The sequence below is a fragment of the Saccharothrix luteola genome, from assembly GCF_020859565.1.
In the GTDB taxonomy this organism is placed as follows: domain Bacteria; phylum Actinomycetota; class Actinomycetes; order Mycobacteriales; family Pseudonocardiaceae; genus Actinosynnema; species Actinosynnema luteola.
The window spans coordinates 31,520-88,446 of the sequence record NZ_JAJHUO010000030.1 but is presented as its reverse complement, the minus strand read 5'-3'; the positions used below and the strand labels follow the sequence as shown (position 1 = coordinate 88,446).

At 72.1% G+C, this 56,927-nt stretch carries 59 protein-coding genes (1 of these 59 cut by a window edge); 38 read left to right on the top strand and 21 right to left on the bottom strand.

Annotated elements, in window-relative coordinates:
- The 7 genes from LNK82_RS35760 to LNK82_RS35730 form a co-directional block, all read left to right on the top strand.
- A protein-coding gene (locus LNK82_RS35760) for a hypothetical protein (protein WP_230571355.1) crosses the window boundary here: on the top strand, positions 1-83 show its end. 145 nt of this gene lie to the left of the window's left edge; 83 of the gene's 228 nt are visible here — the last part of the coding sequence; its start codon lies beyond the left edge, outside the window; the stop codon is at positions 81-83.
- Entirely contained in the window at positions 80-967 is an 888-nt protein-coding gene (locus tag LNK82_RS35755) for a phosphotransferase family protein (protein ID WP_230571354.1), read from the top strand. Before LNK82_RS35760 ends, LNK82_RS35755 begins: the two co-directional genes overlap by 4 nt.
- Before the next feature lie 96 nt (positions 968-1,063).
- Positions 1,064-1,273: a DUF8847 domain-containing protein gene (locus LNK82_RS35750; protein WP_230571353.1), complete on the top strand. Its 210-nt coding sequence runs from the start codon at positions 1,064-1,066 to the stop codon at positions 1,271-1,273.
- 106 nt (positions 1,274-1,379) lie between these two features.
- Positions 1,380-4,139: a glycosyl hydrolase gene (locus tag LNK82_RS35745; RefSeq protein WP_230571352.1), complete on the top strand. Its 2,760-nt coding sequence runs from the start codon at positions 1,380-1,382 to the stop codon at positions 4,137-4,139.
- A gap of 38 nt (positions 4,140-4,177) precedes the next feature.
- Complete coding sequence (locus LNK82_RS35740) at positions 4,178-5,113, top strand: DUF1996 domain-containing protein (protein ID WP_230571351.1); 936 nt, start codon at positions 4,178-4,180, stop codon at positions 5,111-5,113.
- A 66-nt stretch (positions 5,114-5,179) separates the two neighbouring features.
- Complete coding sequence (locus LNK82_RS35735; protein WP_230571350.1) at positions 5,180-5,782, top strand: DUF2238 domain-containing protein; 603 nt, start codon at positions 5,180-5,182, stop codon at positions 5,780-5,782.
- A 46-nt stretch (positions 5,783-5,828) separates the two neighbouring features.
- Positions 5,829-6,506 carry a DUF6319 family protein gene (locus tag LNK82_RS35730; RefSeq protein WP_230571349.1) on the top strand — a complete coding sequence of 226 codons (678 nt, stop codon included), beginning with the start codon at positions 5,829-5,831 and terminating at the stop codon, positions 6,504-6,506.
- Positions 6,507-7,825: 1,319 nt separating this feature from the next.
- Here LNK82_RS35730 and LNK82_RS35725 read toward each other — a convergent pair.
- Complete coding sequence (locus tag LNK82_RS35725; protein ID WP_230571348.1) at positions 7,826-9,343, bottom strand: alpha/beta fold hydrolase; 1,518 nt, start codon at positions 9,341-9,343, stop codon at positions 7,826-7,828.
- A 174-nt stretch (positions 9,344-9,517) separates the two neighbouring features.
- Between LNK82_RS35725 and LNK82_RS35720 the strand changes: the two genes are divergently transcribed.
- Positions 9,518-10,420, top strand: a complete 903-nt coding sequence (locus tag LNK82_RS35720) for an EamA family transporter (RefSeq protein WP_230571415.1) — start codon at positions 9,518-9,520, stop codon at positions 10,418-10,420.
- 3 nt (positions 10,421-10,423) lie between these two features.
- Positions 10,424-10,861, top strand: coding sequence for an iron chaperone (locus LNK82_RS35715; protein ID WP_308257412.1), 438 nt, complete (start codon positions 10,424-10,426; stop codon positions 10,859-10,861).
- A 42-nt stretch (positions 10,862-10,903) separates the two neighbouring features.
- On the opposite strand, the gene LNK82_RS35710 is transcribed toward LNK82_RS35715, so the two are convergent.
- The 9 genes from LNK82_RS35710 to LNK82_RS35670 form a co-directional block, all read right to left on the bottom strand.
- A complete protein-coding gene (locus LNK82_RS35710) occupies positions 10,904-11,323 on the bottom strand; it encodes a hypothetical protein (protein ID WP_230571347.1) in 420 nt (139 codons plus the stop codon).
- Between the two features lie 78 nt (positions 11,324-11,401).
- Entirely contained in the window at positions 11,402-12,475 is a 1,074-nt protein-coding gene (locus LNK82_RS35705) for an ATP-dependent DNA ligase (RefSeq protein ID WP_230571346.1), read from the bottom strand.
- Positions 12,460-13,041 carry an alkaline shock response membrane anchor protein AmaP gene (locus tag LNK82_RS35700; protein ID WP_230571345.1) on the bottom strand — a complete coding sequence of 194 codons (582 nt, stop codon included), beginning with the start codon at positions 13,039-13,041 and terminating at the stop codon, positions 12,460-12,462. The genes LNK82_RS35705 and LNK82_RS35700 overlap by 16 nt, the downstream gene beginning before the upstream one ends.
- Entirely contained in the window at positions 13,038-13,541 is a 504-nt protein-coding gene (locus LNK82_RS35695) for a DUF6286 domain-containing protein (RefSeq protein ID WP_230571344.1), read from the bottom strand. Before LNK82_RS35695 ends, LNK82_RS35700 begins: the two co-directional genes overlap by 4 nt.
- Positions 13,542-13,844 (bottom strand): Asp23/Gls24 family envelope stress response protein, encoded by a 303-nt coding sequence (locus LNK82_RS35690; protein ID WP_230571343.1) that lies wholly within the window; start codon positions 13,842-13,844, stop codon positions 13,542-13,544.
- A complete protein-coding gene (locus LNK82_RS35685; RefSeq protein WP_230571342.1) occupies positions 13,841-14,017 on the bottom strand; it encodes a hypothetical protein in 177 nt (58 codons plus the stop codon). The genes LNK82_RS35690 and LNK82_RS35685 overlap by 4 nt, the downstream gene beginning before the upstream one ends.
- On the bottom strand, positions 14,014-14,268 hold the full coding sequence (locus tag LNK82_RS35680) for a hypothetical protein (protein WP_230571341.1): 255 nt from the start codon (positions 14,266-14,268) through the stop codon (positions 14,014-14,016). Before LNK82_RS35680 ends, LNK82_RS35685 begins: the two co-directional genes overlap by 4 nt.
- Positions 14,269-14,273: 5 nt before the next feature.
- The gene (locus tag LNK82_RS35675) at positions 14,274-14,726 is read right to left on the bottom strand and encodes an Asp23/Gls24 family envelope stress response protein (protein WP_230571340.1); all 453 of its coding nucleotides are present in this window, start codon (positions 14,724-14,726) and stop codon (positions 14,274-14,276) included.
- 52 nt (positions 14,727-14,778) lie between these two features.
- The gene (locus LNK82_RS35670; protein WP_230571413.1) at positions 14,779-15,552 is read right to left on the bottom strand and encodes a pyrimidine reductase family protein; all 774 of its coding nucleotides are present in this window, start codon (positions 15,550-15,552) and stop codon (positions 14,779-14,781) included.
- Between the two features lie 39 nt (positions 15,553-15,591).
- On the opposite strand from LNK82_RS35670, the gene zapE reads away from it, so the two are divergent.
- The 5 genes from zapE to LNK82_RS35645 all read left to right on the top strand — a co-directional run bounded on the left by zapE (position 15,592) and on the right by LNK82_RS35645 (position 19,833).
- Positions 15,592-16,602, top strand: a complete 1,011-nt coding sequence (gene zapE / locus LNK82_RS35665) for a cell division protein ZapE (RefSeq protein WP_230571339.1) — start codon at positions 15,592-15,594, stop codon at positions 16,600-16,602.
- Between the two features lie 67 nt (positions 16,603-16,669).
- Positions 16,670-16,912: a DUF3040 domain-containing protein gene (locus tag LNK82_RS35660; protein ID WP_106618954.1), complete on the top strand. Its 243-nt coding sequence runs from the start codon at positions 16,670-16,672 to the stop codon at positions 16,910-16,912.
- Positions 16,913-17,126: 214 nt separating this feature from the next.
- Positions 17,127-18,746 carry an ABC-F family ATP-binding cassette domain-containing protein gene (locus tag LNK82_RS35655; protein WP_230571338.1) on the top strand — a complete coding sequence of 540 codons (1,620 nt, stop codon included), beginning with the start codon at positions 17,127-17,129 and terminating at the stop codon, positions 18,744-18,746.
- Between the two features lie 20 nt (positions 18,747-18,766).
- Positions 18,767-19,639, top strand: coding sequence for a COX15/CtaA family protein (locus tag LNK82_RS35650; RefSeq protein ID WP_230571337.1), 873 nt, complete (start codon positions 18,767-18,769; stop codon positions 19,637-19,639).
- Positions 19,640-19,686: 47 nt separating this feature from the next.
- Entirely contained in the window at positions 19,687-19,833 is a 147-nt protein-coding gene (locus LNK82_RS35645) for a hypothetical protein (RefSeq protein WP_230571336.1), read from the top strand.
- A 19-nt stretch (positions 19,834-19,852) separates the two neighbouring features.
- Here the strand turns inward: LNK82_RS35645 and LNK82_RS35640 are convergent, their stop codons facing one another.
- The gene (locus LNK82_RS35640) at positions 19,853-20,587 is read right to left on the bottom strand and encodes a histidine phosphatase family protein (RefSeq protein ID WP_230571335.1); all 735 of its coding nucleotides are present in this window, start codon (positions 20,585-20,587) and stop codon (positions 19,853-19,855) included.
- A 73-nt stretch (positions 20,588-20,660) separates the two neighbouring features.
- Between LNK82_RS35640 and LNK82_RS35635 the strand changes: the two genes are divergently transcribed.
- Entirely contained in the window at positions 20,661-21,293 is a 633-nt protein-coding gene (locus tag LNK82_RS35635) for a hypothetical protein (protein WP_230571334.1), read from the top strand.
- On the opposite strand, the gene LNK82_RS35630 is transcribed toward LNK82_RS35635, so the two are convergent.
- Both LNK82_RS35630 and rocD read right to left on the bottom strand, forming a co-directional pair.
- Positions 21,259-22,632: a DUF2252 domain-containing protein gene (locus LNK82_RS35630; protein WP_230571333.1), complete on the bottom strand. Its 1,374-nt coding sequence runs from the start codon at positions 22,630-22,632 to the stop codon at positions 21,259-21,261. The two genes, LNK82_RS35635 and LNK82_RS35630, sit on opposite strands and share 35 nt — an antisense overlap.
- Before the next feature lie 101 nt (positions 22,633-22,733).
- Positions 22,734-23,963 carry an ornithine--oxo-acid transaminase gene (gene rocD, locus LNK82_RS35625; protein ID WP_308257411.1) on the bottom strand — a complete coding sequence of 410 codons (1,230 nt, stop codon included), beginning with the start codon at positions 23,961-23,963 and terminating at the stop codon, positions 22,734-22,736.
- 142 nt (positions 23,964-24,105) lie between these two features.
- On the opposite strand from rocD, the gene LNK82_RS35620 reads away from it, so the two are divergent.
- From LNK82_RS35620 to LNK82_RS35595, 6 genes are all read left to right on the top strand, one after another.
- A complete protein-coding gene (locus tag LNK82_RS35620; RefSeq protein ID WP_230571332.1) occupies positions 24,106-24,975 on the top strand; it encodes a PPK2 family polyphosphate kinase in 870 nt (289 codons plus the stop codon).
- Between the two features lie 143 nt (positions 24,976-25,118).
- Positions 25,119-26,192 (top strand): lactonase family protein, encoded by a 1,074-nt coding sequence (locus LNK82_RS35615; RefSeq protein ID WP_230571331.1) that lies wholly within the window; start codon positions 25,119-25,121, stop codon positions 26,190-26,192.
- A gap of 56 nt (positions 26,193-26,248) precedes the next feature.
- Positions 26,249-27,022 (top strand): SGNH/GDSL hydrolase family protein, encoded by a 774-nt coding sequence (locus LNK82_RS35610; RefSeq protein WP_230571330.1) that lies wholly within the window; start codon positions 26,249-26,251, stop codon positions 27,020-27,022.
- A gap of 94 nt (positions 27,023-27,116) precedes the next feature.
- Positions 27,117-27,911: a HipA family kinase gene (locus LNK82_RS35605; RefSeq protein WP_230571329.1), complete on the top strand. Its 795-nt coding sequence runs from the start codon at positions 27,117-27,119 to the stop codon at positions 27,909-27,911.
- Positions 27,895-28,284: a DUF3037 domain-containing protein gene (locus LNK82_RS35600; RefSeq protein WP_230571328.1), complete on the top strand. Its 390-nt coding sequence runs from the start codon at positions 27,895-27,897 to the stop codon at positions 28,282-28,284. The genes LNK82_RS35605 and LNK82_RS35600 overlap by 17 nt, the downstream gene beginning before the upstream one ends.
- Before the next feature lie 153 nt (positions 28,285-28,437).
- Positions 28,438-29,541, top strand: coding sequence for an LCP family protein (locus tag LNK82_RS35595; protein ID WP_230571327.1), 1,104 nt, complete (start codon positions 28,438-28,440; stop codon positions 29,539-29,541).
- Between the two features lie 233 nt (positions 29,542-29,774).
- On the opposite strand, the gene LNK82_RS35590 is transcribed toward LNK82_RS35595, so the two are convergent.
- Entirely contained in the window at positions 29,775-30,980 is a 1,206-nt protein-coding gene (locus LNK82_RS35590) for an MFS transporter (protein ID WP_230571326.1), read from the bottom strand.
- A 37-nt stretch (positions 30,981-31,017) separates the two neighbouring features.
- Between LNK82_RS35590 and LNK82_RS35585 the strand changes: the two genes are divergently transcribed.
- Positions 31,018-31,746: a TetR/AcrR family transcriptional regulator gene (locus tag LNK82_RS35585; protein WP_230571325.1), complete on the top strand. Its 729-nt coding sequence runs from the start codon at positions 31,018-31,020 to the stop codon at positions 31,744-31,746.
- Positions 31,747-31,755: 9 nt separating this feature from the next.
- Here the strand turns inward: LNK82_RS35585 and LNK82_RS35580 are convergent, their stop codons facing one another.
- The gene (locus LNK82_RS35580; RefSeq protein ID WP_230571324.1) at positions 31,756-31,893 is read right to left on the bottom strand and encodes a hypothetical protein; all 138 of its coding nucleotides are present in this window, start codon (positions 31,891-31,893) and stop codon (positions 31,756-31,758) included.
- Between the two features lie 194 nt (positions 31,894-32,087).
- Between LNK82_RS35580 and LNK82_RS35575 the strand changes: the two genes are divergently transcribed.
- The 3 genes from LNK82_RS35575 to LNK82_RS35565 are packed head-to-tail and all read left to right on the top strand — an operon-like array spanning position 32,088 to position 36,084.
- Positions 32,088-32,855 carry a 3-hydroxybutyrate dehydrogenase gene (locus LNK82_RS35575; protein ID WP_230571323.1) on the top strand — a complete coding sequence of 256 codons (768 nt, stop codon included), beginning with the start codon at positions 32,088-32,090 and terminating at the stop codon, positions 32,853-32,855.
- Positions 32,856-32,894: 39 nt separating this feature from the next.
- Positions 32,895-34,232, top strand: a complete 1,338-nt coding sequence (locus LNK82_RS35570; RefSeq protein ID WP_230571322.1) for an MFS transporter — start codon at positions 32,895-32,897, stop codon at positions 34,230-34,232.
- Between the two features lie 4 nt (positions 34,233-34,236).
- Positions 34,237-36,084 (top strand): helix-turn-helix domain-containing protein, encoded by a 1,848-nt coding sequence (locus LNK82_RS35565; RefSeq protein ID WP_230571321.1) that lies wholly within the window; start codon positions 34,237-34,239, stop codon positions 36,082-36,084.
- Positions 36,085-36,183: 99 nt separating this feature from the next.
- Here the strand turns inward: LNK82_RS35565 and LNK82_RS35560 are convergent, their stop codons facing one another.
- Complete coding sequence (locus LNK82_RS35560) at positions 36,184-37,491, bottom strand: tannase/feruloyl esterase family alpha/beta hydrolase (protein ID WP_372470731.1); 1,308 nt, start codon at positions 37,489-37,491, stop codon at positions 36,184-36,186.
- A gap of 395 nt (positions 37,492-37,886) precedes the next feature.
- Between LNK82_RS35560 and LNK82_RS35555 the strand changes: the two genes are divergently transcribed.
- Entirely contained in the window at positions 37,887-38,153 is a 267-nt protein-coding gene (locus LNK82_RS35555) for a hypothetical protein (protein WP_230571320.1), read from the top strand.
- 155 nt (positions 38,154-38,308) lie between these two features.
- Here LNK82_RS35555 and secA2 read toward each other — a convergent pair whose 3' ends face one another.
- Positions 38,309-40,627, bottom strand: a complete 2,319-nt coding sequence (secA2, locus tag LNK82_RS35550; protein ID WP_230571319.1) for an accessory Sec system translocase SecA2 — start codon at positions 40,625-40,627, stop codon at positions 38,309-38,311.
- A gap of 686 nt (positions 40,628-41,313) precedes the next feature.
- On the opposite strand from secA2, the gene LNK82_RS35545 reads away from it, so the two are divergent.
- On the top strand, positions 41,314-41,553 hold the full coding sequence (locus LNK82_RS35545; RefSeq protein WP_230571318.1) for a hypothetical protein: 240 nt from the start codon (positions 41,314-41,316) through the stop codon (positions 41,551-41,553).
- A 46-nt stretch (positions 41,554-41,599) separates the two neighbouring features.
- On the opposite strand, the gene LNK82_RS35540 is transcribed toward LNK82_RS35545, so the two are convergent.
- On the bottom strand, positions 41,600-42,904 hold the full coding sequence (locus LNK82_RS35540; RefSeq protein WP_230571317.1) for an MFS transporter: 1,305 nt from the start codon (positions 42,902-42,904) through the stop codon (positions 41,600-41,602).
- A complete protein-coding gene (locus tag LNK82_RS35535; RefSeq protein ID WP_230571316.1) occupies positions 42,901-45,867 on the bottom strand; it encodes an acetyl-CoA carboxylase family protein in 2,967 nt (988 codons plus the stop codon). Before LNK82_RS35535 ends, LNK82_RS35540 begins: the two co-directional genes overlap by 4 nt.
- Positions 45,868-46,024: 157 nt before the next feature.
- Between LNK82_RS35535 and LNK82_RS35530 the strand changes: the two genes are divergently transcribed.
- Entirely contained in the window at positions 46,025-46,822 is a 798-nt protein-coding gene (locus LNK82_RS35530; RefSeq protein ID WP_230571315.1) for a sporulation protein, read from the top strand.
- A 153-nt stretch (positions 46,823-46,975) separates the two neighbouring features.
- Positions 46,976-47,248 (top strand): GlsB/YeaQ/YmgE family stress response membrane protein, encoded by a 273-nt coding sequence (locus tag LNK82_RS35525; protein WP_230571314.1) that lies wholly within the window; start codon positions 46,976-46,978, stop codon positions 47,246-47,248.
- Between the two features lie 180 nt (positions 47,249-47,428).
- Here the strand turns inward: LNK82_RS35525 and LNK82_RS35520 are convergent, their stop codons facing one another.
- Complete coding sequence (locus LNK82_RS35520; protein ID WP_230571410.1) at positions 47,429-47,971, bottom strand: TetR/AcrR family transcriptional regulator; 543 nt, start codon at positions 47,969-47,971, stop codon at positions 47,429-47,431.
- Positions 47,972-48,136: 165 nt separating this feature from the next.
- Between LNK82_RS35520 and LNK82_RS35515 the strand changes: the two genes are divergently transcribed.
- The 8 genes from LNK82_RS35515 to LNK82_RS35480 all read left to right on the top strand — a co-directional run bounded on the left by LNK82_RS35515 (position 48,137) and on the right by LNK82_RS35480 (position 55,918).
- A complete protein-coding gene (locus LNK82_RS35515; protein WP_230571313.1) occupies positions 48,137-49,282 on the top strand; it encodes an acyl-CoA dehydrogenase family protein in 1,146 nt (381 codons plus the stop codon).
- A gap of 16 nt (positions 49,283-49,298) precedes the next feature.
- Positions 49,299-50,501, top strand: a complete 1,203-nt coding sequence (locus tag LNK82_RS35510; RefSeq protein ID WP_230571312.1) for an acetyl-CoA C-acetyltransferase — start codon at positions 49,299-49,301, stop codon at positions 50,499-50,501.
- Positions 50,502-51,263, top strand: a complete 762-nt coding sequence (locus tag LNK82_RS35505) for an SDR family NAD(P)-dependent oxidoreductase (protein ID WP_230571311.1) — start codon at positions 50,502-50,504, stop codon at positions 51,261-51,263.
- An 89-nt stretch (positions 51,264-51,352) separates the two neighbouring features.
- Positions 51,353-52,531, top strand: coding sequence for a hypothetical protein (locus LNK82_RS35500; protein ID WP_230571310.1), 1,179 nt, complete (start codon positions 51,353-51,355; stop codon positions 52,529-52,531).
- Positions 52,528-53,994 carry a vWA domain-containing protein gene (locus LNK82_RS35495; protein WP_230571309.1) on the top strand — a complete coding sequence of 489 codons (1,467 nt, stop codon included), beginning with the start codon at positions 52,528-52,530 and terminating at the stop codon, positions 53,992-53,994. Before LNK82_RS35500 ends, LNK82_RS35495 begins: the two co-directional genes overlap by 4 nt.
- Entirely contained in the window at positions 53,981-54,748 is a 768-nt protein-coding gene (locus tag LNK82_RS35490; protein WP_230571308.1) for a hypothetical protein, read from the top strand. The genes LNK82_RS35495 and LNK82_RS35490 overlap by 14 nt, the downstream gene beginning before the upstream one ends.
- 22 nt (positions 54,749-54,770) lie before the next feature.
- Positions 54,771-55,358 carry a TetR/AcrR family transcriptional regulator gene (locus LNK82_RS35485; protein WP_230571307.1) on the top strand — a complete coding sequence of 196 codons (588 nt, stop codon included), beginning with the start codon at positions 54,771-54,773 and terminating at the stop codon, positions 55,356-55,358.
- On the top strand, positions 55,355-55,918 hold the full coding sequence (locus LNK82_RS35480) for a DinB family protein (RefSeq protein WP_308257409.1): 564 nt from the start codon (positions 55,355-55,357) through the stop codon (positions 55,916-55,918). Before LNK82_RS35485 ends, LNK82_RS35480 begins: the two co-directional genes overlap by 4 nt.
- A gap of 4 nt (positions 55,919-55,922) precedes the next feature.
- On the opposite strand, the gene LNK82_RS35475 is transcribed toward LNK82_RS35480, so the two are convergent.
- Positions 55,923-56,387 carry a hypothetical protein gene (locus tag LNK82_RS35475; protein WP_230571306.1) on the bottom strand — a complete coding sequence of 155 codons (465 nt, stop codon included), beginning with the start codon at positions 56,385-56,387 and terminating at the stop codon, positions 55,923-55,925.
- 98 nt (positions 56,388-56,485) lie between these two features.
- Between LNK82_RS35475 and LNK82_RS35470 the strand changes: the two genes are divergently transcribed.
- Complete coding sequence (locus tag LNK82_RS35470; RefSeq protein WP_230571305.1) at positions 56,486-56,848, top strand: DUF4333 domain-containing protein; 363 nt, start codon at positions 56,486-56,488, stop codon at positions 56,846-56,848.
- The last annotated feature ends 79 nt before the right edge of the window (positions 56,849-56,927 follow it).

Here is a 56,927-nt window from a genome sequence, read left to right as displayed (position 1 = left end):
ACCAAGAAGGCGACGGGAAATCGAAGACAGCCGGTAATCGGGTCGCCCGCACCGCTCGGCACGATCTAGCCTGCCCACCGTGAGCTTCCCGCCCGCGGTGACCGAAGAGCAGTTCGAGGCGCTTGACGACGACGCCTTGCGGCCCGGGGTGGAGGCGTTGTGCGGGCACCTCGGGGTGTCCGGTGACGTGGAGCGGTTCGCCGACGGGTCGTTGCCGGTCTACGCGGTGGGCGACCGGCACGTGCTCAAGCTGTTCCCCGCCGTCCACCTGGACGAGGTCGCGACCGAGCGGGACGTGCTGGCGGCCGTGCAGGGGCGGTTGCCGGTGCCCACGCCCGGTCTGCACGCGGCGGGGGAGTTCGGCGGCTGGGGCTACGTCCTCATGGAACGGCTGCGCGGCACGAGCCTGAAGGACGCGTGGCCCGGCCTCGACGCCGCCGCACGGCAGGACGTCTCACGGCAGGTCGGCGAGGCGTTGGCCGCCCTCCACGCGCTCACCCCGCCGCCGCTGGAGCCGTCGGACTGGGCGGAGTTCGTCCGCACGCAGAGCGCCGGCTGCGTCGAACGGCAGCGCGCCCGCGGCCTCGCGCCCGCGTGGCTGGAGCAGATCCCGGACTTCCTCGACTCCGTCGACCTCGAGCACCCGGAACTGGTGCTGGCGCACACCGAGGTGATGAGCGCCCACCTGCTGGTGGAGGATGGCCGCCTCACCGGCCTGTTCGACTTCGAACCCGCCATGCGCGCCGCCCGCGAGTACGAGTTCGTCGCCACCGGCGTCTTCCTCACCCGCGGCGAGCGCGAGGCCAACCTGGCGCTGCACGACGGCTACGGCCGTGCGGTCGACCCGCGCAAGGTGCTCGCCTACACGCTGCTGCACGTCTACTCGAACGTCGCCTGGTACCTGCGCGAGGTGCCGACCGAGGCCACCGCCCTGGACGGCCTGGCCGACCACTGGTTCGGCGCCTGACCTTCCGCCAACCGGCTGTTTCCGGCAGCGGTTCAGCCGCGATCCGACTGGTCCTCTCGTACCATGGGGGGCAACGCCGAAGAGGGAGGCAGGCCGATGACGCAGGCGTACGTGGTGCGGTTCGTCGGTGGTCCCCTCGACGGCCGGGTCGACTCGCACGCGAAGCCGCCCGAGTCCCCGAAGCCGACCGTCACCCACGTCCACCTGCACGGCGGCCCGAAGATCGTGCACCACTACGACCTCCAGTACGCCGTCGAGTACGGCTGCGAGTACCGCCTCCGCGTCGAGGACCAGCCCGGCTCTTAACAGAGTCAGTAGCGGCCAACCGTAGACACGCGCCTCACCTGCGGTTTACCGTTTGGCTTGCGTGAGAGCGCTCTCACAGAGCTGTGAGTCCCTGCTGGAGGTCCCTGTGCGTTCAATCCGCCCCCACCTGGCGGCCCTCGCGGTCGCCGTGGCCGCGGCTGCCGCGATCCCCCTCGCCCTACCCGGAACGGCCGGCGCCGTCACGGTGGGCGCGGGCAGCTACGCCACCACCCGCCCGGCGGGCGCGGTCGGCCCGTCCGACTCCAACGGCGCCCCCGTGACGCCGAAGGTCACCGCCCGGATGGCCGGCCGCCCGGTCCCGACCAACGACTGGTGGTCGTCGCTGGCCTTCCAGCGCTATCCCGGCAACCCGTACTCCGAGAACATGTACGCCCACCCGCTGACGTTCCACGCGGCGGCGCAGGGCCTCGGCGTCGGCTACCCGACCAGTCCGAACATCACCCCCGACGGCCGGTTCTACGAGTTCATGCACACCGACGACCTGTTCGTCGGCGTCAGCGGGCTCAGCGCCCCGCGCACCCAGGTCGACGGCTGGTCCGACTGGACGGTCAGTCCACTGTGGACCGATGGGACGCGCACCCTGCGCACGACCATCGGCCACGGCTCGCCGTACGTGTACGCCGAAGCCACCGGCGGCGCGGCCAGGGTCGGGTTCAACGGCGCCACCACGATCTGGAGCAACACCGGCACCACCCTCGGCGTCACGATCAACGGCCGCGACTACGCGTTGTTCTCGCCGAGCACCTGGAACGTCGTCGGCACCGCCGAGGCCACCTCGTCGGCCGCGTTCTTCTCGGTGGCCGTGCTGCCGAGCCGCGACGCGCTGTCGCTGTTCCAGCGCTACGCGTTCTCGTTCGTCACGGACACGAAGGTCAACTGGACGTACAACTCGGCGAACGCCCAGCTCACGGCCACCTACACGGCCACGACGACGGCCCGCCAGGGCACCCAGACCGGCACCCTGCAGGCCCTGTACCGGCACCAGTGGCTCAACTCCACCGACGCCATGACGGCCTACCGCTACACCTCGCCGCGCGGTGAGATGCGGCTGCGCGAGGGCTCGTCGTTCACGACCCGCAGCACGTTCAACGGCGTCCTGCCGGCGCTACCCCTGTCCTCGGCAGCCGACCAGAACCGCCTGCGCGCCGAGATCGACCAGGAGCTCAACGCCGCCGACCCGTGGAAGGGCGCGGGCGACACCTACTGGACCGGCAAGGCGTTGTGGCGCCTGGCGGCGCTGGCCCGGGTGGCCAACCAGATCGGCTACACCGCGGGCCGCGACCGGCTGCTCGGCATGGTCCGCGACCGGCTCTCCGACTGGCTCACCGCGACGTCCGGCGAGGCGGGCAACCACTTCGTCTACGACGCCACGTGGGGCGCGCTGACCGGGTACAAGGCCTCCTACGGCACCGACGCCGAGCTGAACGACCACCACTTCCACGCCGGCTACTACGTGCTGGCCGCGGCCGTCCTGGCGCAGCACGACCCGGGCTGGGCGTCCGACTCCCGGTACGGCGGCATGGTCAAGCTGCTGGTCAAGGACGCCAACAACTACGACCGCGGCGAGTCGCGCTTCCCGTTCCTGCGCAACTTCGACGCCTACGCGGGCCACGGCTGGGCGTCCGGCCACGCCGGCTTCGCGCACGGCAACAACGAGGAGTCCTCGTCCGAGGGCATGATGTTCGCCACCGCTGCGGTGCTGTTCGGCCAGGCGACCGGTGACACCGCGCTGCGCGACGCGGGCATCTACCTGCACACCACGCAGGAGAGCACGATCGCCCAGTACTGGTTCGACAAGGACGACACGGTGTTCCCGTCGGCCTTCCAGCACGGCACGGTCGGCATGGTGTGGGGCGCGGGCGCCAGCTACAGCACGTGGTGGACGGCGAACCCGGAGGAGATCCACGGCATCAACATGCTGCCGATCACCGGCGGCTCGCTGTACCACGCGGACTACAAGGCCGACATCCTCCAGAACATCACCGAGCTGCGCGCCAACAACGGCGGCACCGAGGTCGAGTGGAAGGACGTCATCACCCAGTTCCTCGCGCTCGCCGACCCGGCGCAGGCGCTGGCGAACTACGGCTCGGGCCTGCCGCCGGAGGACGGCGACTCGCGGGCGCACGCCTACCACTGGATCACGTCGCTCAACACCTACGGCACGCCCGACACGTCCGTCACCGCGAACGTGCCGACGCACGCCGTGCTGAGCAAGAACGGCGCCCGCACGTACGTGGCCTACAACCCGGGCACGACGACGGCCACCGTGACGTTCTCCGACGGGCAGAGCCTGTCCGTGCCGGCGTCGTCCACCGCGTGGCGCGGGCCGGCCGGCAGCGGCGTCGACTCCGGCTCCGGTGGCGTGAACCCGACGACCACCACCACGACCACTACTACGACGACGACCACCACCACGACCGCTCCGCCCGTCAGCCGGGACGCCTTCGCCACGATCCAGGCCGAGTCCTACGACGAGCACAAGGGCGTGTTCAAGGAGACGACCACCGACAGCGGCGGCGGCCAGAACATCGCCGGCATCGCCAACGGTGAGTGGGCGCTGTTCCGCGGCGTCGACTTCGGCTCCCGCACCGGCCGGCAGTTCATCGCCCGGGTCGCCAGCGGCGCGGCGGGCGGCGTGAGCGGCCTGGTCGAGGTCCGCGTCGGCAGCCCCACGGCCGCACCGCTCGGCAGCTTCGCCGTCGCCAACACCGGCGGCTGGCAGAGCTGGCGCACCGTGCCCGCCAACATCACCGGCCTGACCGGCAAGCACGACGTCTACCTCACCTTCACCAGCGGTCAGCCCGCCGACTTCGTCAACGTCAACTGGATCACGTTCGGCTCCTAGACCTGCCGCCGCATCCCGCTCCACCTTGAGGAGATCGGATGAACGCGAGATTGAGAGGTGTCATCGGCGCCGCGTCCGTCGCGCTGGCACTGGCCCTGATCGGGTCGGTGGTCGCCTACCAGCCGGCGGGCGCGGGGCCCCTGGTGAACCACGACAACCACCCGGCCGCACCGGACGCGCACCAGGCCGCGGCCATCGAGCAGCAAGCCGGGATCCAGGCCGCGTCGGAGTTCCGCGCCAACTGCCGCGCGAGCCACCGGTCCGGCAACGACCCGATCATCTACCCCAACCAGACCGGCGTGTCGCACGTGCACGAGTTCTTCGGCAACCGGTCGACCAACGCGTCCTCCACGTACACGTCGCTCAAGGCGGCGGGCACCACGTGCGACCCGGTGGTCGACCTGTCCGCCTACTGGGTGCCCACGCTGTACAAGAACGGGCAGCCGGTCGCGCCGGAGAGCGTCACCGTGTACTACCAGGGCATCCACGACATGCAACGCGCCGTCGCGTACCCGCCGAACATGAGGTACGTCGTCGGCAACGCCCGGGCGGCCAGCCCCGACCAGAACCCGTCCGCGCGGTGGTCGTGCACCACGCAGTCACCGTCGAGCCGGGACTTCATGAACTGCCCGGCCGGCACCAAGCTGGAGACGTACCTCGACTTCCCGACCTGCTGGAACGGTCGGGACCTCGACAGCGCCAACCACAAGGACCACATCGTGTTCTGGAACGGGTCGTGCCCGTCCACGCACAACGTGGTCCTGCCGAGGCTGGAGTTCCTGATCACCTACCCGGTCAACGGCGGCGGGCTGTCGCTGGGCGGGACGGTGAACGGGGTGAACGTGACCAACGCGCCGGGGTACACCTTCCACGGTGACTTCATCAACGCGTGGGACCAGCCGGAACTGGAACGACGGGTGCGCGACTGCGTGAACGCGGGTCGCATCTGCGGCACGAACGGCAACCCGATCTAGGGCTGTCGCGGTCGTCTACAGTCCTTTGTGGACTGCCCCGCGCGGGTGACCGGTAGGATCCGGGGGATGGAACCCCGCGACCGCCTGCCGGTCACCCTCGCGGTCCTCGTCGTGGTGGCGGTCGCGGTGTCGGCCATCCGGCCCAAGAGCTACGTCACCTGGCTGCTGGAGGTCGCGCCGATCCTCATCGCGCTGCCCCTGCTGGCGTGGACGCGCCGCAGGTTCCCGCTGACGGCGCTCGCGTACTGGCTGATCTTCGGGCACGCGCTGGTGCTCGCGCTCGGCGGCCACTACACCTACGCCGAGGTGCCGTTCGGCGACCTGTGGACCGACCGCAACCACTACGACCGGTTCGCGCACTTCGTGCAGGGTTTCGTGCCCGCGGTGCTGGTGCGGGAGATCTTGTTGCGCCGGACGCCGCTGCGGCCGGGGCGGTGGACGTTCTTCCTCGTGTCGGCCACGTGCCTGGCGATCAGCGCGGGTTACGAGTTCGTGGAGTGGGCCGGTGCGCTGATCGGCGGTGAGTCGGCGACGGACTTCCTTGGCACGCAAGGGGATGTGTGGGACACCCACTGGGACATGCTCCTCGCGCTGGTGGGATCGGTGGTCGCGCAGTGGGCGCTGGGACGTGCGCACGACCGGCAGTTCTCGGGATTGTCGGTGGCGTAGGGCAAGCTGCACCCGACAGATCTTGTGCAAGTCGTGGAGGTAGGCGATGGCGAAGGCGAAGCAGAGCTCGTTGTCCCCGCAGGACATCGACCACCTGCGTGCGGAGTTGGCCGCGGGCCGACCGCCCGCGGTCTGGTTCACCTCCGCCGCGGTCGGGGTGGAGGCCGGGCGGTCGGCGAAGGTGGTGGCGTTCACCGACCCCGCCGAGGGTGATTTCATCCAGGTGCGGCCGACGGGGGAGAAGGACGAGCTGTCGTTCTCGCCTGCCGAGCTGACCGTGGAGAAGCCGGCTCCGCGCAAGCGGACCCCGGCTCCGGCCGCCGTCGAGACCCCGGCGCCGGTGACGCCGGTGGAGCACATCTACACGCCGGGTCCCGCGCCTGCGCCTCCGAAGCCGAAGCCCGCTCCGGCGCCGCCGGCCCCTGTGGAACGCCGACCGGCCGCGCGCAAGCAGGTGAAGCCGGCGGAGGTGACGGTGACGCTCACGTCGACCGCGGACGGTGAGTGGACGGTCGACGTGCAGTGGGGTTCGAAGCGGACGTTGAAGGCCGCTCCGGTGGCCGCGTCGGCGGTGTCGCAGGCGTCGAAGCTGCTGCCGCCGGAGGTCGACGAGGCCGTCGAGAGCGTCCTCACCGCCGCCCGCGACCGCCACCTCGCGCGGGTCGAGCAGTTGCGGGCGGAGCTGGAGGCGGCCCAGCGGGCGTTGGACGAGCTGACGGGCTGACCGGTGCGGGAACGGGTGCCGGCCGGGTGGGAACGGGGTGCTGACCGGGCGAGAACACGTATTGCAACGTATTGATGATTGGCGTTCCGCGATCGGGTGAGGGTACTTCCCCTGGCCGGCGGTAGGGGCGGACCGTGGGGTCGAAATACCTTCGGTCCCACGAAGTCCCTCGACGCCGCGGAGGCACAAGATGGTTGTTGAGATCACGACGGCTGAGCAGGCCCAACTCGGCGGCAGCTGCGGCTGCTGCACCGGTTGCACGGGCCCCGGCTGCGGGTGTTGCTCCACCTGCTGACCCGCCCGCCGCGCCTGCCAGGCACGAACGCGGAACCGCCAATCACCCGACCCCGGCCGCCCCAGGCGAGCCGGGGTTCGGGCTGACAAACCCCACCCGCCACCGACCTTCCGCGTGCCATCCCCACCGACCGCCGAATTTTCGCGGCCCGGCTCGGCCTGCCGGCGCCTTCGCACCCTGGCTTTCCCAGCCCGATTCCACGTGTCGAGGGCTTTCGCGCCCAGGGTTTCGCGGCTCAGATCCGCCCACTGCCGGCGATCGCACGCAGGGTTTCGGCAGCCGGAGGTTCCGCGCCTCGGATCTCACTCCCGCCGGGGTCCGCTTCGTGGATTTCGGCGGCGACCAGAGGGCCGCGGCCGGGTTTCGCAGCCGACCGGCCTCGCCGCGCACCGGCCTCGCCGCGCACCGGCCTCGCCGCGCACCGGGTTCGCGGCCCGACCAAACGGCCTCGCCGCCGACCACGCGCCGCACACCGGCTCCGTGGCCCATCAAGCCCTCGCAGTCCACCGGGGTTCGCGCCCGGCTGAGCGTCGTGGCCGCGCCATTTCGCGGCGGGCCAAGCGCAGTGCCGCCATGCCGTCGGGCTCGTGGTGCTGTCGGGTCCCACGTGCTGCCGGTCCGCCGCGCTGCTGCCTGGTCGGCAGGTCGCTCGCGCTCGTCGTGCGCTGGGTCCGTCCTGCTGCCGAAGCCGTGGTGGCGGTCCGTGGTGCGCCGGGGTCTGTCGGAGTCCGTTGTGCCGCCGGGTCCGTGCTGCCGGGTCCGCTGCGTTTGGGATCGGCGGACCCAGGGCTGAGGCGGATCGGGTTCGGGAGTGACGGGTGGCGGGTGGTGGGCGGAGTGGGGTGGTTTCGGCGGGTCCGCTGGTTTTCAACCGAGGTACGGTAACGGTGTTTCCGTACACTTTCTGGCCAAATTCACTCGATCGTGCTCGGTTGTCCTGGGCCCCGGCGGGTGGGACGCGGGTGGGTCCGGCGGGCAGGGTACTGGGTTCCGGGGGAGTGTGCCGGGTGACGTGCTGCCGACCTCACGGTGGGCAGGCGGTGCCGTTGGCAGGCACCTTGGCGTCCACGAGGAACTCCTCCGCCGCCTTCGTCGCGCACGCCGACTGGCCGAGCGCTCCATGACCCCCGCCCTGCCACCCCACCACGACCCCGGCCGGCAGGGCCTGCGCCGCCCGCTCCCCGCCCTCACGCGGCGTCACGGGGTCGGCCGCCGTGGTCAGCACGAGCATCGGCGGCGCACCCACGAGCCTCGGCACCTTCACCGCCTGGGGCACCGGGAACGGGCCGCAGGCCAGCAGCTTGCGCGCGAAGTGAGCACCGAACAGCGGCTGCTTGGTCCGCCAGTCCTCCGTCAACCCCGCCACCCGTTCCGGCGGCACGCGGGTCGTCGTGTCGTTGCACCCCGTGATGATCCCGGCGTCGATGCGCGGCGGGTCCTCGTCCTGCTCCAGCAGCAACGGCTCGATGAACGCGCTCAGCTTGGCGCCGTCGCCACCCTCCGCCGCCACGATCGCGTCCGCCAGCGCACCCCACCGCGACCGGTCCGCCAACCCCGCCAGCACGGCCTCCGCGGCGGTCCCCGGCGTGAGGTCGAAATCACCGCCGCGCAGCGGCCGGTCCCGCAACGAGTCCAGCAACGCCTTGTACCGGTCCGTCGCACCCGCCCCCAATGGGCACCCGCGGACCACGCAGTCCTTCTGGAACGCCGAGAACGTCTCCTCCGCCGCCACCGCCCGCGTCTGCATCACGGCCGTCACGTCCAACGTCGGGTCCGGCGCGCCGTCGAACACCATCCGCCCGATCCGGTCCGGGAACCGCGACGCGTACAACGTCAGCACCCGCGAACCCTCACCGAGCCCGATGGCGTTCAGGTGCGGCACGCCCAACGCCTCCCGCAGCTGCTCGAGATCGGCCGACGCGCGCCACGAGTCCACCGCGGGCAACCGGTTCTCCATGTCGAGCACGCACTCGCGGCTCGCCAACGTGTACGCGTCGACCAGGTCCTCGTTCGACTCCGCACCCGGATCGGCCTCCACGATCCCGACCCGCGCCGCGTCCGGCACGCACTGCACCGGGTCCGACTCGCCGGTGCCCCGCCGGTCGACGCCGATCAGCGTGAACGTGCTCAGCACCGTCGCGGGCAGGCTCGCCGCCAGCCGTGCCGCCTTCAACGTCCCCGGCTCCCCGCCCGCCTCGCCGACCACCACCAGCGGGCTGCCGCCCGTGCCGACGCGCAGCAGCGACATGCCCAGGTTGCCCCGCCCGGGACGGCTCGGCACGTCCAGCCTCACGGTGAGCTGCGAGCACTCGTACTCCCACGCGCCCGCCGGCGCCGAATCACCCATCCGGGCACGCGCGGAGGCCGTGCACGACGACCAGGACAGCCCGGGCGTCTCGTAGCTCTCCAGCGGCGGGACCTCGCGGGGACCGGACGGCGTGGTGACCGACGACGGCTCCTCGCCGTCACCGTGCACGGCGATCACCGGCCGGGTCGACGGACCCGCGCTGCACGCGGCCAGCGCGCTCAGAGCCACCAACATCGAAGCGGCGTGACGCCGACGCGGCACAGCGGTCCCCTCGCTCTCTCCCACGGCACTGGTCTCCCGATGGGCTGGTTGCCCCCGAGGTCGCCCCCGGAGGTCCGGTGCAGAGCCTCACACAGTCCAGGTGAGACTTCGGTGAGCGGGCTGGGGCAGGATGTCCGCGTGGTCACAGTGCACGTCGAGGGCATCCCCGAACGCAGGCTCCACCGCTCCGGGCCGGTCACGCTCGCCGCCAAGGCGTTCGGCGCGATACCGCCGCCCGCGCTGGTCCTGCTGGGCGTGGTCAGCGTGCAGGTCGGCGCCGCCGTGGCCAAGCAGCTGTTCACCCTGGCCGGCGCCGCGGGCACGGTCACGCTGCGGCTCGTGCTGGCCGCCGTCATCCTGCTCGCGGTGTGGCGGCCGTCGCTGCGGCTGGACCGCCGGACGTACGCGGTGGTCCTGGGCTACGGCCTGGTGCTCGGCGCCATGAACCTGAGCTTCTACCAGGCGATCAAGCACATCCCGCTGGGCGCGGCGGTCACCATCGAGTTCCTCGGCCCGCTGGCGGTGGCCGTCATCGGGTCGCGGCGCTGGTTGGACGGGGTGTGGGCGCTGCTCGCGGCGACCGGCGTGCTGCTGCTGACCAGGGTCGACGGCGGTCTGGCGCTGCCCGGCGTGCTGTTCGCGGCGGGCGCGGGCGCGTGCTGGGCCGGCTACATCCTGCTGACCGCGGCGCTGGGCAGCCGCACGTCCGACGGCAAGGGCCTGGCGCTGGCGATGGTGGTCGGCGCGGCCGTGGCGCTGCCGTTCGGCGTGGCCGAGGCGGGCACGATGCTGCTCGACCCGGTGGTGCTCGTCGCGGGCGCGGCGGTGGCGCTGCTGTCGTCGGTGGTCCCGTACTCGCTGGAGCTGGAGGCGTTGCGCAAGATCCCACCGCGCGTGTTCGGCATCCTGATGAGCCTGGAGCCCGCCGTCGCGGCGCTGGCCGGGTTGATATTGCTGCACGAGGCGCTGCGCCCGGCCCAGTGGGTCGCGGTGTTCTGCGTGGTGCTGGCGTCGATCGGCGCCACCAGGACCGCGGGACCGGAGGTGTGACGAGTGGTCCAGAGCAAGGCCGTGACGGTCGAGGAGTACCTGGCGGAGCTGCCGGAGGACCGGCGCGCGACGGTGTCGGCGGTGCGGGACGTGATCCTGGCGAACCTGCCGGACGGGTACGTCGAGGGCATGCGGTGGGGGATGATCACCTACTCGGTGCCGCTGGAGGTGTCCGGCAAGACCTACAACGGGCAGCCGCTCGGGTACGTGTCGATCGCGTCCCAGAAGAACTACGTCTCGCTGTACCTCATGGGCGTGTACGGCGAGCGCGAGCAGGAGTTCCGGGCCGAGTTCGAGGCGACCGGGCGGAAGCTCGACATGGGCAAGAGCTGCGTGCGCTTCAAGCGGCCCGACGACCTGCCGCTGGACCTCATCGGACGTGAGGTCGCACGTCAGAGCGTGGACGACTTCGTGGCGAAGGTGCGCGAGGCCCAGAGCTGAGGTCCAGGGCTGAGGTTCAGGGCTGAGGGCCAGAGCCGAGGTTCAGGGCTGGGGCTTGGCCGGCGGGTCGGGCGGCGGCTCCTCGACGCTGAGCCGCCCGTCGATCAGCTCGCCGCCGCGCTCCTCGAAGATCGTCGCGTAGCTCGCCGCGTACTTGCGGTAGACGGCCAGCAACTCGCCCTCGACCGCGGCGGCCACGTCGGCGCGGTACTCGTCGCGCAGCCTGCGCATGGTGTTCACGGCGCTGCGCCGGTTCAGGCTGTGCAGGTAGGGCCGGAACGTCACGTTCAGCCCGCCCACCACCGCCGCCATGAGCAGCAGCACCTTGCCCAGCGGCGTTTCCGACGAGGTGAAACCGACGGCCAGCACGGCGGGCACGAAGATCAGCACCACGGTGTAGAACAGCCCGGTCGTCCGGTGCACGACGCGCCACGCCGACAGCCGTCGGCAGTCGCGATCCATGCGGTCGTCTAATTCCTGGATGAGCGCGTTCACGTCAGCAACCTCGGCCACAGCCGACCACGGTACTCACCCGAGCGGTCACGCGGGGCGAACTTCGCCTCGCAGCACCGATTCCACGTCGTAGCGCGCGGGCTGGTCGAGCTGGTCGTAGCCGCACGACGCCGGGTCGCGGTCGGGCCGCCAGCGGCGGAACTGGCCGTTGTGCCGCAGCCGGGCGGGCGCGGCGCCCTCGGTCTGCGAGTACGCGATCTCCAGCACGCGCTCCGGCCGCAACGGCACCCAGTCGGCGTGCTTGCCGCGCCACCGGTTGATCTCGCCGGGCAGCCGGCGGCCGTCGGGCTCCACCAGCCACGGGTGGTCGTCCGCGGTGATCAGGTCCTTGAACTCCTCGGCCAGCGCCCGCCGTTCGGCCGCCTTGAACGAGCCGACGACGCCCACGTGGTGCAGGACGCCCGCGTCGTCGTGCAGGCCGAGCAGCAGCGAGCCGACCGCCGTGCCCGGCTCGGTGTCCTTGTGCCAGCGCAGCCCGGCCACCACGCACTCGGCGGTGCGTGCGTGCTTGACCTTGATCATGCTGCGCTTGCCCGGGGTGTACTCGCCGGCGGCGGGTTTGCCGATGACGCCGTCCAGGCCCGCCCCCTCGAACAGCTCGAACCACTGCGCGGCCAGGTCGCCGTCGGTGGTCGCGGGCGTGAGGTAGAGGCCGTCGCCGGGCGTGATCAGACCCTCCAGCGTGGACCGGCGCTCGGTGCACGGCCGCTCCAGCAGCAGGTCGCCGCCCAGGGCCAGCAGGTCGAACGCCACGAAGCTCGCCGGCGTCCGCTCCGCCAGCAGCCGCACGCGGCTCTCCGCCGGGTGGATCCGCTCGGACAGCGCGTCGAAGTCCAGCTTGTCGTCCTTGGCCACGACGAGTTCGCCGTCGACCACGACCCGCGGCGGCAGGGTGCGCCGCAGCGCGGCCTCGGCCTCCGGGAAGTACCGGTTGAGCGGCTTGCCGCTGCGGGACTGGAGGAACACCTCGTCGCCGTCGCGGAACACCAGGCAGCGGTAGCCGTCCCACTTGGGCTCGAACACGAGGTCCGCGCCGGTCGGGATCTCGTCCACCGAGGTGGCCAGCATCGGCTGCACGGGAGGGGTCAACGGGAGCGCCACGCGGCCATCCTGCCGGGTATACGGGCCTTGCGCACGCGTTGGCGCTCCCTCTTCGCCAGATCGAGCCGCACCGCGGTCGGGAGGACCTCGACGCCGAGCGCGGCGCGGGCGCGTGACAGCACCCGGCCGTCCAACTCCCGCCACACGCGGTTCACGTCCGCGCCGTGCCGCAGCCGCAGCCGCAGCCGCAGCCGCAACGCGGGCCGGCCCACCACGGACACCTTCGCGCCGGCCACGCCGTGCACCTGCTCGGCGTCAGCGCGCACGGCCGCCGCCAGCGCCTTGGCGGTGACGACCACGTCGTCCAAGAGCAGGTCGGGGTGCCGTTCCGGGCGGACCGCGCGCCACGCCCAGCGCAGCCCGAGCACCACGGCCAGCAGGCCGAGCGCGATCAGCCCGAGCCGGACGGGCAGCAGGTGCCGCCGGGCCCAGTCGAGCACCACCGGGTCGAGCACCGGCCGGTCGACGGCGAAGCGGTGCAGCACGACGGCCGTGCCGCCGACGAGCAGGGCGAGCGCGCCGAGGACGGCGGCCATCACGCGTTCGGTGCGGTTCGAGCGGTTCACGGGCGGTCCTTCGGCGAGATGACGACGACGGACACCTTCGGCCGCACGGGCATCGGCAGCTCGTCCACCGCGCCACGGGCCACCTCCAGCAGCCGCGGACGCAACGACGCCTCGTCGTGCAGGCGGCTGGTCGCCCGGACCCGCACCCTGCGCCGCGACGCGGTGACCGAGACGTCCACCACGCCGTCCTCCGCCCGCACCCGGTGCCCGACCACGCGCGCCAGGGACGTCGGCGTGGTCACCACCCGCACGCCGTCGGCCGGATCGTCCAGCGGCACCTGCGACACCCCCGCCCGTGACGCCACGACCAGCAGGAACAGCCCGCCGACGGCCGCGCAGGCACCGATCAGGAGCACCGGCCGGTCCACCCAGGACCAATCCGGCCAGGTCGGCCACGCGCGCCCGGACCAGTGCCGGGCGACCGCGACGACCACCAGCGCGCCGGCGGCGGCCAACGCCACCCCGAGCAACGGCGACAGCACCCGCAGCAGGACCCGCACCTACACCACCCGCGGCCGGGTCTCGGCGCGCAGCGCGGACACCGTCACGGCCACCGACCGGACCCTGTAGCCGGTGATCCGCTCGACCTCCTCGGTGACGCGCCGCCGGACGTCCGCGGCGGCCGCGCGCACCGGCGCCGGGTAGAGCAGCGCCAGCTTCACGGCGAGCTCCAGGTCATCGCCCACCTCGTCCACCTTGACCGTCGCGCTCGGCTCGGCGCCGGGCACGAGCCGGACGGCGTGCGCCGCGACCTTCCGCACCACGGTCGGGTGAATCTCGAGCGAGCCCTCCGCGTCGGTCACTTGTCGCGGCCCCGGCCGAGCAGGTCGCCGAGGTCGAGCTCGCCGTCGAGGACGCGGCCCACGACCAAGCCGATCACCCCGACCGCCAGCGTCACCAGGAAGGCGGTGAAACCGCTGGTCGCGGCCAGGCCGAGGACCAGGCCCGCGAGCAGACCGGTCTGCGCAGCGCTCATCGGCTCTCCCACTCCAGATCGGCCACGACGACGTCCACCGGCGCGGCGCCCGCCACCCGCGTCACCCGCGCCCGCAGTTCCGGCACCACCTCGCCGATCGGCCGGTCGGTCCGCAGCACCACCGCCACCTCGACCCGCGCGCCGACCCGGACGCCGAGCACGCGCCGTCCCGGCAGGTAGGAGGCGAACGCGCCGTCCAGCCGCGCCACCTCCGGGTGGGACAGCACCGCCGCCTCGACGTCCTCCGCCACGTCCGTCACTCGACCCGGGACCCCGTGGTCGACGTGGTCTCCTCGTCCTCCTCGGGCAGGTGGATGTCGTTGACCGCGATGTTGACCTCGATGACCTCGAGCCCGGTCATCCGCTCGACCTGGCCGATCACGTTGCGCCGCACGGCCCGCGCGAGGTCGACGATGCTCACGCCGTACTCGACGATGATGTCCAGGTCGACCGCGGCCTGCTTCTCGCCCACCTCGACGGCCACGCCCGCGGTGTTCACGGTGCCCGCGCCCGGGATGCGCTCGCGCAACGCGCCGAACGCCCGCGACACCCCGCCGCCGACGGCGTGCACGCCGGAGATCTCCCGTGCCGCGATGCCCGCGACCTTCTGCACGACCGACGACGCGATCGTGGTCCTGCCCTGCTCGGTGTCGTCGGCCGAACGCGGCGCGGTGCCGGTCTCCGGCTTGACGGCGGTGCTCTGGGCCACGGCGGTCCCTCCGAATCGGTGCGTGCACGTTCGGATGCGGACCGTATCGGGATCAGGGCGCGGATGTGCCCTGCGTCACCGGATCAGGTGTCACCTTGCGGTACCGCAGCAGGAGGGCGCTGTCGTGGTGCAGCACCGAGGCCAGCTCCATCGACCGGGGCGCCGGCGGCAGCGGCCCGTTCGAGATCCGACCGGCGTCACCGCCCGCGAGCAGCGGGGAGAACGTCACGCACAGCACGTCGACCAGGTCCGCGTCGATCAAGGTGCCGAACACCCTCGGCCCGCCCTCGCAGTCGACCCGGAGCAGCCCGCGTTCGCGCAGGGCCTCCAGCGCCAGGTCCATGGCCACGGTCTCCTCGCCGGCGACGACCACGTCGGCGCCCGCCGCGGCCAGCGCGGCACGCCGCTCCTCGGGCGCGGCCCGCGTGGTGAGGATGATCGGCGGCACGGCCGTGCTGGTCAGCAGCGTGGACGTCGGCTCGATCGAGCAGCGCCCCGTCACCACGGCGACCGGCGGCACGGGCGCGAGGCCCAGCCTGGCCCGCCGGGACGCGCGCACCTCGCCCGCCTTGACCCCGTGGTAGCCCTCGACCAGGGCCGTGCCCGCGCCGACGAGCACCACGTCGCACAGGTCACGGCCGAGCATGAACACCTTGCGGTCGGCGTCGTTGCCCAGCCCCTCGGACCGCCCGGCCACCGACACCGCACCGTCCACGCTGGACACGAAGTTCACCTGCACCCACGGCCGGTCGAGCCCGTCGGGGTAGTCGTAGAGCCGTTCCAGCTCGTCGTCGGTGATCTCGCCGTCACGTGGTGGCCACAACATCCGCACCGCCACATCCCAGCACGCCGTTACGATCCCGTCATGTCCGCCCCGCCGCGCCTGTCCGACCGAACCCCGCACGTCGACGCGGACGAGCTGGTGGACGCGATGGTCCCGCCGCCCCGCTTCGACGCGGTCCGCTTCGACACTTACTTGCCCAACCCGGACGAGCCGAGCCAGGCCGCGGCGGTGCGGGCGGGCCGCGAGTTCGCCGAACGCGTGTCCGAGGGCGGCAGCCGGGGCGTGCTCGGCCGGCTGTTCAAGCGGTCGGGCGCCGACGACGCCAAGCCCGGCCTCTACCTCGACGGCGGGTTCGGGGTCGGCAAGACCCACCTGCTGGCGTCGGTCTGGCACGCGGTGCCCGGTCCCAAGGCCTACGGCACGTTCGTCGAGCTGACCAACCTGGTCGGCGCGCTGGGCTTCGGCGAGACCGTCCGCCGCCTGTCGTCGCACAAGCTGCTCGCGATCGACGAGTTCGAGCTGGACGACCCGGGCGACACGATGCTGGTGACCCGCCTGATCAAGGAGCTGACCGCGGCGGGCGTGTCGGTCGCGGCCACGTCGAACACGCTGCCGGACAAGCTGGGCGAGGGCCGGTTCGCCGCCGCCGACTTCCTGCGCGAGATCCAGTCGATGTCGGCGAAGTTCACCGTGGTCCGGGTTGACGGCCCCGACTACCGCCACCGCGGCCTGCCCGACGCGCCGCCGCCGATGGCCGACGACGACCTCGTGGCCAAGGCCGAGAGCACGCCCGGCAGCACGGTGGACGACTTCGCCGAACTGTGCGCCGCGCTGGCCCGGATCCACCCGTCGAGCTACGGCCGGCTGGTGGACGGGGTGACCGCCGTGCACCTGCGCCACGTCCGGCCCGCGCCCGATCAGGCGGTGGCGCTGAGGCTCGTGGCGCTCGGCGACCGCCTCTACGACCGGGACATCCCGGTGGCGGTGTCCGGCGAGCCGCTCTCGGAGCTCTTCACCGCGGAGATGCTGCGCGGCGGCTACCGCAAGAAGTACCTGCGGGCGGTATCGCGGCTCGTCGCGCTGTCACGCTGATCTTGCCTGCTCAGACCCCCGTTCAGGGTGGTTTTGCGGGTGGGGCGCCGGGTATCCACCGGCCGTGATGAGCGAAGCGGAACGCCGCACCCTCAGTGAGATCGAGAGCAGACTCGCGGACGAGGAGCCGGGCCTGGCCTCGGCGCTCGTCGCCGGCAAACCCCGGCACCCCGTGCTCAGCTACGCCCTCGTGGCCACGTTCGGTGGTCTGGGCGTGCTGCTGCTGTTCCTCGGGGCGTTCGGCCCCGCCCTGGCGTCGCTGGGGTTCGGCGCGCTGCTGATGCTGATGCGCGGCTACACCTGGCGGTGAGCCGGGACCGCCCCGCGGTCCCGCGCGAGCGGGCAGGCGCCCACCAGCCGCGAGCTCATCGCCCAGTCGCGCCGCGCCCGACCACGCCCGCCGGCCGAACCCCGGCCCTCTGAACCCGTCCCGGCGAACCCCCGTCTTAGGGAGTCGCGTCACACTTCGCGGATCCGGCCTAATCCGCTGGCCATCCGCGGTGGCGATGGCCGACCATGCGCGGGTGGGATTCCTGGACGCGAACGGCCTCGCCTTCCGCCTGCCCGACGGCCGCGAGCTGTTCCGCGACGTGTCGTTCAAGGTCGGCACGAACAGCGTGGTCGCCCTGGTCGGCGCGAACGGCGTCGGCAAGACGACGCTGCTGAGGATCCTGTCGAACGAGCTGACGCCCACCGCGGGCAGCGTCCGCGTGCAGGGCGGCCTCGGCGTGATGCCGCAGTTCGTCGGCTCGGTCCGCGACGAGAGCACCGTCCGCGACCTGCTGCTGGCCGCGTCGCCCGCGCCGCTGCGCGCCGCCGCCAAGGCGCTCGACGAGGTCGAGCTCCAGCTCATGGAGACCGACGACGAGCCGACCCAGATGCGCTACGCCGACGCGATCACCGCGTGGGGCGAGGTCGGCGGCTACGACGCCGAGGTGCTGTGGGACACCGTCACGGTCGCCGCGCTCGGCGTGCCGTTCGACCGGGCCCGGTTCCGCGAGGTCCGCACGCTGTCCGGCGGCGAGCAGAAGCGGCTGGTGCTCGAAGCGCTGCTGCGCGGCCCGGAGCAGGTGCTGCTGCTCGACGAGCCGGACAACTACCTCGACGTGCCGGGCAAGCGGTGGCTGGAGGACCGGCTGCGCGAGACCGGCAAGGCCGTGCTGCTGGTCAGCCACGACCGGGAGCTGCTCGACATCGCCGCGACGCACGTCGTCACGGTGGAGGCGCACTCGGCGTGGACGCACGCGGGCTCGTTCGGCACCTGGCACGGCGCCCGCGCGGCCCGCATCGACCGGCTCGCCGAGCTGCACCGGCGGTGGAACGAGGAGCACGACCACCTCAAGGAGCTCGTCCGCACGCTCCAGATCCAGGCCAGGATCAGCGAGGTCATGGCGGCGAAGTACCGGGTCATGCGGGCGAAGCTGGAGAAGTTCGAGGAGGCGGGCCCGCCGCCGGAGTTGCCGACCGACGAGAAGGTGACGCCCCGCCTGCGCGGTGGCCGCACCGGCGTGCGCGCGATCACCGTGGAGAACCTCGAGCTGACCGGGCTGATGAAGCCGTTCGACGTGGAGGTCTTCTTCGAGGACCGGGTGGCGGTGCTCGGCTCGAACGGGTCGGGCAAGAGCCACTTCCTGCGGCTGCTCGGCGGCGGCGACGTCGCGCACACGGGCGTGTGCCGCCTCGGGGCACGGGTCGTGCCGGGCCTCTTCGCGCAGACCCACCAGCACCCGGAGTGGATCGGCCGCACGCTGGTCGACGTCCTGTGGCACGGCGAGGGTGGCCGCAAGGGGCTCGACCGGGGCGCGGCGATGGCCGTGCTGAGCCGCTACGGCCTCGGCAAGCAGGGCGACCAGCGGTTCGAGACGCTGTCCGGCGGCCAGCAGGCGCGGTTCCAGGTGCTGCTGCTGGAGCTGTCCGGCGCCACGCTGCTGCTGCTGGACGAGCCGACCGACAACCTCGACCTGAACTCGGCCGAGGCGTTGCAGGACGCGCTGGAAGGCTTCACGGGCACGGTCGTCGCGGTCACCCACGACCGCTGGTTCGCCCGCGGTTTCGACCGGTTCCTGCTGTTCCGGTCCGACGGCGAGGTCGTCGAGGTGGACGAGCCGGTGTGGGACGAGACGCGGGTCAAGCGCGCCCGGTAAGGCGATCTACGCTGCCGGACGTGAACGCTGTTCGGCTTACCGTCCACCGGCCCGCGCACGCGGCGGCCGTGGCGGCGCTCGTGGCCAACGTGCTGATCGTGCTCACCGGCGCGTTGGTGAGGCTGACCGGTTCCGGGCTGGGGTGCCCGACCTGGCCGAGCTGCACCGACGACTCGTTCGTCACCACGCCGGAGATGGGCGTGCACGGGGTGGTCGAGTTCGGCAACCGGGTCCTCGGCATCGTGGTCGGGCTGATCACCCTGGCCCTGGTGGTCGTGGTCGCCCGGCACCGCGCCCGACCGCCGAAGGCGCTGCCGCTGGCCGTGGGCGTGCTGGTCGGCGTGGGCCTGCAAGGCCTGATCGGCGGGCTCAGCGTGCGCCGGGCCCTCGCGCCCGAGATCGTCGCGGTCCACTTCCTGGTCAGCATGGTGCTGGTCGCGGCGCTCGTCGTGCTGGTCGACCTGCTCGGTCGGCCCGGCGCCGTGCTGCGCGCACCGGCCAACCCGCGGGTCCGCTTCGGCGTGGGCGCGCTGCCCGTCGCGCTCGCCGCCGTGATGGTCCTGGGCGTCCTGGTGACGGGCAGCGGCCCGCACGCGGGCGACGAGAACGCGCGCCGGTTCGGCTTCGACCCCCTCGACGTGACGTCGGCCCACGTCCTGGCCGTGGTGTTCCTGGGCGGGATGGTGCTCGGCACGGCGGTGCTGGTGCGCGACGTGACCGCGTTCGCCCTGCTCGCGCTGACGATCGCCCAAGGCGTGATCGGCTCGGTCCAGGAGGCGTCGGCGCTGCCGGTGCCGCTGGTGGCGGCGCACGTGGTCACCGCCGCGCTGGTCGTCGCGGCCACCGCGCACCTGGTCGTGCGGACGTTCCGGGTCCAGGTCAGCCCGGGCTGAGCCGGCCGGAGGACTCGCGGACAGGTTCGGTGCGGCACACTCGAGGCATGGACACCGGCGCAATCGTGTCGCTCGTCGCCACCGTGATCGTCCTCCTGACCGGAGTCGTCCTGGCCGTGCGGACCTGGCACGAACCGGGCCACCCCGACGACGGGCCGGCGCCGAACTCGTCCGACGGCGGTGGTGGCGGTTGAGCCGACGGCTCGCCCGGCCCTAGCGGGCGCTCGGCTCGGGCGCGCGGGTCGACTGGTCCGCGGACCCCGTCGGCTCGACGCCCCGCTCGACCAGGTGGTCGGTCTCGAACTCGTGTTCCAGCACCCACAACCCCTCTTCACGCCGCCACGACGTCAGCGAGGCGTTGGGCACCACGGTGTTGCGCGCGAACGCGGCGAGGTCGGGCTCGGGCAGGCACTCCAGCAGGTAGCGCAGCAGGAACGCCTGCAGCTCGTGCCCGAACAGCAGGACGCGCCGACCGTCGAGGTCGCGCAGCAGCGACCGCAGCCGCAACGCCACGTCCGCCCACGACTCGCCGCCCGGCGGCCGGTAGTAGAACTTGCCGAGCCGCCGCTCGCGCGCCCGCTCCTCCGGGTACCGCTCGGCCACGCCGTGGCTGGTCAACAGGTCCAGCACGCCGAGCTCGCGGTCGCGCAGCCGTTCGTCGACGCGTGACCGCGGTCGCCCGCTCACGGTGAGCCGCGCGGTGTCGATGGCCCGCCGGTACGGCGAGCAGACCACCAGGTCCGGCCACTGCTCGCGCGGCAGGGCGGCGAACCACCGGCCCAGCGCCCGGCCCTGCCGCTCGCCCTGGTCCGACAGCGGCACGTCCGCGTCGCGCTCGAGGATGTCGACGACCTCGTGACCGGCCGCCTCCGCGACTTCGCTCGCCACGTTGCCGGTGCTCTCGCCGTGCCTGATCAGCCCGATCCAGTCCACCCCAAGGGAGTCCACCCGAGCCAACTTAGCCCTCCGTCGCCGCGTCGGCACTCCCTGCCGTTAACCCCGGCACGGTAGAACACCGCCCGTGGACGTGGACGCGTACTGCGAACGCCTGGCGCCCGGTCTCCTGGCGGAACCGCTCAACGCCGTGAGCAACGCGGCCTTCCTGGTCGCGGCGGCCCTGCTGTGGTGGCGGAACCGCCCGCGGCCGTGGAGCCTGCGCGCGCTGCCGGTGCTGCTCGCGCTCGTCGGGCTGGGCAGCCTGAGCTTCCACACCGTCGCCGACACGCTCACCAACTTCTTCGACGTCGGCTTCATCGCGGCCTACGTGATCTGGTACCTGATCGTGTTCACGCACCACCACCTGGGCGTGCGGTGGTCGCTCGCCTGGCTCGCCGCACCCGCGTTCGTCGTCCTCGCGGTGGCCACCGCGCCGCTCGGCGCGCTCGTGCCCGGCGGCTCGGGCATCTACCTGGCGCCGTTCCTGTGCCTGCTGGTCGCCGCGGTGGTCGCGGCGGCGCGCCGGCTGCCGTGGCACGATCTGGCGTCGGCCGCCGGCGTGTTCGCGGTGTCGGTGACGTTGCGCACGCTCGACCAGCCCTTGTGCGGGCAGTGGCCGAGCGGCACGCACTACTCCTGGCACCTGCTCAACGCCGTGGTGCTGTTCCTGGTGGCCCGGCAGGTCATTCGCGGTCGGCGGGCAGCCGACCGGACTTGACCGCGGCGGCCAGCTCCTCGTGGTCGGCGCACGTCCGGTCGGCGTAGTCCAGCGCGTAGCGGGCGATCGCCTCGTCCAGCTCCTCGCCACCGGCGCAGTACCCCGCCAGCAGCCGCGGGTCGACCGAGCGGCTGTGCGCGCGGGCCAGCAGCGCGCCCGCGAGCCGGCCGTAGTCGTCCAGGTCGTCCCGCTTCAACGTGGTCGCGTCGATCTCGCCCTTGCGGTTGCGGAACTGCCGGACGATGTAGTCCCGTCCCTCGATCGTGGTCCAGCCGAGCAGGATGTCGGTCTCCGCCTGCACGAGCCGCGCGCCGTGCACGATCCGCTTGCCCTCGTGCTTGACCGCCGGCGCGCCGAGGAACGGCGCCAGCGCGGACGGCCGGGCCTCCTTCGCCTGCAGCACCAGCGCCTCGTCACCGTTGCCGTGCAACAGGACCAGGTAGTTGCGCCAGCCCACGCTGCCGGTGCCGACGACGCGGAACGCCACGTCCGACACGCTGTAGCGCATGATCAGCTCGTACCGCGACTCGCGCAGGGTGTCCACATAGGACGGCAGGGCGTCCACGACGGACCGCGCCGCCTCGTCGGAGATCCGGGACAGCACGGGCGGGTCCGGCACGAACCGGATGTGCTCGCCCTCGCGCCGCGTCCACTTCGCCGCCACCCGGGCGCTGGTGTTCTTGCGCGCCTTGGACGCGGCTTTGGTGAAGTCGTCCAGCAGGTCGTCGGCCTTCGTCTTGGACAACGCCGACTCGTCGCCCAGCGCGTTCCACGACTCCATGAACGGGATCTCGGCCAGGTGCCGTGCCGCACCGCGGTAGGCGCGCACCGCGTCGGACGCCGCGTCGCGGCAGCCCTTCTCCGACACGCCGCCCTCGCGGCCCGCCAGGACCAGCGAGGTCGCCAGCCGCTTCAGGTCCCACTCCCACGGGCCCGGCAGCGTCTCGTCGAAGTCGTTGATGTCCATCACGATCCGGCCTTCGGGCGTGCCGTAGAGGCCGAAGTTGGCCGCGTGCGCGTCACCGCACAGCTGGGCGTCCAGCCCGCTGCGGGCACCGACGGCCAGGTCGCCCGCCATCAGCCCGGCGCTGCCCCGGAAGAACGCGAACGGCGACACGAGCATCCGGCCGATCCGCAGCGGCACGAGGTCCGGCAGGCGGCCCTCGTTCGACGCGTCCACGAACTCGACCACGGACGGCCGGTCCGGCGCGAGCCGCAGCTCGCGGTGCGCCTCGTGGCTCACCGCCGCCCGCAGCTCACGGCCGCGCGCCAGGACCTCTTCCGGTTCGACCCACTGTCCCAGCGCGACGGCCGCTTCAGCCCGCTTGCGTTCACCCATGCGGGTAAGGATGCGTCACGGCACCACGGGATACGTGTGCCGCGACACGTCTGTGACCTGCGGTAACGGTCCGTGGTCGGTTCGTGCGGAACCGAAGCGGGTCAATCGGACACAGTGCCCAAAACCTCGGCGACCGCGTCGATGCCCCGGTCCAGCTCCTCCCGCGTGATGACGAGCGGGGGAGCGACGCGCAGCGTGGTGTCCTGGGTCTCCTTGCACAGGACCCCCAGCGCGGCGAGCGCCTCCGACGCCGCACGACCGCGCGGTCCGCCGGGCGCGATCTCGACACCGGCCCACAGCCCGCGCCCGCGCACCTCGGCCACCCCGCGCCCGACCAGCTCGCCCAGCCGCGCGTGCAGGTGGGCGCCCAGCTCGCGGGACCGCTGCTGGAACTCGCCGGTCGCCAGCAGCCGCACCACGGCCCGCCCGACCGCGCACGCCAGCGGGTTGCCGCCGAACGTCGACCCGTGCTCACCGGGCCGCAGCACGCCGAGCACCGCCCGGCTGCCGACCACCGCCGACACCGGCATGATGCCGCCGCCCAGCGCCTTGCCCAGCGTGTAGAGGTCGGCGCGCACGCCCTCGTGGTCCAATGCCAGCAGGTCGCCGGTGCGGCCGAGGCCGGACTGGATCTCGTCCGCGATCATCAGCACGTTGTGCTCGTCGCACAGCGCCCGCACGCCCGCCAGGTAGCCCGCGGGCGGCACGACCACGCCCGCCTCGCCCTGGATCGGCTCCAGCAGCACCGCGGCCGTCCGCTCGGTGATCGCGTCGCGCAACGCGTCGAGCGAGCCGTACTCGACGACCTTGAAGCCCGGCGTGAACGGCCCGAAGTCCTCGCGCGCGGTGTCGTCGGTGGAGAACGAGACGATCGTGGTGGTCCGGCCGTGGAAGTTCGACCCGGCGACCACGATCTCGGCCGTGCCCGCCGGCACGCCCTTCACCCGGTAGGCCCACTTGCGGGCGACCTTGATCGCCGACTCGACGGCCTCCGCGCCGGAGTTCATCGCGAGCACCATCTCGGTGCCGGTCAGCTCGGCCAGCTCGCGGCAGAACGGGCCGAACTGGTCGTGGTGGAACGCGCGGCTGGTCAGCGTGACGCGGCCGAGCTGCTCGACCGCGGCGGCGACCAGGTCGGGGTGGCGGTGGCCGAAGTTCAGCGACGAGTAGCCGGACAGGAAGTCCAGGTAGCGGCGCCCGTCGACGTCGGTGACCCACGCGCCCTCGCCGTGCGAGATGACGACCGGCAGCGGGTGGTAGTTGTGCGTGCTCCATTCCTCGTCGAGCGAGATGAAGCGCTGGGAGCTCAGAGCTGCGGCCATGGCGGTCATGTCACCAACACTAAGGGGCCTGCGCCAGCGAATTCATCCGTCAGGCGTTGCGCATCCGCCATGTTCATTGCGCAATCGACGTGTTTCGCGGTGATTCGTTGTGTGATGGGTAAGCCCATGATCGGCGGGTTACCCTCCGACGATGGCCGACAAGTCCACGCAGGTCCAGTCGATATCCGACGCCTTCCGGGTGGACCCGGACGACTTCGACCTGGCCAAGGTCGACCCGGCCGCGACGCCGGTCGGGCCGCGGTCGAAGGCGGAGGCCACCGCGGACATGGCGGTGATCGGCCGGGAGCTGGACCGGCTCCAGGAGGCGCTGTACGCCGAGGGCACGGGCGGCGGCCACCGGCGGGTGCTGCTGGTGCTCCAGGGCATGGACACCTCCGGCAAGGGCGGCACGATCCGGCACGTCGCGGGCCTGGTCAACCCGCAGGGCCTGCACATCGCGTCGTTCAAGAAGCCGACCCGGACCGAGTTGCGGCACGACTTCCTCTGGCGCATCCGCCGCCAGGTGCCGCAGCCGGGCTACATCGGCGTCTTCGACCGCTCGCACTACGAGGACGTGCTGGTCGCCCGGGTGGACAACCTCGTGCCGTCGACCGAGTGGCGGCGCCGGTACCGGCAGATCAACGCGTTCGAGGCGGAGCTGGCAGAGCAGGGCGTGACCGCGGTCAAGTGCTTCCTGCACATCTCCCCGGAACGGCAGCGCGAACGGCTGATCGCCCGGCTGGAGGACCCGCTCAAGCGCTGGAAGTACAACCCCGGCGACCTGGAGGTGCGGGCCAAGTTCTCCCGCTACCAGGTGGCCTACTCCGACGCGCTGGTCAAGTGCTCGACGCGGGTCGCGCCCTGGCACGTCGTGCCGTCGGACCGCAAGTGGTACCGGAACTGGGTGGTGGCGCGGCTGCTGCTGGAGGCGCTGCGCGACCTGGCGCCCGCCTACCCGCAACCCTCGTACGATCCGGCCGTCGAGTTGGCACGGCTCCGGGAAGCCGACCCGTTGCGCTAGTCGCGATCTTCGGCGCGCCTCTTGCTTGTTCACAGTGGTCCAAGCCACTGTGGGAACCGCCGCGGGCGGTCGAGCGGAGGTTCGGTGTGGGTCTGGACAGGCGGCGGTTCCTGGGGGCCGTTGGCGTGGGAACGGGGTTGCTGATGACCGAGGGTGTCGCGCGAGCGGACGAGTCCGGGGGGCGGGCGGAGATCCGCGCCTACCTGGGCACCTACACGTCCTGGGCGGGCGGTGGCACGGGCCTCGGGCTCGGCGCGTACGACCCGGGGACGGGGCGGCTGCGCGTGACCGGCGTGGTGCCGGACGTGCCGAACCCGTCGTTCGTGATCGACGCGGGCCGCTGGGTGTACGCGGTCAACGAGAAGGCCGACGGCGAGGTGACCGCGCTGGCGGTCGGCCCGGACGGCGTGCCGAAGGTGGTCGGCAGTCGCAGCACCGGCGGCGCGGACCCGTGCCACCTGGCGCTGCACCAGGGCTTCCTGCTGTCGGCCAACTACAGCTCGGGCAGCGTGGCCGTGCACCCCGTGCTGCCCGAGGGCGGGTTGGGCGAGCGCACGGACCTCGTCGTGCACTCCGGCGCGGGACCGGACCCGGACCGGCAGGAGGGGCCGCACGCCCACCAGGTGCTGGCCGACCCGACGGGCGAGTTCGTGCTGGCGGTCGACTTGGGCACCGATTCGGTCTACAGCTACCGGCTCAGCCGCGAGGGCAAGCTGACCTCGGCCGCCACGGCGCGCGTGCACGCCGGGGCGGGGCCGCGGCACCTGGCGTTCCACCCGTCGGGCAAGCACGCCTACATCGCCAACGAGCTCGACTCCACGATCGTGGTCGCGGGCTACGACCGGGGCGTGCTCACGCCGGGCCAGAAGGTGAGCACGCTGCCCGCCGGCGCGCCGACCACGCCGCGCAACTACCCGGCGGAGATCGTGGTGTCGCCGGACGGGCGGTTCGCCTACCTGTCCAACCGGGGTCACGACAGCGTGGCCGTGTTCGCGGTCGAACGCGGCGGCGCGGCGCTGCGGCTGGTCGAGGCGACGCCGGTGGGCGGGAAGTTCCCCCGGCACATCGCGCTCGACGCGTCCGGCCGGTTCCTGCTGGCGGCCAACCAGAACTCGGACACCATCACCACGTTCGAGGTGGACCGGAGCACCGGGAAGCTGCGGCTGACGAGCACGTCCGCCGCGCCGATCCCGGTCTGCGTCGCCCTGACGAGGTAACTCCCGACGGGTTAACTTCGGCCGGCGCGACTGTCCACAGTGGTAGGCACCGGTGCATGAAGATGCTCGCTCTCGCGCTGCTGATGGCCATCACACCCGCACCGGTCGCGCCGGAGCTCGTCGCGTTGGGTGACTCCTACGCGGCGGGCCTCGGCGCGGGCGACGAGGCGCCGGACGACTGCCGCCAGAGCCCGCACGCGTACCCGAACCTGTGGGCGAAGCGCAACGGCGCGACGCTCGTGTTCGCCGCGTGCTCGGGCGCCAAGACCGACGAGGTGACCAGGCAGGCGGAGCGGATCACGCCGAACGCCACGCTCGTCACCATCACGGTGGGCGGCAACGACGCCGGGTTCAGCGACGTCATGACGACGTGCACGTTGCGCGGCGACGAGGAGTGCGTGCGGCGGGTCGACGTGGCCGAGGGGTTCATCCGCGACGAGCTGCCCGGCCAGTTGGACGCGCTGTACGGCGCGGTGGCCGACCGGAGGTCCGCGTCGGCCGAGGTCGTGGTGCTGGGCTACCCGCGGTTGTTCTCGCACGAGACGTGGTGCCTGATGAGCGGGCCGAAGCGGGCGGCGGTGAACCGGGCCGCGGACGTGCTGGCCGAGGTGACCGGCGACCGGGCGAAGGCGGCCGGGTTCGAGTACGCGGACGTGCGGGAGGCGTTCGACGACCACGGCGTGTGCGCCGACGAGCCGTGGCTGAACGGCCTGGTCCTGGTGCCGGTCGACCGCTCCTACCACCCGAACCGCGCGGGCCAGGAATCCGGCTACCTCCCCGCCCTGACCGCCGCCACCGCCCGCGCGGACACTCCCACCACCGCTGCCTGACCGGGGCCACCACGAGCCGCCGCCCCGCGAGGTCGCGTCGATCGACTTCCAGGCGACCTCGCCGCCGTCAGCGGAGCAGCGGCAAACTAGCACCGTGACCCACTCGAACGGGCTGCGCACGGTCGCGGCCACCCGCTACGTCACGCCCTTCCGGGAGGGCGGCTCCCTCCCGGGCCTGGTCGAGGCCGACGACCTGGGCATGTACGTGCTCAAGTTCCGCGGCGCGGGCCAGGGCGTGAAAGCGCTCGTCGCCGAGATCGTGGTCGGCGAGCTGGCCCGCCGCCTCGACTTCCGGGTGCCCGAGATCGTGCTGGTCGACCTGGACCCCGAGCTGGGCCGGGCCGAGCCGGACCAGGAGGTGCAGGAGCTGCTCAAGGCCAGCGGCGGGCTCAACCTGGGGTTGGACTACCTGCCCGGCTCGTTCGACTACAACCCGCTCGTGCGCGAGCCGTCCCCGGAGACCGCGACCCGGCTGCTGTGGCTGGACGCCCTCACGCTCAACGTCGACCGCAGCTGGCGCAACCCGAACACGCTGCTCTGGCACCGCGAGCTGTGGCTGATCGACCACGGCGCGTCGCTGTACTTCCACCACTCGTGGCGGCCGGAGAGGTTCCCGGCGGCCACCTACCGGTTCGACGCGGCCGACCACCTGATGCTGCCGTTCGCGGGCGACCTGGCCGAGGTGGACGCCGAGCTGACCGCCCGCGTCACGCCCGAGCTGGTGCGCGAGGTGCTGGCGCTCGTGCCCGACGCGTGGCTCGCGCAGGACGAGGCGTTCGGCACACCGGCCGCCGTGCGCGAGGCGTACGAGTCGTTCTTCACCGCCCGCCTGGCCGCGCCGCGCGCGTGGGTCGACGCACTGGAGGCCGCACGTGCCGCACGTGTTTGAGTACGCGCTGCTGCGCGCCGTGCCGAGGCAGGAGCGCGGCGAGTTCGTCAACGTCGGCGTGCTCGTCTACTGCAAGGACCTGGACTTCCTCGGCGCCCGCGTGCACGTCGACGAGCGCCGGGTGCTGGCGCTGGACCCGTTCCTCGACGTGGAGGTGTTGCGCGCCACCCTGGAGCACCTCGGCCTGTCGTGCGACGGCGTGCCGACGGCGGGTCCGGTGTCGCGCACCTCCGCTGGTCAGCGCTTCCGCTGGCTGACCGCGCCGCGCAGCACCATCGTCCAGACCTCGCCCGCGCACACCGGCCTGACCGACGACCCGGAGGCCGAGCTGGACCGCCTGCTGGCCGCGCTCGTGCTGCCGCCCGACCGGTAGTGCCACGACCGACAACCTGCACCGCGATGAACCCGTCCGAGCGTCGGAACACGGGGCGAAGGCTGCCGGTCGTGGCACTAAGGTGGGCAACCTCTTGCCGCGCACCGCGTCTTTAGGTGCGAGCAGTGACCGACACACGGACGGGGTCGCTTGATGAGCGCCGGATACCAGCAGGGCGGGTATCAGCAAGGCGGATACCGACAGGGCGGGCAACCGCGGCAGCGCAGGCCGCAGGGCCCGCCGCAGGGCGCGTACGGGCAGCAGGCCGCGTACCAGCAGGCCGGACGACGTCCGGCACCCAAGCGCCGCAAGCCGAGGATCGGGCGGATCATCGGGGTCGTCCTGGTGCTGCTGCTGGCGCTCGGCGTCGGCATGTGGTTCTACGTCGACGGTTCGCTGCGCCGCATCGACGCGCTGACCGACTACGAGGGCAGGCCCGCCGACACGCCGGGCACCAACTGGCTGCTCGTCGGGTCGGACGCGCGCGACGACCTGACCGAGGAGCAGAAGGCCACGCTCTCCACCGGTGACGCGGGCGGTCGGCGCACGGACACCATCATGCTGCTGCACATCCCGGAGGGCTCCGGGAAGTCCACTTTGGTGAGTGTCCCTCGCGACTCCTATGTGGACATCCCGGGCAACGGCAAGAACAAGATCAACGCGGCGTTCGCGTTCGGCGGGCCGTCGCTGCTGGTGCAGACCGTGGAGGGCGCCACGGGCATCCACGTCGACCACTACATGGAGATCGGCTTCGGCGGTTTCGCCGGGATCGTGGACGCGGTCGGCGGCGTGGACATGTGCATCGAGGAGCCGATGCGGGACCCGTTGGCGGGTCTGGACCTCCAGCCGGGCTGCCAGGAACTCGACGGTGCGCAGGCGCTGGGCTTCGTCCGCTCGCGGGCGTTCGCCACGGCCGACCTGCAGCGGGTGGAGAACCAGCGCAAGTTCCTCGCCGCGCTGACGGACAAGGCGACGAGCTTCGGCACGCTGGCCAACCCGTTCAGGGCGTTCCCGCTGCTGTTCGCCGGCACGGACTCGATCTCGGTGAACTCCGACGACCACCTGCACCACCTCGCGGGCATGGCGTTCGCCATGGGCGGGGGAGTGGACACGGTGACCGTGCCGGTGGGCGGCACGCCGACCGTGCCGGGCGCGGGCTCGGTCGTGCAGTGGGACCGGGACAACGCGCTGCGCCTGTTCGGCGCGCTGGAGAAGGACGAGCCGGTCCCCGCCGACCTGCTGCCGCAACCGAAGTAGCTCCACCGACGGGCCGCCGGGCACCCGCACCCGCGGGCCGCACCCCGGGGCGGGCCGCGGGGCCCCCCCCCCCGGCGCCCCGTCCGCGTTCCTGGGCCTCGACCACCGGTCCACCAGCACGCGCGCGACCGGCCGCGCGACCAGTGGGAACGCCGCCACGACCGCGACCAGCACACCCACCTCGGTCGCGCTCAACCCGATGGCGACGGGTCCGGTCGGAGACCGGTCCTCGATCAGCGGGGTTCGGTCACCGGGACGTCCGGCACACCGAGCAGGCGCACGGCCCTGGGCACCACGACCGCGCCGGCGAGGATCATCCCGGCGGCGACCACGCACGCCACCCACCAGTGCGCGCCGTCGTACAGGAACCCCGCCACCAGGCTGCCGATCAGCGCGCCCACCAGGCACGCCGCCTCGTACACGCCCATGGCGCGCCCCACCTGGCCGTCGGCCGCCTCGGCGATCACGGCCTGCTGCACCGGCATCACGGCCGCCCACGCCAACCCGCTGAGCACCCACAGCCCCGCGATCACGTAAGGGTTCGGCGCCCACGCGAGGCTGACCGCGAACGCGCAACTGGCCACCGACGCGCACACCAGCACCAACCGCCTGCCGAACCGCAGCACGTACCGGTGCAGGTACTCGGCGGCGGCGCTCATCGCGATCGCGCCGGGCAGGAACACGAACGCCACCTCCTGCAACTCCAGGTCGAACCCGCGTTGCAGGTGCAGGAGCAGCAACAACCCGACGGCCGCCTCCGCCGCCATGGTCATCACCACGGCGAACAGCATCGGCCGCAACCGCTTGCCCACCGCGCCCAGCCCGGCCGCCACCACGCCCTGGCCACCGCGATCCCGCCGCCCCGGCGCGACGAGCAGGAACACCGCCGCCGCCACGCACGCCGCCGCGCACGCCCAGAACAGCCCCGCGTACCCGACCGAGCCGACGAACGCCATGCCCGCCACGAACGCCACCCACGAGCCCGTCTCCTGCGCGGCGAGCAGGCGCGGGAACACCGCGGTGTCCTCGGCCAGCCGTTCGCTGACGATCGCGCGCACGGCGACCCACAGCAGCGCGCCGCCCGCGCCACCGACCGCCGCCGCGCCGTACGCGAGCGGTGCGCTCTGGGCCACCGCGTACCCGGCGCACGACAGCGCGTAGAGCAGCGCGCCGATCGCGGCGGTGTGCCGTCGGTCCCACCGGTCCGCCAGCACGCCCGCCAGCGGCCGCACGAGGACCGACAAGGCCATCTCCACCGCCATCAGCACGCCGACCTCGGTCGCGCTCAGCCCGATGGCCGCGCCCGCCCACAGCGGCAGCACGAAGTCGATCAGCTCGGTCGGCCCGTTGGCCAGCGTCGCCGCCGCCAACGTCCGCCGTTCGCGTTCCATCCCCCGGTCCGCGGTGTCGTCCACGTCGTCCCCCAAAACTTCGAACACCGTTCGTACAACTCCGAACGGTATACTGAGTTTCACCATGGACGCAAAGGACGACGCGCAGCGGCGAGTGCTGGAACTGCTGTGGAAGGACGCCCGCCGCCCCGCCCGCGGCCCTCGGCGCGGCCTGACGATGGACCGGATCGTGGCCGCCGCGATCCGGATCGCGGAGACCGAGGGTCTGGCCGCGCTGTCCATGCGCCGGGTGGCCGTCGAGCTGGGCGTCGGCACGGCCTCGCTCTACACCTACCTGCCGGGCAAGGCGGAGCTGGAAGCCCTGATGGCGGACTCGATCGGGGCCGACGACCCGCTGCCGGACGACTGGCCGGGCGACTGGCGCGCCAAGCTGGAGGCGTGGGCGCGCAACGACCACGAGGGCTACCGCAAGCACCCCTGGGTGCTGCACCTGGTCACGACGGTGGCCGCGCCCGGACCGGGCCTGCTGCAGTGGATGGACTCGGCGCTGCGCGTGCTGGAGGGCACCGGCCTGAGCGAGGCGGAGAAGATGGCGGTGGTCGAGTCGGTCGACGCCTACGTGCGCGGTCAGGCCAGGCTGGGCCTCGACACGCCGGAGCCGAGCGCCGACGAGATGCGCGACCGCGACGCCGTGCTCGCCGAGCTGGTCGACTTCGAGCCGTACCCGGCGCTGGTCGCGGCCGTGCGGGCGGGCGTCTCGCCGTACGCGGGCGACCAGTTCGAGTTCGGGCTGCGGCTGCTGCTGGACGGCGTCGAAGCCCTCATCGCCTCGAAGAGGGCTCCGACGTCCTGAACGTCCTGGTCAGGCCTTGTCCGGGGTCGGCTCCTCGGCCTGCTCCGCGGCGGGCTCGGCGGTCTGGACCGCCTCTGCGGCCTCGCTGGCGAGGATGATCCCCTCGAACTCGCGCAGCAGGTCGTCGTAGATCGGCGTAAGTGACACTTCGTAACCCCCAAGACGTCGTTCGTCCCCCGAACGGGCCAAAGCAGCCTACATACGGAGGCTGCTCGCTTCATGGCGTATGTGACATCCGGATCATTTCCCCGCTAACTGTCGGCTAAACACATGCGTCGCCGGAAGGTTGTGGGCCTCGGTCACATGTCCGGTGCACCGCAGGTCACCTAGCGTTTCGGGCCATGACGAGTGTTCCCGGTCACAGCGACGACCTGTCCGGTCGAACCGCCCTGGTCACCGGCGCCGGCAGCGGCATCGGACGGGCCTGCGCGGTCGCCCTCGCCCGAGCCGGGGCGAAGGTGCACCTCGTCGACCGCGACGGCGACTCGGTCGCCGACGCGGCCCGCGAGACCGGCGGCACCGAGCACGTGGTCGACCTCGCCGTCGACGACCCCGCGCGTGACCTCCCCACGGAGGTCGACATCCTGGTCAACAACGCGGGCCTGCAGCACGTCGCGCCGATCCACGAGTTCCCGCCCGACCGGTTCGCGCTGTTGCAGCGGGTCATGGTCACCGCGCCGTTCCTGCTCGCCCGGCACGTCCTGCCGCACATGTACCAGCGCGGCTGGGGCCGGGTGGTCAACATCTCCAGCGTGCACGGCACCAGGGCCAGCGCGTTCAAGTCCGCCTACGTCACCGCCAAGCACGGCCTGGAAGGGCTGAGCAAGGTCATCGCGCTGGAAGGCGCGCCGCACGGCGTGACCAGCAACTGCGTCAGCCCCGGCTACGTGCGCACGCCGCTGGTGGAGAACCAGGTCGCCGACCAGGCCCGGGCGCACGGCATCGAACCCGAGCAGGTGCTCGCCGACGTGATGCTCACCCGGCACGCCATCAAGCAGCTCATCGAACCGGCCGAGGTGGCCTCCGTCGTGCTGTGGCTGTGCGGCGCGCACTCCGGTCACGTCACCGGCTCGTCGTTCACGATCGACGGCGGCTGGACCGCCCAGTAGCCCCCGTTCACCCCCCTCCCCAACGAAGTGGTGACCGACATGACGAACGCCGCCCCACCGCAGCCGAAGAAGTCCTTCGCCAAGGTGGTCATAGCCAGCCTCATCGGCACGACCATCGAGTGGTACGACTTCTTCCTCTACGGCTCCGCCGCCGCCCTGGTGTTCAACAAGCTGTTCTTCCCGCAGAGCGACCCGCTGGTGGGCACCATGCTCGCCTTCCTCACCTACGCGATCGGCTTCCTGGCCCGTCCGCTCGGCGGCCTGGTGTTCGGCCACTTCGGCGACAAGCTCGGCCGCAAGAAGCTGCTCGTGCTGAGTCTGGTGCTGATGGGCGGCGCGACGTTCGCCATGGGCCTGCTGCCCACCTACGCCGCGATCGGCGTGGCCGCGCCGCTGCTGCTGACGTTGCTGCGGTTGGTCCAGGGCTTCGCGCTGGGCGGCGAGTGGGGCGGCGCGGTGCTCATCGTGTCCGAGCACGGCAGCGCGGAACGGCGTGGGTTCTGGGCGTCCTGGCCGCAGGCGGGCGTGCCGATGGGCAACCTGCTGGCCACCGCCGTGCTCGCGGTGCTGGCCGCCGTGCAGACCGACGAGGCGTTCCTGTCGTGGGGCTGGCGGGTGCCGTTCCTGCTGTCCGGCGTGCTCGTCCTGATCGGGCTGTGGATCAGGCTCAGCGTGTCGGAGTCGCCGGTGTTCCTCGAAGCCCAGAAGAAGGTCGAGGAGGGCAAGCTCAAGGAGAAGCCGCCGATCGTGGCCGTCGTGCGCGACCACTGGCGCGAGGTGCTGATCGCGATGGGCGCCCGCATGGCGGAGAACGTGTCGTACTACGTGATCACCGCGTTCATCCTGGTCTACATCACGTCGGAGCTCGGGATGCCGCGCTCGGCGGGGTTGAACGCGGTGCTGATCGCGTCGTTCGTGCACCTGGTCACGATCCCGATGTGGGGCGCGCTGTCGGACCGGATCGGCCGCCGCACCACGTACCTGATCGGCGCGGTCGGCATCGGGTTGTGGATGTTCGTGTTCTTCGCGTTGCTGGACACCAAGTCGTTCTTCCCGATGACGCTGGCCGTCACCGTCGGACTGTTCCTGCACGGCGCGATGTACGGCCCGCAGGCCGCGTTCTTCTCGGAGCTGTTCGGCACGAAGGTGCGCTACTCCGGCGCGTCCATCGGCTACCAGCTCGCGTCGATCGGGGCGGGCGCCGTGGCGCCGCTCATCGCGACCGCCCTGCTCGCCGCCTACGACAGCTCGTTCCCGATCGTGCTGTACGTGATCGGCATGTGCGTGCTGACCGTGATCGCCGTGGTGGTGGCGAAGGAGACGAAGGGCAGCTCCCTGAACCGGACCGACGCTGACCAAGCCTCAGTGCGAGCATGACGGTATGAGCGAGGCGGACGCGGTGGAGCACTTGTTGGAGTTGCTCGACCTGCTCGCGACCGACGCGGGCAGCGAGCGGCTGGCGGCGGTGCTCCCCGCGGCCCGCGCGGCGGGTGTGCCGGACCACCAGCTGGACCACATCGCCCGCGCCACGGAGTGGGCGTTGCGGATCCGTCGCACGCTCACCGCGCACCGCCGGCGTGAGGCCGAGCTGGAAGCGCTGTTCGACACCGCGAACGACCTGGCCGGCGTGCGCGACCCGGACGCCGTGCTGCGGTCGATCGTGCGGCGCGCCCGGCTGCTGCTCGGCGCCGACATCGCCTACCTGAGCATGAACGAACCGGGCCGCGGCACCTACATGCGAGTGACCGACGGCTCGATCTCCGCGCTGTTCCAACAGGTCCGGCTCGGCATGGGCGAAGGGCTCGGCGGGCTGGTGGCGCAGACCGCGCGGCCCTACGTGACCGCCGACTACTTCGCCGACGACCGGTTCAACCACACCGGCCCGATCGACGCCGCCGTGCGCGACGAGGGCCTGGTCGCGATCCTGGGCGTGCCGCTCCAGCTCGACCGCCGGGTCATCGGCGTGCTCTACGCGGCCAACCGCTCGCCGCGCCAGTTCCCGCCCGACGAGGTGGCGCTGCTGTCCTCGCTGGCCGACCACGCCGCCATCGCGCTGGACACCGCGCACCTGCTGGAGGAGACCAAGGCCGCGGGCGAGACGATCCGCGCGCACAACGACGCCATGCGCCGCGCCGAGGACGCCCACGACCGGCTCACCGACCTGGTGCTGCGCGGCGCGGACGTGCCCGAGGTGGCCGCCGCCGTGGCCAAGGTGCTCGACGGCGGGATCGTGGTGCACGACAACGACGGCGTCGAGCTGGCCCGCATCGGCACCACCCGCGCGCTCACGCCCCGTGCGGCGGTCAACGCCTCCCGCGCCAGCGGCCGGGCCATCCCGCAGGACGGCACGTGGGTGTGCGCCGTGCTGGCGGGCCGCGAGCTGCTGGGCGGCATCACGCTCACCGACCGCCCGGACCTCGGCGACGCCGACCGCAGGCTGTTCGAACGCGCGGGCGTCGTCACCGCCCTGCTGCTCCTGCTGCGCCGCACGGTCGCCGAGGCGGAGAACAAGGTGCGCGGCGAGCTGATCACCGACCTGCTGACGGCCGCGGTGGACTCGGTCGCGCTGCGCGCCCGCGCCCGCCGGGTCGGTGTCGAGCTGGCCGCCGACCACGTGGTGCTGGTCGCGGACGGCCCGCGTGACCGGCTCCTCGCCGCCGCCGCGCACCACGCCTCGTCGTGCCGCGGCCTGGCGGGCGTGCACGGTGAGCACGTGGTGCTGGTGCTGCCCGGCGCGGACCTGGCGTGCGCGGCGGACGACGCGGCACGGGTGCTCGGCAAGGCGGTCGGCCTACCGGTGACCGTCGGCTCCGGCGGTCCGGCGCACGGCCCGGAAGGCGTGGCCGCCGCGCACGCCGAGGCCGTGCGGTGCCTGAAGGCGTTGCTGCAGCTGGGGCGCAAGGGCACCGGCGGCACGCTCGCGGACCTCGGTTTCGTCGGCGTGCTGCTGGGCGACCGGGCGGACATCGCCGGGTACGTCCGCTCCACCCTCGGCCCCCTGCTGGACTACGACTCCAGCCGCGGCACCGAACTGGTCCGCACGGTGACCGCGTACTTCGCGTGCGGCGCGAACCTCAGCCGCGCCAAGGACGAGCTGCACGTCCACGTGAACACGGTGGTGCAGCGGCTGGACCGGGTGGCGAGCCTGCTGGGCGACGACTGGCAGTCGCCGGACCGGTTGCTCGAAGTCCAGTTGGCGCTCAAGCTCATGAAGGTGCTGGGCTCGTGAGGCGTGCCGGCACGACCGGGCGGCCTCGGGTCTGAAGACGCAGGGGTGTCCCGCCGCTCGGCTGCCCCCAGTGCGCGCCGAGCGGCGGGACGGTCCAGGTCACGCCAGAGCGCACTCCGTAGCGTTCACGGTCGCCGGGCGGGCGACCGTGGTCGACGCGGGCGGTCGGGTGCCCGACAGCCACCCCTCCAGCGCGGCGAACGCCGACCGGTGGCACGGCGTCAACGGCCGCAGCCGGTCCGGGAACGCGTCGAACAGCGAGTCCACGTGCGTGCCACCCTCGATCCGGTAGTAGCGGAACAGCGCGCTCCGGCCCGCCTGGCGCACCATGTCCGCGTAGACGTCCGAGTCGCGGGAGATCGGCAGCAGCACGTCCAACGTCCCGTGCAGGGTGAGCAGCGGCTTGCCGATCCTGCCGGTCAACGCGATCCGCTCGACGGCGCGCTGCGCCTGCGGCCGTGAGGCGTAGTCGTAGTCCGCGTCGCACAGCGGCGTGCCGGGCGCGCAGAACGGCGTGCCGGCCTCCGCGTCACCGTCCCAGGCGGGGTCCAGCTCCTCGCGGTAGATGCGCTGGGTCAGGTCCCAGTAGTACTGGTGGTGGAACTGCCACAGGAACTCCGACTCGGCCGGGAACCCGGCGGCCACCACCGCCGCCTTGTCGCCGGTGGCGTAGCCCTTGAGCGCGGGCGGCAGGAAGGTCAGCAGGTTCGGGCCCTTGGCGGTCCACAGCGTGCCCTCCCAGTCCACGCCGCCGTCGTACAGCTCGGGGCGGTTCTCCAGCTGCCACCGCACCAGGTAGCCGCCGTTGGAGATGCCGGTGGCCAGGGTCCGCGACGGCGGTCGGCAGTACCGCTGCGCCACCACGGCCTTCGCCGCCCGGGTCAGCTGCGTGACCCGGTGGTTCCACTCGGCGATCGCGTCGCCCGGCCGCCTGCCGTCCCGGTGGAAGGCCACGCCGGTGTTGCCCTTGTCGGTCGACGCGAACGCGTACCCGCGGGCCAGCACGAAGTCGCTGATCGCGCGGTCGTTGGCGTACTGCTCGCGCACGCCGGGTGAGCCCGCCACGACGAGGCCGCCGTTCCAGCGGGCGGGCAGCCGGATCACGAACTGCGAGTCGTGCGCCCAGCCGTGGTTGGTGTTGCCGGTCGAGGAGTCGGGGAAGTAGCCGTCCACCTGCGTGCCCGGCACGGGCGTCGGCGCCGGCAGGCCCGCCGGGGTCAGCCCGGCCCAGTCGGCGGGATCGGTGCGGCCACCGGCGGTGGACAGGTCGGCGAGGTGGGTCAGTTCCTGGTGCTCGGCACCGGGAACGCGCAGGGGCCCGCACCCGTCGGCGGACGCGGGGACGGCCTGCGCCGTCGTCGCGAGGAGCGCTGCGATCAGTGGAACGACGATGTTCACCCGAGGCACCGTAAGACGGGCGGCCGGGCCGCGAAATGGGTCCGGACCCCATGGCCGGCGGGGCGGATGTGGTGTGCGGAGCCATCGGCGACACACCTGCGAGTGACCCTCGCACCGGGGGCTGGCACGACGCCGCGTCACCAAGGGCGGTAATCGGAGTTTTCACTGGCACAGGTGACGTCGATCGGCGCTTAACCAGGCTGTAACAGGCTGCCACGACCGTTCGAAGGGCCCTGTCCTGGACGTCCCCGCGTGCACGGCGTGGCCGATCGCCCGGCGGTGGAACCTTGAGTACCACGATCGGTGCGTTTCCGGGGCTCTGGCGGGGGTAGCTGAGTTGACCCAGCGAAGTTCGCACTGCCAGGTGATTTACGTTCACCCGGCGTGAGGTGTCTGCTTCCGGGGTGACTGAGCAACGGCGCTCTACGCGCACTGACCAGGAGTGGGACCTGATCCGGCGCATCCAGAACCTGGCCCACCGTGCCGAACGCACCGCGTTCGACCACTCGAACCTCGTCGGTCCGCCACCGTCCCAGCAGCACCTGGACATCCTGGCGGAGATCCGCGTCCTCACCGAGCAGGCGGTGGCGCAGCGGATGCCGAGACCGGCCAAGCTGCCCCGACAGGCGACGCCGGTCGCGGACGAGAAGGTCTCCGCGCCCGTTCGCTGAGCGCCGTGGGGGGGGGGGGGCGGGCGCGCCCCCCCCCCCCCGCGGCCCCGCGGCCCCGACTGGCCCCGCGGGTGGCGGCCGATCCGTTCCCCGCGCCCGTTCGCTGAGCGCCGTGCGCGGGCCGGGCCTGACTCCCGGCCCGCGCACGGATGCGGTCAGCGGCGCCGGACCAGCTTGACCAGGCCCTTGAACGTCTCCTCCAGGCCGGAGGAGAACGGGTTGTCGTTGACCAGGTAGGTCCAGGTGGTGTTCGGGCGCTGCACGCCCGCCTCGGCGAGGTGCGCGCCGTCGGCGTCGATCTCCACCTTGGCGAAGGTCTCCTCCGCCTCGTCCCACGCGTCCGGGATGATCTTGTGGTAGGCCGGGATCGCCTCCCGGTGGAACTCGTCGAGCGGGTTCTGCCGCGCCAGCGCCCGCAGGTGGATGCCCTCGCGCAGGTCGGTCAGGAACGTCAGGTGGTCGCTCCACCGCTGGTCGAGGTGGTGCAGCGCGATCAGCCGAGCCGCGGTCACCTTGACCTCGTCGTCCAGGTCCTTGATCTCGTGGGCCTTGTCCGGCTTGCGCTCGGACAGCTCCGTCCACGCCAGGTCGGTGCGCAGCAGCTTGTCCCGGTACTCCAGCAGCAGCTGGCGCTGGTGCTCGATCAGCTTGTTGTACCGCCAGGTGTTGCGGTGGATCTCCAGGTGCACACCCTCGGCGACGCGCTGCGCGTGCTCCACGGTGTGCAGCGTGCCGGAGTCGGTGACGCGGCCGTCGTCGTCGACCTCGGCCGGTTCGTCGTGGTCGGGCACGTACTGCGTGACCAGGTCGTCCTGCAACGAGGAGAAGAACACCGACCCGCCGGGGTCGCCCTGGCGGCCCGCGCGACCGCGCAGCTGGTCGTCCAGCCGGCTGCTGGAGTGGCGGCCGGTGCCGATCACGTAGAGGCCGCCGAGCTCGGCGATGCGCTCCCGGTCGGTCGAGTCGTGCCCGCCCAGCCGGATGTCCGTGCCGCGGCCCGCCATCTGGGTCGACACGGTGATCCGCTGGTACGAGCCCGCGTCGGCGATGATCGCGGCTTCCTCGGCGTCGTTCTTCGCGTTGAGGACCACGCACTCCAGGCCCGCTTCGCCGAGCTTGCGCGACAGTCGCTCGGACTCGGCCACGTCCAGCGTGCCGACCAGGATCGGGCGGCCCGTCTCGTGGACCTCCTTGATCTCGGCGACGACGGCCGCTTCCTTCTGCTCCAGCGTCAGGTACAGCCGGGGCGCCTCGTCCTCCCGGATCGTCTCCACGTTCGGCGGGATGACCAGGACTTCCAGCTGGTAGAAGTCGCGCAGCTGCTCCGCGACGGCCACCGCGGTGCCGGTCATGCCGCAGACCGTCGGGTAGCGGCTGAGCAGCGCCTGGACGGTGATCGAGTCCAGCACCTCGCCCGCGTCCGTGGTGGCCACGTTCTCCTTGGCCTCGACCGCCGCCTGGAGGCCGTCGGGCCAGCGCTGGAGCTTCGCGATCCGGCCGCGGGTGTCGTTGATCAGGTGCACCTTGCCGTCGCGGACGATGTAGTCCACGTCGCGGTGCAGCAGGACCTGCGCGTGCAGGGCCACGTTGACCTTGCTCAGCGTGGTCGAGACGTGCTCGTCGGAGTACAGGTCGATGCCGCCGAGCGCCCGTTCGACCAGCTCGCTGCCCGCGCCGGTGAGGTAGACGTTGCGCTCTTCGTCGTCGATCTCGAAGTGCAGGTCGCGGCGCAGCCGCTTGACCAGGTCGGCCAGCGCCGGGTCGACCGCCGGGCCCGCCGTGGAGCCCGCCAGGACCAGCGGCACGCGCGCCTCGTCCACCAGCACCGAGTCCGCCTCGTCGACGAGGGCGACCCGCGGCTTGGGCACGATCAGGTTGCCCTCGTCGGTGGCCAGCCGGTCGCGCAGCACGTCGAAGCCGATCTCCGAGACCGAGGCATACATGACCTCGGCCTGGTAGGCGGCGCGGCGCTCCTCGGGCTTGGAGCTCTGGTTGATCCAGCCGACCTTCACGCCCATGAGGTCGTAGAGCGGACCCATCCACTCGGCGTCGCGCTGGGCGAGGTAGTCGTTGACCGAGACCACGTGCACCTGGTCGCCGCGCAGCGCGAAGCCGGCCGCGGCGATGGCGCCGGAGAGCGTCTTGCCCTCACCGGTGGCCATCTCGACCACGTGGCCCTCCAGGAGGCCGAGCGCGCCGAGGATCTGCACGTCGAACGGGCGCAGGCCGAGCGCGCGGTCGGCGGCCTCGCGGCCGAGCGCGCACACCTCCACCAGCTCGGGGCGGCCGAAGTCCGACTTGTCGCGCAGCGCGGCGGCCGCGGCGGTCAGTTCCTCGTCGCTGAGCTTCTTCACGCGTTCGGCCTGCTCGTTGACCTCGTCGAGCAGCTTCCGGTAGGGCGTGAGGTCGGCGGAGCCGGGCTTCTGCGCGAACCGACGCATCCGCTGCTTGAACCGTCCCAGGAGAGTGGTCACGGCACGGCAACGTACGGCAAGCGCACAACGTTCCGCACGTCACCCGGTTGACAGTTCACTCGTCGGACGAGTCGATCTTCTTCCTGGGCGGGGTCCGCGGCGTGGGGTCGAGTGGCCCGATCGCGGGCGGCAGGCCCGAATCGTGACTACCGAGCGGTAGGATCCGACTTCCGAGCGTGGCCGATTTCTCGCGGGAGGCGGCGTGCTGAATCGATCCACACCCGGTCTCGACGACCTCTTGCCGTCGTACGGGATCACCACCTGGGACGAGAGCGTCGTGGTCGAGCCCAACGGCGACGTGCACAAGACGATCCGCTTCCGGGCCAAGGCGCTCAGGGACCTGCGAGTCGTGCGCGTGGTCCAGGGCTGTGGCTGGGCGCAGCCGGCGAAGCACCGGCGCAGGGTTCGCGTCCGGACCAGGCAGCTGCTGGTGGACGGCGTCACGCAGGCCGACCCCGACACGACGGTGACCTGGCTCCGGGACGGGCGGTTGGCCCTGGTGGCGCACCTGCCCGAGCCGCCGAAGGCCGGCAGCGAGGTCGAGCTCGCGGTGGAGTACCGGTGGCCGGGCATGTGCGCGCCGTTGATGAGGGACCGGCGCCCCGACATGTTCAGCCTGGAGTTCGCCACGCCGGTGGCCTACGCGCGCTACCGGGTCGTCCTGCCGCGCGGGCTACACGGCCTTCGTGGCGCCGATCGGGCTCGGCGGGAACGAGGACCGGCTCGTCTTCCGCACGGATCGGGAGGAAGGCCGTCCGGTGTTCCTCTTCGAGGGGTTCGACCTGCCGGCGCGCGAGAGCGTGGGCATGCGGCTCAACGGTCGCAGCGGCGGCGAGGGGGACTCCGCACCCCGAAGCGCGTCGAGTGCGTTGAGGCTGGTCATGTACCGGGTGGATTACGGTCTCAGCGCCATCGTCTCCGCCTGAGCGTGGGGTGCGCCCGAGCCGGGGCACACCCCTCCGCCACGAACGGTCAGACCTTGTGGGTCTCCCGCAGCCCGAGGACGGACGCCAGCGTCACCACGCCCATGGCCAGCAGGAACGCCGACACCGAGAGCGACGTGCCGGTCGCCACCAGCAGCGCCGTCATGATGAACGGGGTGCCGCCGCTGACCAGGATCGACGCCAGCTGGTACGCCAGCGACGCCCCCGAGTACCGCACCCCGGGCTCGAACAGCTCCGCCAGGTACGCCGCCACCGGCCCGTAGACCAGGCTCGACCCGACACCGGACACGGCCAGCGCGACGAAGATCAGCCCCAGCGAGGCGGTGTCGATCAGCCAGAAGTACGGGAACGCCCACACGATCATCGCCACCGCGCCCGCCACGATCAGCGGACGCCTGCCGTGCCGGTCCGACCAACGCCCCGCCAGCAGGATCACCGGCACGCTGACCAGCGACGACAGCAGCGTCACCACGAGCACCGAGTTCCGCGCCAACCCCAGCTCACGCGTCGCGTAGTCGAGCACGCCCGCGATGCTCACGTAGAACACCGCGTTGGACGCGAACATCAACCCCGCGCCGAGCAGCACCGGCTTGCGGTGCGTCCGCAGCACCTCCCGCAACGGCGCGGGCGCGGGCCCGTCGCCACGCCGTTCCTTGATCTCCCGGAACACCGGGCTGTCCTCCACCTTCAACTGGATGAACAGCACCACCGGGAACAGCAGCGCGCTCGCCAGGAACGGCACCCGCCACCCCCAGGTGGCGAACTCGGCGGGCGGCACCACCGCGCCCACGACCAGGAACGCGACGTTGCCCAGGATCACGCCCAGCGGCACGCCCGCCTGCCCGAACGTCCCGGCGAACCCGCGCCGCTGCGGGCCCGCGGTCTCGGTCAGCAGCAGCACGACGCCGCCCCACTGCCCGCCCACCGCGATGCCCTGCAGGAACCGCAGCAGCACCAGCAGCACCGGCGCCAGCACGCCCAGCGTGGCGCTGGTCGGCAGCAACCCGATCAGGAACGTCGCCGCGGCCATCAGCGCCAGGCACGTCACCAGCGCGGGTTTGCGGCCGAACTTGTCACCGACGTGCCCGAACACCAGCCCGCCGACCGGCCGGGCGACGAACCCCGCCCAGAACGTGCTGAACGACAGCAGCAGCCCGATCAGCGGCGACGCCTCGGGGAAGAACAACTTCGGGAACACCAGCGCCGCGGCGGTCGCGTAGATGAAGAAGTCGTACCACTCGAGCGACGAGCCGACGAGCCCGGCCGCCATGAGTTTGCGCAACGTGCGCCGCTCGGGGGGAGCGGTCGTGACCATGTGCTTGTTCCCTTTCACCAGGTGTCCACGAACGGGCGTTTCTTGCCGGTCCTGACCTGGACGGGGTCGGGGCCGGTGAGCAGGGTGGTGATCCAGCGCCGGGTGTCGGCCGGGTCGATCACGTCGTCGATCTCGTAGGCGGACGCCACGTTGAGCGCCTTGCCGTGCTCGTAGGCGGCGGAGACCATCGCCTCGAACACCTCCTTGCGCTGCGCCGGGTCGTCGACGGCATCGAGCTCCCGCCGGTACCCGAGCCGCACCGCGCCCTCCAGCCCCATCGGGCCGAACTCGCCGCTCGGCCACGACACCGCGAACAGCGGCACCTTCAAGCTGCCCGCCGCCATCGCCTGCGCGCCCAGTCCGTACGCCTTGCGCAGCGCCACGAACCCGAACGGCACGTCGAGGTTCGCGCCGGCCACGAGCATCCGGGTCAGGTGCCGCACGGTCGCGGTGCGCTCGGCGTCCGGCCCGACCATGAACCCCGGCGTGTCGCACAACGACACCACCGGCAGGTCGAACGCGTCGCACAGCTGGAGGAACCGCGCGGCCTTGTCGGCGGAGTTCGCGTCGATCGCCCCGCCGAGGTGGCCGGGGTCGTTCGCGATCAGCCCCAGCGGCCTGCCCTCGACCCGGACCAGGGCGGTGACGATGCCGCGGCCGAACTCGCGCCGCAGCTCCAGCACCGAGCCGGTGTCGGCGAGCGTGTCCACCACGGTCCGCACGTCGTAGGCGCGGACCCGGTTCTCCGGCACGAGGTGCCGCAGCAGCCGCTGGTCGGGGCACTCCCAGGAGTCCACCGGCCCCTGGAAGTACGACAGGTACTTCTTGGCCACCGCGACCGCTTCGGCCTCGTCGGACACGAGCACGTCGATCACGCCGTTGGGCGCCTGCACGTCGACCGGCCCGATCTCCTCGGGCCGGAACACGCCGAGCCCGCCGCCCTCGACCATCGCCGGGCCGCCCATGCCGATGGTCGCGTCACGGGTCGCGATGACCACGTCGCACGTGCCCAGCAGCACGGCGTTGCCCGCGAAGCAGCGGCCGGACGCGATGCCGACCAGCGGCACCAGCCCGGACAGCTTGGCGAACAGGTGGAACGCCATGCAGTCCAGCCCGCTCACGCCGCCGTGGTCGGTGTCGCCCGGCCGCCCGCCGCCGCCCTCGGCGAACAGCACCACAGGCAGCCGCCGCTGCTCGGCCAGCTCGAACATCCGGTCCTTCTTGGCGTGGTTGCGCAGACCCTGCGTGCCCGCCATGACCGTGTAGTCGTAGGACATCGCGACGACTTGGCCGCCGTTCACCCGGCCGACGCCCGCCACCAGCCCGTCCGCGGGCGTGCGCTCGACCAGCTCGTCCAACGACCGCCGGCGGCGTTGCGCGGCGATGGCCAGCCCGCCGTACTCCACGAACTCCTCGCACAGGTCGGCGATGTTCTCCCGGACCGTGCGGCGGCCCGCCGCGTGCCGCTTCGCCTCCGCCTCGGGACGGGAGAAGTCGTGGCGCGCCAACGTCTCCGCGAGGTCGGGCCGCACGTCGTCCAGGTCGACCTCGACGGCCTTCTCCTCGACGGCCAGGTCCACGCCCTCGGCCAGCAACGCGCCTTCCGCGACCGTGTCGCCGACCTCGACCAGCACCCGCGCGTCGCCGATCGGCACGACGTGCTGCATCTTCATCGCTTCCACGACGACCGTGCCGGACTCGATCGCGACGACCGTTCCCTGCACGGGAGCGCGCGCTCCGGTGTCCTCACGGGGCAGTGAGTCGACCAGGCCGGTGTGCGCTTTCAGGACGTCCGGGTGGTCCAGGAGCCCGCGCAGGAAAGCGATGTTGGTCCGCGCGCCGTCCACGGTGAACTCGTCCAGCGCGCGGCGGGCCCGGCGCAGCGCGGTCGCCAGGTCGTCGGCGTGCACCACGACCTTCGCCAGCAACGGGTCGAAGCCGAGACCGGCCCGATAGCCGACGGACGCGTGCGTGTCGACCCGCACGCCCGGTCCGGTCGGCGGGACGAACGCCGACAGCCGTCCCGCGGACGTCAGGCTCACGCGCAGTTGCAGCGCGCTGCCGCGTGGCGTGTGGGTCAGGTCGGGCTCGACCTCGGCCGCGAGCAGCAGTTGCGCGCGCACCAGGTCCAGCCCGGTGACCTGCTCGGTGACGGTGTGCTCGACCTGGAGCCTCGGGTTGGCCTCCAGGAACGCGAACCGGCCGTCCGGCGCGAGGAGGAACTCCACGGTGCCCAGCCCGGTGTACCGGACGGCGCGCGCGATCGTGGCCGCCGCGTCGTGCAGCGCGGACCGCAGGTCGGGGGAGAGGTCGGGCGCGGGCGCGACCTCGACCAGCTTCTGGTGCCTGAGCTGCAACGAGCAGTCGCGGTCGCCGAGCACCGTCGTGCCGACCAGCTGCACCTCGACGTGCCGCGCCGGTTCGAGCAGCTCCTCGACGAACACCGTGCCGTCGCCGAACGCGGCCAGCGCCTCCGCCCGGCACCGCTCGACGGCGGCGTCGAGGTCGGCCAGGCGCCGCACCACGCGCACGCCCTTGCCGCCACCGCCGGCGACGGCCTTCACGACCACCGCGCCGTGGGTCCTGAAGAACTCCTCGAACCCGTCCTCGGCGCCCGCGAGCACCGGCACGCCGACCTCGGCGGCCAGGGCGCGGGCCCGGCTCTTGTCGCCGAGCAGCTCCAGCACCTCCGGCGGCGGTCCGACGAACGTCAGCCCGGCCTCGGCGCAGCGGCGGGCGAACCGGGCGTTCTCGGCCAGGAACCCGTAGCCGGGGTGCACCAGGTCGCACCCGTCGGCGGCGGCGAGGACGGCGTCCACGTCCAGGTAGGAGCCTTGCAGCCGGACGGCGCGGTCGGCGAACCGGCCGTGGGCGTCGTCGGAGTCGGTGACCAGGGCGACGGTCCGCCAGCCGAGGTCGGCGGCGGCGCGCAGCACCCGGACGGCGATCTCTCCCCGGTTGGCGACGAGCAGCGTGGGCACTTCAACCTCCTGAGCGACCGCTTAGTATGTGACCGCGGTCGCATACTGGCACCCGGGCTCGGCGTTCGTCCAGAGGGAACCGATGCGCCACCCCGGGCGTCCTTGGGGAAACCCGAGCTCAAGGGCGTGACCCACAGCAGGCCAGGAGGCACTCACCGTGGTTTTCAAGAGGATGTTGCGCGCGTTCGGAGTCGGCGGTCCGTCGGTGGACACGGTGCTGGCCAACCCGAACACCCGGCCCGGTGAGGTGCTGACCGGCGAGGTGCGCATCGCGGGCGGCGACCACCCGGCCGAGATCGACGAGGTCAAGCTGTCCCTCGTCACCAGGGTCGAGGTGGAGAGCGGCGACAACGAGCACAACCGCAACGTCGAGTTCGCGCGGGTCGTGGTCGCTCAACGGATCACCGTCGCGCCGGGGCAGAACCTGGTGCTGCCGTTCCAGTTCCCGGTGCCGTTGGAGACGCCGGTGACGGTCGTGCACGGGCAGCGCCTGCACGGCATGACGATGGGTTTGCGCACGGAGCTGGAGGTGCGCGGCGCCGTCGACCCGGGCGACCTCGACCCGGTGGCCGTGCACCCGATGCCCTCGCAGGAGCATGTGCTGAACGCGTTCGGCGCCCTGGGGTTCCGGTTCCAGCGCGCGGACAACGAGTCGGGGCGGATCCGCGGCGTGCCGCAGCAGCTGCCGTTCTACCAGGAGATCGAGTTCCTGCCGCCGGGGCAGTTCCTGGCCAAGATCAGCCAGCTGGAGCTGACCTTCGTCGCCGACCCGCACCGGCTGTACGTGGTGCTGGAGGCGGACCGCCGGGGCGGGCTGTTCCGGGCGGGCGGCGACTCGTTCGGGCACTTCGCCATGTCCCACGATGAGGTGATCCGCACGGACTGGGCGGCGCTGCTGCACCAGTGGATGGACCAGGTCTCCGGCAGGCGATCTTCCCACGGTTTCGGCCACTAGGGCGGCTCGCGCGGACGTCGTCGCGGCGCGTGGACGGGGCTCCCCCGACCGCCGCTGGCGCTGCGGACGGCGTCTGCGGTGGGGATGATGACCTGTGAGGCCCTCGACGAGGTCGGGGACTTCTTCGAAGGCGACTAACCCGCAGGAGGCATCGTGGGCATCGGCGGTGTGATCAGCGCTCTGATCGTGGGTCTCATCATCGGTTTGCTGGGCAAGCTCATCGCGCCGGGCAAGCAGGCCATCCCCATCTGGCTGACGATCATCGTCGGCATCGTGGCGGCGTTCCTGGGCACGTTCATCGCCCGGGCGCTCGGCGTGGAGGACACGCCCGGCATCGACTGGATCGAGATCATCGTGCAGGTGATCATCGCCGCCATCGGCGTCAGCCTCGTCGCAGGGTTCTACGGCAGGAAATCCGTCCGCTAACCCGAGAGTCCTACCTCCAGGACGCGAGAGTCCTACGTTCGGAACGCGAGAGTCCTACGTTCGGAACACCTGAGTTCAACACTCGGAACGCCCAAGCCGGCCGCGGCAGTGCGCTGAGCGTTGAACTCGGGGTGCCTGAACGTAGGACTCTCGAGCCTTGAACGTAGGACTCTCGCGGGTTCAGGGGGTGCGGAGCATGCGGAGGACCAGGTCCGAGTAGAGGTCGCCGATCTCGGCGGGGGTGCGGCGGCTGGAAGGTTGGTACCAGCGGGCCACGTCGATGCACAGCGAGAGCACCGCCAGGGTCGCCCCGCGCACGTCCGGCACGTCGAACACGCCCGCGGTCACGCCGGCGGAGATCATGTCCCGCACCGCCGCCTCGATCCGCCGCCGCAGCTCCACCACCTCGGCCAGGTGCTCCGGCGTCAACGCGCTCAACTCGTACTGCACGACCCGCGCCGTCGTGTGGTACTCGGCGTGCCACGACGCGAACGCCCGCACGGCCGCCGCCAGCCGCGCCACCGGGTCCACCTCGGACACACCCGTCAGCACCGACAACGACGTCGCGTGCCCGACCCGCGAGATCTGGAACAGCAGTTCCTCTTTGGACCGGTAGTGGATGTAGACCGCGGCGGGTGACATGCCGGCCTGCGCCGCGATGTCACGGGTCGTCGTCGCGTGGTACCCCCGCACCGAGAACGCGGCGGCGGCGGCGATCAGCATCCGCCTGGCCGCCGGCGGCGTCACCGAGGACCACGTCTCATCCAGGAGCGCGAACTCACCACTGGTCGTCGTCACAGCCGGCCCTCCTTGACACGAACCCGAACGATACCGCAGGCTAAGCACACGCTTAGACCTAAGCAACCGCTTAGTATGGAGGAAACGAGAGTGCGCCGCTCGCTGTTCGAACCCGACCACGAAGCGTTCCGCGAGACCGCGCGGGCGTTCTGCGACCGCACCCTCACCCCGAACTACGAGCGGTTCGTGGAGCAACGCCACATCGACCGCGACGTGTGGCTCGAAGCGGGCAAGCAGGGCCTGCTCGGCCTGGAGGTCCCCGAGGAGCACGGCGGCAGCGGCGCGAACGACTACCGGTTCAACGCCGTGCTGGGCGAGGAGCTGTCCAAGGTCAGCGCCGGCATGTCGTCCTGCCTGGGCATCCACGGCGACGTCGTCGCGCCCTACCTGGTCGACCTGTGCACCGACGAGCAGAAGCAGCGCTGGCTGCCGAGGTTCTGCTCGGGCGAGATGACGACCGGCATCGGCATGACCGAGCCCTCCGGCGGCTCCGACCTGGCCGCGCTCAAGAGCAACGCCGTGAAGCAAGGCGACGACTGGATCCTCAACGGCTCCAAGACGTTCATCACCAACGGCTTCTCGGCCGACATGATCGTCGTCGCCGCACGCACCAGCCCGGAGAAGAAGGCCAGGGGCATCACCCTGTTCGCCGTCGAGACCGGGATGAAGGGCTTCGAGCGGGGCCGCAAGCTGGACAAGGTCGGCCAGCCCGAGTCCGACACCGCCGAGCTGTTCTTCGAGGACGTGCGGATTCCGGCCGAGAACGTCATCGGCGAGGTCGACCAGGGCTTCATCTACATGATGGAACGCCTGCCGCAGGAACGCCTCGGCGGCGCGATCTCCAACCTGGCCCACGCCAAGCAGATCCTGCTGGAGACGATCGAGTACACCAAGGAGCGCAAGGCGTTCGGCCAGGCCATCGGCTCGTTCCAGCACAACAAGTTCACCCTCGCCGAGCTGGTCACCAGGATCGACGTGACGCAGGCGTTCCTGGACCAGTGCACCGACGCGCACACCCGCCGTGAGCTGACCGCCGTGGACGCGGCGAAGGCCAAGTGGTGGAGCGCGGACGTGCAGAACGACGTCATCGACGCGTGCGTGCAGCTGCACGGCGGTTACGGCTACATGACCGAGTACCGCGTGGCGCGCGCCTGGATGGACGCCCGGGTGACCCGGATCTGGGCCGGCTCCAACGAGATCATGAAGGAACTCATCGGCCGCGACCTCGGCCTCTAGACACAGGAGCACCGCCATGCCCGAGGCTGTCATCGTCGCCACCTCGCGCTCCCCGATCGGTCGGGCGCGCAAGGGCTCGCTGGTCGACCTGCGCCCGGACGACCTGGCCGCGCAGATCGTCGGCGCCGCGCTGGACCAGGTCCCGGAACTGGACCGCGCCGAGATCACCGACCTGCACCTGGGGTGCGCCGAGCCGCAGGACGAGCACGGTCAGAACGTGGCCCGCCGCATCGCCGTCCAGCTCGGCCTGGACACCCTGCCCGGCACCACGGTCAACCGGTTCTGCGCGTCGTCCGTGCAGACCGCGCGCATGGCCTTCCACGCCATCAAGGCGGGCGAGGGCCACGCGTTCGTCAGCGCCGGCGTGGAGTGCGTCTCCCGCTACCGGCACGGCGACCCGCACTTCAACCCGCTGTTCGACGCCGCACGTGAACGCACCCAGCGCACCGCCGAGACCAACGAGCCGTGGCGCGACCCGCGCGAGGACGGCGAGCTGCCGGACTACTACATCGCGATGGGCCAGACCGCCGAGAACGTCGCCACCGCGCTCGGCATCAGCCGCCGTGACCAGGACGAGTTCGGCGTCCGCTCGCACAACCTGGCGGAGAAGGCCATCGCGGACGGCTTCTTCGCCCGCGAGATCACCCCGGTCACCCTCCCGGACGGCACGGTCGTCTCCACTGACGACGGCCCGCGCCAGGGAGTCACTTACGACGCCGTGTCGGCGCTCAACCCGTCGTTCCGTCCACAAGGGACCGTCACGCCCGGCAACTGCTGCCCCCTCAACGACGGTGCGGCGGCCGTGGTCGTCATGAGCGACACCAGGGCCAAGGAACTCGGTTTGACCCCGTTGGCGCGCATCGTGTCCACTGGCGTGTCCGGCCTCTCGCCCGAGATCATGGGGCTCGGCCCGGTCGACGCCACCAGGCAGGCGCTCGCGCACGCGAACCTGACCGTCGACGACATCGACCTGGTCGAGATCAACGAGGCGTTCGCGGTGCAGGTGCTGGGCAGCCAGCGCGCGCTCGGCATCGACATGGACAAGCTGAACGTGCACGGCGGCGCGATCGCGCTCGGCCACCCGTTCGGCTCCACCGGCGCCCGCATCATGACCACCCTGATCAACGGGATGCGCGCCCGTGACGCGCAGTTCGGGCTGGAGACGATGTGCGTCGGCGGCGGTCAGGGCATGGCGATCATCCTGGAGAGGTTGAGCTGAATGGGAATCCTGGACAAGTTCCGGCTGGACGGGCAGGTCGCGATCGTCACCGGCGCGTCCTCGGGCCTCGGTGTGGCGTTCGCCAAGGGCCTGGCCGAGGCGGGCGCGGACGTCGTGCTCGCCGCACGGCGGGTGGATCGGCTCAAGGACACCGCGCGGCTGGTGGAGGGCGCCGGTCGACGTGCCCTGATCGTGCAGGCGGACGTGGCGCAGCCGGACGACTGCCGTGAGGTGGCGCGTGCGGCGGCGGAGTTCGGCCCGGTGCACGTGCTGGTGAACAACGCGGGCGTGGCGTCGGCGGTGCCCGCGTCCCGGGAGACGCCCGAGCAGTTCCTCGGCGTCATGGACGTCAACCTCAACGGCGCGTACTGGATGGCGCAGGCGGCGGCGGCCGTGATGGCGAACGGTGGATCGATCGTCAACGTCTCCAGCGTGCTGGGCCTCGTCTCGGGCGGCCTGCCGCAGGCGGCCTACTCCGCGTCCAAGGCGGGTCTGCTCGGCCTGACCCGCGACCTGGCGCAGCAGTGGACCGGCCGCAAGGGCATCCGGGTCAACGCGCTCGCGCCCGGCTACTTCGCCTCCGAGATGACCGACCAGTACCCCGAGGGCTACCTCGAAGCGCACATCTCCCGGCTGCCGCTGGGCCGGGTGGGCGACCCGGAGGAACTGGCCGCGGCCGTCGTCTTCCTGGCGTCGGCGGCGGGCGGCTACACCACCGGCGCGACGTTCGTGGTCGACGGCGGCGTGACGCTCGGCGGCTGACCTCCCGACTTGTAACCCACCGCGGCGGCGCGACGATCTAGCCTCGTAGGCAGGGGAGATCGCCGTCCGCACGGGGGAGTTCCGTGGTCGTGAAGAGCTCGACCGAAGAGCCCGCATTAGTCATCCTCGACCCGCCGAGATCGGTGTTCCGGCGCAAGCGCTTCCTGCTGCCGTTCGGCATCTCGGCGGGCGTGGCGCTCGTCGGCGCCATCGCCCTGTTCGCCAACGGCGTCGCCGCGCTGCCGTTCCAGAGCATCACGATCGTCCGGGCGATGATGGCCTCGAAGGTCGAGTTCTTCTCCGACGACCAGGTCCGCCGCATCCTGCTGGCCAACGGGATCCAGGTCCACCTGACCGACTCCGGCGGCTCGCAGGAGATCCCCAGGACCGAGGAGGTCGCGGCGTTCGACTTCGTCATGCCCTCGGGCCAGGTCACGGCGCGGCAGATCCACGACAAGGTGGGCGGCACCCCGTTCTACCCCTTCACCACGCCACTGGTGGTCGCCGCGTTCCGCGACTACGCGGAAGCGCTGGACGCGCGAGGCGTGGCGGACCCGCAGCCGGGTGACGACGGGCTGTACTACTCGCTGAGGATGCAGGACTTCGTCGACCTGACCCTCGAGGGCACGACCTGGGCCCAGATCGAGGGCGGCGGGCTGAAGAACGGGAACCGGATCATCGCCCAGTCGCCGGACCCGTGCCGGGCGTACTCGGGCGCCGCCTACCTCGCGCTGGTGGCCTTCGCCGCCAACGGCCGCAACGTGCCGACCTCGGCCGACGCCAAGGCGGTCGGGGCGCGGATCAAGCCGCTGTTCGAGGTCGAGGGCCAGTTCGGCGCGGGCATCGGCCGCACGTTCTTCGGGCCCGACGGCCGCACGTTCGCCCCCGTCGGCGTCATCTACGAGCACCAGTACCTGGCCTACCAGATCCGCACCAAGGAGCGGACCGGGTCGGTCGACCGCGACCGCGTGCTGCTCTACCCCGACGCCCACCACCACGCCGAGCCGTGGCTGATCGCGTTCAGCGAGGCGGGGGAGAAGGTCGGCCGGCTGCTGAACGAGAACGCCGACCTGCAACGGCGCGCGCTGGAGCTCGGCTTCCGCCTCGGCCGGGCGGGCAGCGCCTCGGTGGGCACCGTGCTGGCCGAACGCGGCATCGAGGTGCCGGACCCGGGCGCGGGCGACACGGAGGCGTTCCTGCCCAAGTCCGAGGACCTGATGACGATGATCGCGGAGGTCGGCCGCTGCCGGGACGGGGTGCCGCTGTGAGGGCTGCCCTGGCCGTGGCGCTGCTGGTCGCGGCGTTCCTCGCCGGCTGCGCCCCCGCCAGGCCCGACGCGGTCACGCTGACCGTGCTGGCCAGCTCGGAGCTGGCCGACCTCGCGCCCGTGCTGGCGGACCTGCGCCGGGACACCGGGGTGGAGCTGAAGCTGGACCACCGCGGCACCGTGCGGGCGAGCGCGGAGCTGGCCGCGGGCGTGGACCACGACCTGGCGTGGCTGGCCACGAACCGGTACCTGAGGCTGACGGGCGCCGACCTGCCGCTGTCCGCCAGCACCATGCTGTCGCCGCTCGTGCTGGGCGTGAAGGCGGGCAAGGCGGACGGGTTGCGCGACGCGTCGTGGGCCGACGTGGCGAGCCGCGCGGCGGCGGGGGAGCTGCGGTTCGGGATGGCCGACCCGAGGGTGTCGGGCAGCGGGATGGCGGCGTTGATCGGGGTCGCGACGGCCGCCGCGGGCACCGGTGCGGCGCTGCGTGCCGAGGACGTGACCTGCGACAAGCTCCAGGGGTTCCTGACCGGACGGGCGTTCGGCGCGTCCGGCGCGGCGGAGGTCGGTGACGAGTACGTGCGGCGGCAGGACGAGGTGGACGCCGTGGTCGCGTACGAGTCGACCGTGCTGTCGCTCAACGCGTCCGGGCAGCTGCGCGAGCCGTTGGCGGTCGTGTACCCGAGGGACGGCATCGTGCTGTCCGACTACCCGTTGATGCTGCTCAAGCCGGACAAGCGGGCCGCGTACGACCGGGTGGCGCAGTGGCTGCGCGCGCCGTCCGCCCAGCGCTCGATCATGGAACGCACGCACCGCAGGCCGGTGGATCCGCAGGTCGAGCGCACGGAGAAGCTGCGTGAGCCGATCGGCACCGGGCTGTACTTCCCCGGCACGCAGGAGGTCGTGGACACCCTGCTCGCCGCCTACGACCGGGCCGGTCAGTCCACCAGGGTGGTGTTCGTGCTCGACCACTCGACGTCCATGGAGGGCGCGCGGATCGCCGGGCTGCGGGAGGCGTTCGCGACGTTGAGCCGGGCAGGCGGGTTCGACCGGTTCCGGCTGGGGGAGACGGTCGTGCTGGTGCGGTTCGCGGGCTCCGTGCTGGAGGAGCGTTCCGTCGTCATCGGAAGCGCTGCGGATCTGGAAGCGCTGGCCACCGCGTTGACGACGGCCGGGCTGTCGGACAGCGGCACGGCGATCTGGTCGGCGCTGGACCACGCCTACCGGATCGTCGGCGACGGCGCGGTGGTGCTGATGACCGACGGCGAGAACAACGCGGGGATGAGCGCGGACGAGTTCCTGGCCGCGTGGCCGGACCCGCCGGCGCGCACGTACGCGATCCGGTTCGGCGAGGCCGACCCGGTGGAGTTGGACCGGGTGGCGCGGGCGACCGGCGGGCGCGTGGTCGACGCCGGCTCCGGGTCGCTGCTGGAGGCGGTGAAGGAGATCCGTGGCTGTCGATAGAGCGCTGTGGTGGTCGGTGTGGTGGCCGTGGGCGGTGCTGTGGATCGTGACCGCGCTGGCGCTCGTCGTCGCACTCGGCGTCGGCGTGTGGGCGTGGCGGTCGCGGCACCGGTTCACCCCGTCGCGCGAGGTGCCCGGGCTGACCATCTACCTGCACGAGAAGTCCGTGATGGACCTCTACCAGGTCGGGCGGTACGGCGATGCGATGACCAAGGAGGTCGTGGACCGGGTCGGCGTCACCAAGGACGGCAAGATCGCGTTGAAGGGCCTTGACCTGGGCGTGGAGGGCGCGCGGACGTCCGGGCGCGAGGTGGTGAAGACCTACATCGAGCAGTACGAGCCGATCGCGGTGGTCGGCGTGCTGCTGGACGCGCTGGAGGCGGCGTCCGGTGTCGTGCACGTCGACCTGCGCGACCTGTCCGTGCGGCGGAACACGGCGTTGGAGCAGCACCTGGAGCAGCACGTGGAGCCGGTCGACGTGGTGCGGCTGCGGCGGATCGACTCGTACGTGTCGGTGAAGGGCGTGTTCCGGGTCGCGTCCGACGGCGACGGCACGACGGTGTTCCTCGCGCCGTTCGGCGACCCGGACGACCCCGAGGCGGGCCCGCAGGTGCGGGTGGAGTGCTACAACGCCGGCCTGCGCGACGACGTCGTGCCCGAGGGCGGCTTCCAGGCGCGCTGCCTCGGCAAGGTCCAGGCGTGGAAGGCGGACTCCCGGCAACTGGTCATCCGGCCGATCGCGATGTTCCAGTGATCGGGCGTGCGATGCTTGGCGCATGGCATCGGTACCGGAGCGGCTGATCGACGCCGCGACGCGGTTGTTCGCCGCCAAGGGCTTCGACCGGGTCGCGGTGCAGGACATCGTGGACCTGGCGGGCGTCACCAAGGGCGCCATGTACCACTACTTCGGGTCCAAGGACGACCTGCTGCACGAGATCTACGGCAGCCTGCTGCGGATGCAGACCGAGCGGCTGGACCACTTCGCGTCCGGGTCCGCGCCGGTGGCCGAGCGGCTGCACGCGGCGGCGGTCGACGTCGTGGTCACGTCGGTGGACAACTTCGACCAGGCGCGCGTGTACTTCCGGTCGGCCGACCACCTCGCCGAGGACAAGCGGCGCGAGATGCGGGCGGAACGGCGGCGCTACCACGAGCGGTTCCGGTCGCTGGTGGAGGAGGGGCAGGCCGCCGGCGTGTTCCGCGCGGACGTGCCCGCGGACCTGACCGTGCACTACTTCTTCGGCACCGTCCACCACCTCGGCCAGTGGTACAGCGCCGACGGGCCGTTGTCGGCCAAGCAGGTCGGCCGGCACTTCGCGGACCTGCTGCTCGCGTCCCTGCGCCCCGTTTCGGAAGGTTCTTCGTGAAGTCCGACCTGCACCGCTACCTCCGGACCGCGCGTGAAGCGATGCTGTGGAAGCTGGAAGGACTGTCGCCCTACGACGTGCGCCGCCCGTTGACGCCGACGGGGACGAACCTGTTGGGCCTGGTCAAGCACCTGGCGGGGGTCGAGGTCGGCTACTTCGGCGAGACGTTCGACCGCCCGTTCCCCGAGCCGCTGCCGTGGGCGGGCTTCGACGACGAGCCCAATGTGGACATGTGGGCGACGGCGGAGGAGTCCCGTGAGGACATCGCCTCCCTGTACCGCCGTGCCTGCGCGCACGCGGACGGGACGATCGAGGCGCTGGACCTGGACGCGCCGGGCACCGTCCCGTGGTGGCCGGAGGACCGCAGCGCGGTCACCCTCCACTTCGTCCTCGTCCACGTGATCGCCGAGACCAACCGGCACGCGGGCCACGCCGACATCGTCCGCGAGCTGATCGACGGCACGGCCGGCCTGCGCGCGGACAGCGACAACCTGCCGTCGGTGCACTGGGAGACCTACCACGCGAAGCTGGAACGCGTCGCCCGCGAGGCGCGGGACTGAGCGGTCAGCCCCGCAGCAGCCCGGTGATGCGCGCGTACTCGGCCGCCATCTCCGGCGTGCCGAGGAAGTCGGCCGGCTCCGCCGACACCTGGTAGTCGACCTCGTTCAGGCTCGCGATCGCCAGGTCGGACACGGCGTCGGGGTTCGGGTCGGCGAGGTAGTCGGCCCAGCGGTCCAGCGCTTCGAGGGCGAACGTGACCTGGGGATCCATGTCGCCGTCGGCGAGCGTGCCCGCGTCGATCCGGTCCAGCCAGGCCCGCAGCTGCCCGGGCGTGCTGCCGGCCGGGTCGGCGCAGGCCTCGGCGAACGCGTGCCGCGCGTCGTCGTCGAACTCCACCTCGGCCGCCGCGGGCAGTTCGACGTCACCGGTCAACCGGGCGACCACGGCCGCACCGAGCCGCCGCCGGCCACCCTCGTCGGCGGTCGCCACCGCCGCCCGGATCGCCTTCTCCACCTCGCCGTACTCCACGGTGTGATCCTAGGGACGCGACCCTCGCCACAGCACCGTTGCGCCACAGCTCGGCCAATCAGCCCCCGGCATCGCGTCTCATCGGCTAGATAGAGCGCATGCCGATCTACTTGCGCGTCACGATGGCCCTGTCGGCCGTGGTGACAGCGGTGTGCGCGGTGGTCCTGACGGTCGCGGTGCTCTCGGGCAACGCGACCGTGCGGCTGGAGCAACTGCGCACGTTCGACCGCATGGAGCTGTCCCACAAGGTGTTCGACCAGCTCCACGAGCAGCACCCCGACACCGGGATCACCGGGTGGAGCGGTGGCGAGGACTCGGCGCCGTGCCCTGGCCACATCGCCATCAAGGAAGGCGTCACGTTCACCTGCACGTTCATCGACGACGGCAGGGAGCGGAAGGTGCGGGTGTACATCAAGGACACCGACAGCGGCGACTTGGAAGTCGGCCCGCCGTCACCGTGACGTGGGGGGGGGCCCCGCGGGGGGGGGGGGGGGCCCCCCCCCGGCCGGGGGGCCGGGCCCCCCCCGCCCCCCCGCACAC

Bases quoted from the DNA above. Each gene is read 5' to 3' on its own strand.
- LNK82_RS35750 (WP_230571353.1), top strand. From the start codon at position 1,064: ATGACGCAGGCGTACGTGGTGCGGTTCGTCGGTGGTCCCCTCGACGGC.
- LNK82_RS35740 (WP_230571351.1), top strand. From the start codon at position 4,178: ATGAACGCGAGATTGAGAGGTGTCATCGGCGCCGCGTCCGTCGCGCTG.
- LNK82_RS35735 (WP_230571350.1), top strand. From the start codon at position 5,180: ATGGAACCCCGCGACCGCCTGCCGGTCACCCTCGCGGTCCTCGTCGTG.
- LNK82_RS35730 (WP_230571349.1), top strand. From the start codon at position 5,829: ATGGCGAAGGCGAAGCAGAGCTCGTTGTCCCCGCAGGACATCGACCAC.
- LNK82_RS35725 (WP_230571348.1), bottom strand. From the start codon at position 9,343: ATGTTGGTGGCTCTGAGCGCGCTGGCCGCGTGCAGCGCGGGTCCGTCG.
- LNK82_RS35710 (WP_230571347.1), bottom strand. From the start codon at position 11,323: ATGGATCGCGACTGCCGACGGCTGTCGGCGTGGCGCGTCGTGCACCGG.
- LNK82_RS35685 (WP_230571342.1), bottom strand. From the start codon at position 14,017: ATGAGCGCTGCGCAGACCGGTCTGCTCGCGGGCCTGGTCCTCGGCCTG.
- LNK82_RS35670 (WP_230571413.1), bottom strand. From the start codon at position 15,552: ATGTTGTGGCCACCACGTGACGGCGAGATCACCGACGACGAGCTGGAA.
- zapE (WP_230571339.1), top strand. From the start codon at position 15,592: ATGTCCGCCCCGCCGCGCCTGTCCGACCGAACCCCGCACGTCGACGCG.
- LNK82_RS35660 (WP_106618954.1), top strand. From the start codon at position 16,670: ATGAGCGAAGCGGAACGCCGCACCCTCAGTGAGATCGAGAGCAGACTC.
- LNK82_RS35645 (WP_230571336.1), top strand. From the start codon at position 19,687: ATGGACACCGGCGCAATCGTGTCGCTCGTCGCCACCGTGATCGTCCTC.
- LNK82_RS35630 (WP_230571333.1), bottom strand. From the start codon at position 22,632: ATGGGTGAACGCAAGCGGGCTGAAGCGGCCGTCGCGCTGGGACAGTGG.
- rocD (WP_308257411.1), bottom strand. From the start codon at position 23,963: ATGACCGCCATGGCCGCAGCTCTGAGCTCCCAGCGCTTCATCTCGCTC.
- LNK82_RS35620 (WP_230571332.1), top strand. From the start codon at position 24,106: ATGGCCGACAAGTCCACGCAGGTCCAGTCGATATCCGACGCCTTCCGG.
- LNK82_RS35615 (WP_230571331.1), top strand. From the start codon at position 25,119: ATGACCGAGGGTGTCGCGCGAGCGGACGAGTCCGGGGGGCGGGCGGAG.
- LNK82_RS35610 (WP_230571330.1), top strand. From the start codon at position 26,249: ATGAAGATGCTCGCTCTCGCGCTGCTGATGGCCATCACACCCGCACCG.
- LNK82_RS35595 (WP_230571327.1), top strand. From the start codon at position 28,438: ATGAGCGCCGGATACCAGCAGGGCGGGTATCAGCAAGGCGGATACCGA.
- LNK82_RS35585 (WP_230571325.1), top strand. From the start codon at position 31,018: ATGGACGCAAAGGACGACGCGCAGCGGCGAGTGCTGGAACTGCTGTGG.
- LNK82_RS35575 (WP_230571323.1), top strand. From the start codon at position 32,088: ATGACGAGTGTTCCCGGTCACAGCGACGACCTGTCCGGTCGAACCGCC.
- LNK82_RS35570 (WP_230571322.1), top strand. From the start codon at position 32,895: ATGACGAACGCCGCCCCACCGCAGCCGAAGAAGTCCTTCGCCAAGGTG.
- LNK82_RS35565 (WP_230571321.1), top strand. From the start codon at position 34,237: ATGAGCGAGGCGGACGCGGTGGAGCACTTGTTGGAGTTGCTCGACCTG.
- LNK82_RS35520 (WP_230571410.1), bottom strand. From the start codon at position 47,971: ATGCTGATCGCCGCCGCCGCCGCGTTCTCGGTGCGGGGGTACCACGCG.
- LNK82_RS35510 (WP_230571312.1), top strand. From the start codon at position 49,299: ATGCCCGAGGCTGTCATCGTCGCCACCTCGCGCTCCCCGATCGGTCGG.
- LNK82_RS35505 (WP_230571311.1), top strand. From the start codon at position 50,502: ATGGGAATCCTGGACAAGTTCCGGCTGGACGGGCAGGTCGCGATCGTC.
- LNK82_RS35485 (WP_230571307.1), top strand. From the start codon at position 54,771: ATGGCATCGGTACCGGAGCGGCTGATCGACGCCGCGACGCGGTTGTTC.
- LNK82_RS35470 (WP_230571305.1), top strand. From the start codon at position 56,486: ATGCCGATCTACTTGCGCGTCACGATGGCCCTGTCGGCCGTGGTGACA.